This is a genomic window from Mycolicibacterium arcueilense (assembly GCF_058536225.1).
This window is the reverse complement of record NZ_JBZTYL010000016.1, coordinates 111,555-169,225: the sequence shown is the minus strand read 5'-3', so window position 1 is coordinate 169,225 and position 57,671 is coordinate 111,555. Positions and strand designations below refer to the sequence as shown.

The following is a 57,671-nucleotide window of genomic DNA, read 5'->3' as shown; positions in this document are numbered from 1 at the left end:
ACTTCAACTACGTCATCAACAACCTGCAGCACATCGTCGACAAGGGTAAGTCCGATATCAACGCGCTTGTCAGCCACGACGCCGACTAGAAATCGAAAGGTTTGATCAATGGATACGGATAGCATTCGGTACCAGTACGGATCCAACTACGCGTCCCTGGACGACATTCAGGGCGCGACCAACAACGCGCAGGCCATGCGCGAGGAGGTAAGCCAGGTCTTCACCGCGTTGCAGGGCGTATACGAGGGCGAGGCCGCTGCGACGCTGCACACGCAGCAGACTCAGATCCTGCAGCAGATGGACGCGATCCTGAACGAGATCACCCAGACCAGGTCCGGCGGAAATCAGTCGCAGGAAGACGCCGCGGCACTCGACAGGCATCTTGCGGGCGGCTTCTAGCAAGGCCGTTCGTCGGCGGGCTCGGTCGATGGCTCCATCGCGACCGAGCCCGCTTACGCATCCGGTTTCCAGCTGCCAGAGAGAAAGGGGCTCAACGTGATCACCGACAAAGTGGCCCCGCTACGCCATGACGTCGAGCCGTGGTTCATGAGTGGCTTCGACTTCCGGTGCTTGTGTGAAGTGATCGGCCTCGACCGGCTGCCGTTCCCTCTGGCATATCGAAACAGCAAGCAGCAGTACAAGGGTGAACTGGAGGCCGATCGGCAGACCGCTCTGGCCCGTCAGCGCGCCGGGATGACCCCTGTTCGACTTCTCATACTCGACGCCCTTCGCTCCCCGGTGTTCCTACTGCAGGGGTTCGGACAGATCGAGGAAGGCACCGGGACACGGCTGTATCGCCTGTTCGGTGTGATCGGAACGTCGGGTTATTGCGCCGTCATCACCCAGGATCCCAGCCGAGAGACCATCTTCGGCGAAGACATCCAGATCATCGGGTGCGCCAACATCGACTTTCCACCGGTCGTCCTCGAGGCTTTGCCTGACTACCAGCCCGGCACCAGACCACGGCAGGATGGCCTGTTCGAGGACGAGACTCCCGCGAAGGTTCTGCGTGACGCGCGCGTCACCGGTTCAATTCTCCTGTCGGGGTCTTCGGAATTCACGAAGGATTACACCCTGCGCAACGAGAACCACCTGACCTTGATCAACGTTGCCGACGACGGTGCATACCTGGTCAACGAGGGCCTCACTTCGTTCCAGATCATTCCGGCGACTGTCGCCAACATGCTGGCCGCCTTCAAGAAGGTCGAGACTGCGCAGTCGCAGGCCGCAGAAGATCGACTTGCCGCGGCGCGATCGGACCGAGAGTTCAATGGCCTTCCTTAGTACGGTTTCGACGTACATACCGGGCGGCACGGACAGCGCCGGTCGCCCGATGCACCTCGCGACCGCAGCATCGGAAATGCAGTCGGTGCACGAGATGGTGGAAATCGCTGCGCGGCAAATCAGTCCGTCCGCGCTGTCCGCGGCAGCAGACAGCATGGCGGCATCTTTTCATTGCGGCACCCTGTACCAGGGTGAACATTTCTGGCCGATCACGAATTCAATCCAGCAGTCGGTGCTGGGCAGGACGTCGGCCGGTTCCGCGACCGAGATCCGGCAGTTCTGTTCTGGTGGCTTGTACGGCCTGATGCTCGCCGACGCGGTGCTACAGGCGGGTTGGGCCGGCGACCACGCCATGGTGACCGGCGGCGACAGCATCTTCTACTTCGACCGGCACGAGTACGCGGCCAGCCCGGCGACCGAGGGTTCGCTGTTGGGTGACAGCGGTTTCTGCGCACTCCTGAACCGGACCGAAGGGTTCGCCCGAGTTGTGTCTGCCGCGGCACGGTCCCACAATCCGTCGGCCGGCATGATGCACGGCCGGGCTGACGGCGCCATAGATGACCCGACGTTTCCGACTCTGGCGGATTGGATCGCGCGGTGGGAGAACTATGACCGACGTGGCCCAGGCACGGTGAAGGACAACGCCATGGCCAGTTTTCGGGTAGCGGTCGGCACCGTGATCGAATGCTATGAACGCGCTGGCCTCAAGCCGGAAGACATCGATTGGTTTGCCCCGTCATTCATCAAGCCGAGACAGGTGACAGACGCGCTGGCAATGTATTCCAAGCTGCGGCCGACCCCCGGTCTGCATGAATTCGCGGCAGAGTTCGGGCATCTGACCGTCTCGGACTTCGGGGTGAGCCTCGCCTATCTGATGAACCACAAGATCGCCAAACCGGGCGACCTGGTCATGCTGTTCGCGGCCGGGAATTTCGTCAACTCGGCCGCGGTCCTGCTTCGAATCGAGAAAGAGGTGACGTTGCCGTTCAATGCAGCACGATCAGATCCAGCCCGACCGTAATGATCGCCGAAGAGGAGAACCATGACCAGTCCCTGGGGCGGCCTGGACGCCGCTACCGCTGATGGAAAGCTCTACCTACATCTCGAGCCGGGTGTTGTCGACCAACTCGAGACGAGTGCCTTCAAACCTTACGAGGACAAGTTGCAGGCGATCATCACGAATGCCTTGGACGACACCACAGGCTACTTCGGTGCAAATTCCAAGAACGACTTGGCGAAGGCCATGGAGACGGCGTTCAACGCGAAGGGTAAAGCGCTGACCGATTACGTCAGGGAGCAGCTGGCTCAGACCACAGATTTCGTGAAAACCGCAAAGGACGCTGCGAATGCCCTGAAGGCGCATGATGGCAGCTAGCCCTCGCAAACAGGCCAGCAGGTAGCAGACGATGAGCGGCTTCGGAAATGAAATGGGCGCCTTGTTCGGCGGCGAGATGGTCACCTCGTACGCCCCCAACTGGACCCAATCGGAGTGGGACACCCTCATGGGAGACGGTGGCCCGCCAAGTCGCTGGACTTTCGACAGCGACAGTTTGGAAGACAAGTCCGTTGTGGGCATACATAAAGACGAACATGTCCCAGACAAAGACCCGGCGAATATCGACACTTCAACGCTCGACGAAATTCCAGGGTTGACATCCGATCGAAGTGTTCAAGATGCAGTGACCGCGGCAACCACTGGCGGCAAAGCCATCAACTGGGAGAGCTGGACCTTCGGAGAGCTTCGCACAGAAGCCGCCGCGTTGAAGCCTACGGATATCAATACGCTGGCAGGCAACTGGACGACTCACGGGGCCAACCTGAAGGAGATTTCCGAGACCTTCAGGGACAACGTCGACAAGGCAATTGAGGGAAAGTGGTCCGGCGACAGTGCCACCATGGCTGAAGCGGCGTCCAAGCAGGTGACCAAGACTTCAATCTACGACTTTGCCGCATCGTCGGAGGAGATCTCTGACCGGCTGAAGGTACTGAGTGCCGCATTCGACACGGTTCAAACCAAATTCAAGGAGTTCGACAATCACAACCTGATCGAAGATGTTGACAACAAAAATTGGAAAAATCTCCAAGACGAAGTGACCAAATTCAACAACGAGTACCACTTCGACGACACAGGCCATCTGAGGAACCGCGATGGCGGCTATGTGAACGTAGATACCGCGGTCGACGCAAAGAAACGACTCCAGCAATCGATAGATGATTACACCGCCGCGGTGCAGGTCTTTGACGACACGTACGCGCCGGCCATCGCAGCGGTCGCCACGAATTTCCCCAATCTTCCTCCGCTGCCGAACATGAAGTTCGAGGCTCCCACCGATCCGACCGGCCCCGGCGGGCCGGGCGGAGGACCGGGTGGTACGAGCCCGTTCAGTCCGGGCGGCGGCCCCGGAGGCATCAAGCCCTTCGACAAGTCGGCTCTCGACAAGCTGAACGCCAACAAACCGACCGACCTCGACAAGCTCAAACCGATCGACCAAAAGCCCATCGACCAAAAGGATCTCACCACTGATCCCACCAAGGATGCTCTCGAGAGCCTGACCGACCCTGCCAAGTCGGCGATGGACACGGCAACCAACGCCGCCAAGGACGCGATGGGCCAGGCGATGGATGCCGCCAAGAACGCCGCCCAACAGAATCCGCTCGGCGACATGCCGAAGGGCCCGCCCGAGGGTGTCCTCGGCCTCGGTCCGCAGGGACTCGGTGGTGCGGGCGCCGGCAAGGGTGCCGGCGGCGCCGGCGGCGGAGTTCCATTGCGGGGCCTCCCAAGTGCCCTTCCGACGGGAGCGCCCGCGACCGCCGCGGCGAAGATGCCCGCCGGGGCGGCCGGGGCCGGTGCCGGTCTCGGTGCGGGCGCGGGCAGTCCCGGAGCGGGTGCCCCGGCCGCGGGCCAACGCGCCGGCGATCAGAACGGCAAGGGCCACCAGGTCAACAAGGCGTTGCGCCGCAAGAAGAACGGTAAGGACGTCATGGGCGACTCGGAGGCCTCGGTACCCGTGGTCGGCGCCGACGAGGAAGCGGAGCAGTCGGAGAACGCGAGGCCCGAGCAGCCCGAGTCTCGCCGCCGCATTCCGCAGCGCGGCACCACCTGGAAGCCCGACTCGGCTGTCCAGCCCGGACCCGCGCGACAACCTCAGTCGCAGCAGTTCACTCCGGGTCGTTCAGAGTGAGTCAGGGCTTGTCTTGTTGTTCCAGGGCGTCGGCGGTGAGGTGCAGGCCGTCGGCGTAGTAGTCGAGCAGGTCGGTCTTCGCGGTGATCGATCCGTCGACCCAATCCAGCTGTGCCTTATAGCCTTTGCCGCCGTCGGCGAACTGCTTGCCGATCTTGTCGTGCCCCCAGGCTTCGCCTTCACCGCTGAGCATCTGCATCAGCGCTGTTTGCACGGCTTTCATGTCGTTGCTGACGGAGGCGAGGTATCGCGCGGTGCCCCGCAGGTCGGCCGGCGTGACGCCCAGCGGTACGGTCATCGCGCGCTCCTCACGGTGGGGTAGTCGTCGGGTTCGTCACTGCCGTTGAAATGCCTCGCCTGCTGCGGCGCCACGGTCGACAACAGATCTCTGATGTCGGGTACACCCTCGACGATGTCGGACAGCGACGGCATCCGCTCCCGTCGCTCGGCCAGTGGTGCGAGCAGTTCCGCCGATTTCAGCGCGACGTCACGGGCGGCGTCCTGGGCTGCGCCGGTGATGTGCCGACCGAGGTCGGCGAGATCGTGGTCATCCAAGTATGTTTCGCTGACCGCAGTGTCGATGACGACGCCGTCGCAGTCCACGGTCACCGTGACGGTGCCATCAGCACTGGTGGCCGATGAGGATAGCGTTGCCCGCTCCTCCTCGACCACGGCAAGATCGGCGAACTGTTCCTGCACGAGCGCAAGCGCATCGATGAGTTCATGGCGTGCCGCGTCGTTGTCCACGTCTAGTCCCCGTCTCCCCCGCCATTCGCCGCCGCGGCGCCCCCGCCGTCCGCCGTCGACGCCCTGTTGCTGTGCGCCGCGGCTCGGCCCCTGACCCCGCCGGTGACCGCAGTGGGCACCGATCCGAGGACGGAAACCGGGTCGATCTCGCTGCCGGTGGCCAGTGCACCGGTCACCTTCTTCGACATGCCTGCGACGTATCCGACGGCTGCACCCTTGACCGTCGAATTTCCCACCAGCCGCTGGCCGTAGATGCTGACCGTGCCCTGGGTGGCACCACCGACGGAGTTGGCGAGTGCGACGGTTCCGAGCCGGTTCCAGTCGTAGCCGTTCTGATGTCCCTTGGACTGCTGGATGTTCTGGATGAACAGTTCCTGCCCGAGAGCCTCGGCCGCCTCGACGCCGGACTTCTTGATGATCCGGTGCACCGTGGTCTTGGTCATCGCCTTGCCCAGGTCGGTCATGAGGTCTTTGAGCGCCACCGACACCATCCGCTGGATCGCGGCGGAGGTCGAAGCCTCGATGAGCGGGATCTCAGCTGCTGATGCTCCGAAGGTGACCGAGGTCTGAGCCAGTGCCCAGGAGATCTCGAACGCCGCGATGGCCAACGACGTCAAGATCTGCAATTTGGTGTATTCGATGTTCTTGCCGGTACTTTCGGCGAGCTCACCGAGTGCCGCCATCGCATCGGCGAGTTTGTCGACCGTGGCATCACCGTCGAACAGCAACGCGAACTGCTGGTCAGCGGTGCCGGCGGTCACACCCTGCAGGACTGCACTGGTGCTGGCGCGCATTCGGTTCAGTTCGGGTATCAGCTCTCTCAATTGTTCGGCGCGACTACCCCATTCACCGCCGATGCGATACATCGCGTCTTCGTCACCCTTGGGCCATTGCGAGCCGACGAGATACGACACCCATTGCAGCGGGCCGGGAATCTGCAGGGTCATCCGATCCCCCATCGGCGAAAAGTTCCGTGCAGCATCGCAATTCACGTTATTGCGCGATACCGCAGACCGCCATGTCAGACGGCCTTGTTCGCCGAGAGTTCAGCTGCCCGCCAGTTCTAGGTCAGCAGACCCGCCAAGCTCAGCTGGTTGGCTGCAGCGTCCACCTGCGCGTCGGGGAGATCGTCGAACACTGCCGCCACGTCGTCGACCGTGGCAGTGCCCTCGGTGGCGACCTCCAGCAGTGCCTGGCACCGATCGAGCGTGTCCGCCCCGGTCTGAGTCACCATCGCGGCGACTGTTGCCTCCGGTGTCCAGACTGCCGGAACCGGTATGTCGAGTTCGCCGGAGGTGTCGGTTGGGCCGCGATGCCACTGACCGTTCGCCCACCAGAAGCAGAAGCTCAGCAGTCCGTTGCGATTTCGGGTGTTCAACACGGAGTCGTTGACCCACGCCGGGGCTCCGCCGTAGAGGTCGGGTAGCGGACCACCGCCGTTGTAAGCAGCTTCCAGCAACCCGCTATTCCATTTTCCACCGGAGAGGACCGCGCGGTCACCGGGCAGCAGGAACAGCGTCGACCCGCTGCGGGCATCGCTCTCGAACCAGGCATACCCGGGATAGATCCGCGGGCCCCAGCCCGACCCGATTCCGACATAGGCGGCCGACAGCACCGCCCACCGCGCCAGCAGATCGGGAAGCGGCGGGATCTGGTCGGTGACGACGGCGTCGCGCCCGGCGGCCTCGTCGGCCCGGGCCGCGTCCGCAGCCCGGGCGGCGTCGCGCCCCTGCGCATCGGGCCCGGCGGTGTAGCCGGCAAGCCACACCGGCACCTGCGTACGCGGATAGGTGTCGAGGTCGTTGCGGTAGTGCTCTGCGGCGACGATCTGGTCGTCCGGGAACGGCTCGTCGCCGTAGTCGTAGTCGACCGTCGCCTGACCGGTGTTGGTGACGTTCAGCAGCAGTCGCCACCAGGGTCCGGCACTCATGCGGGCCGAGATCTCTCGTTGTTCGCGCACCAGGTCGGCGATCGGCTGCGGCACCGGGACCAGGCCCGTCCGGTCCTGAGCCCAGAACTGCAGCTGGGCGATCTGGGAGGTGACGGTGAAAGCGAACACCGCGGAGAATTCCTCCCAGCCTTCTGGGCCGAGCTGCGCCAACTGCTGCACGATCGAGTCGATGAGGCGGGAGGCATCCTCGGCCGTCGCAGCGTCCGCACTGGTCGGTGCGTCGCCGACGGGCGCGGGTGGCTCGTCGACGATCGTGAAGTCGGCGATCACGCCCGGGTCGTCGGCGGCAGCCAACCGGAACTGCCGCTCGAACTCGGCCATGAAGGCCGCTTCGTCGGAGGCGTCACCGTTCGACTGAGCCGCACCGTTCGACTTGGCCGCGGGTTCCTGCGCGCTGAACTGGTCGCGCGCCTGCTGCGGTGGAATCGACGACGACACCTCTTCGATGCGCCCGGAGTCTCCCACCAGGAAGATCGACCGCCCGACCGGGATATCCAGGAACGCCATCGGATCGCTGTCGTCGACATCGACCGGTGCGTACACGCTCCAGCCCTTGTCGAAGCGATCGGCTGCCAGACCTTCGGTCGGATAGTCGAGCCCTCGCGACCTGATCCAGTCTGCGACCATCGAGATCGCCTGCGTCGCTTCCATCGCGTCTACCTTCCCGTGTTCTTCTGCTCGGCTTCGATCACATCGGCGAGTGCAGCGCGTTCGGCCTGTTGCCTGGCCAGGAGGGCTGCGCTGAATGCTGTCCACTCCGCATCCTGCTCCGGTGTCATCTGGGTGCCGTGCATCTCCGATTCGACATCAGGATGGATCTCCAGGAACTGGTTGAACAGCGCGCCCATCTCCCGGCTGTGCTTGCGGTTGAGCTCAATTCGTCGCGGGTCCATGCCTACTCCCCACCGTCCTGGTACAACGCCAACTGGTCGAACACCACGAGCGCGACCCGATCGGGATCGTCGACCGGATGCACCCTCAGGGTGTGGTGCGGGTTCGGGGTGTCGTCCACGATGACAACGGTTTTGATACCCGCGGGCAGGTTCGCCGGCCAGTCGATCTCATCGGTGGGTTCGTCGACGAGCACGTGCGCACGCCTGCCGCTCAACCCGGCCTGGTCGTACCGCAACGGCGTGGGCTGCTCGCTGCTCATGTCGCGTCACCTTCCTGATCCTGATCTTGCGGGCCGGCGTCGGGCCCTCTCATCGGCGGCAGATCGGGTGGGTTCTCCGGATCGATACCGAGATCTGCGTTCACACTGCCACGGCTGCGGGTGGAGCTCTCAATGATGGCCTCATAGATCTCATCGCCGACACGTCCCTTGGCGCGGTTTCGTTCCACGAGCTCCTCGAACGTCATATTCCGTTCGAGCGCGTTGAGCCCATCAGCGGCTTCCCGGTCCTCCATCAAGGTCCGGGTCCAGCTACGAATGGTGTTCCGCAACCCGTACATGGTCCTGGCCCGTTCCTCGAGGCTCACGCCATCTCGCCGCAGCTGGTCCGCTAGCTCGCGCATCCACTTCTCATAGGTGACGTAGACGGTACGGGTCTGCACCACGGTCAGGGTCCCCGCCGAATAGTGACTGTGGGTGGCGGCGTCGATGATGGCGTCGTACACGTCGTCGCCGGTGAGGCCCTTGCGTTCGTATCGGGCGACGAGGTCCTCGAAGCTCGGGTTGCTCTCGTTGGCCGCCATCCAGTCGGCAGCCGGGCGGTTCTCCATCAGTTCCCGCGTCCAGGCGCGAAGTGAACTGCGCAGGCCCGACAGAGTTCGGGCCCGATCCTCCGCGCTCAGGCCCTCGCTGACCATCTGCTCGTTGAGCGCCCGCAGGCCGAGCTCGAACTGCGAATACACCGCACCGGTTTCGGCGTCGGTCAGGCTGCCGGGAGTCAGGCGGCTGTGCGTCGAGCTGTCAACGATCGCCTCGAAGATGGCGTCGCCCGTCAGGCCGCGTTCCGCGTTGCGGGCAACCAGATCTTCGAAGGTCGGGGGGACGGTGGCGCGCTCTAGGAACTCTGCGGCCTCCCGGTTGTCCATCAGCTCATAGGCCCGGACCCGCAGAGAGTTTCGGAGTTCGGACAACTGCCTGGCGCGGTCTTCGGCGCTGACCCCCTCGCTCACGAGTTGCTCGTTGAGTTCACGCATCCGGACTTCGCCGTCACTGAACAGTGTGATGGCCTCGGATGTCGACAGGGTGCCCGGCTGGTGTGCGGGCAGGCCGAGGCGGCCGAGCGGATCCACGTCGGCGGCCGTACCCAGCCGCAGCGGGACGTCATCCGCCGAATACCCCGCGTAGTCGCTGACGTCGAGGTTGCCGGCCGGGCCGGGCAGATACTTCACGTAGTAGAGCGAGGTGTCGTCGAGCAGTTGCCGGCCCAGCGTTGGTTCGTCCGTGGTCGCCAGAAGCGCGAGGTCGATCGGTTCGGGCAACCGTGGGTGACCGACTTCGAGTCGTGCCACGATGTCGTCGAGAACCGCTCGTGCCTCTGCGCTGACCTGGTCACGCAGTTGGCGCGCAGCGTCTTTGACGCCGTCGAGTGACTCCTGCAGGAGTTCCGGATCGGGATCCCAGGTGAATCCCCGACGTGCCCACGCGTTGCTGCCCTGGTCGTCGGACATCAATTCGATGCGGTCGACACCGGACCGCACGTAGAACTGCTCCAGTTCCGACGTCAGAGCCTTCGAGAAACCTTGTCCGCGGTAGTCCGTGTTCGGGATTTCCACAAGGACGTTCTTCACCACAAGGTTGCCGTTGGCATCACGGCAGAAGTGACGCGTGATGAGGCCGATTTCGTCAGCGCCACTCCGGATCACGCCGTGAAGGTCGAAGCCCACACCGTCGATGTTCTGCGCGGCACGGAACTCCACCCGGTATGGGCCGTACCTGCCGGACAGGTCCTCCGCGAGCCGGCCTGCCGGGCCCATGTCGGCGCCGTCCACCGCCACGGCGAGCGGGTCGGCGTACCGCGTGTCCACTCGGCGTGTAGCGGGATCCTGCGCTCGGTAGTCGTGTTGGCCGGCCACATCGGCGGCCCCCAGATACTTGACCCCGCTCCAGTGAGTACCGGTCAGCACATCTCGCCCGAGGTGGGGTTCCTCGACCGTGGCCAGCACCGCGATGTCGAAGGGCTCAGGAAGGTCGGCCCGGCGCGGATCCAGCCGCTGCACGAGGTCGTCGAGAACCGCTCGCGCCTCAGGGCTGACCTGGTCACGGAGCCGCATGGCAGACTCCTTGACGCTGTTGAGCGACGCCCGCAACTTTTCCGGGTCGGGGTTCCAGCTGAAGCCTTGGCGGGCCCAGGCGTAGCCGCCGTCCTGCTCGGTGCGCAGCTCGATGCGGTCGACGCCCGATGCCGAGTAATAGCTTTCCAATTGGGCGCGCACGGCCTTGGAGAAGCCCTTGCCACGGAAATCCTTGTCGGGAATGTCGATCACGTTCTGCTGAGCGACCAGATGGCCCTCGCCGTCGCGGATGTAGGTCTGCTGGATGAACCCGACTTCGTCATCGCCGCTGAGGATCAGGCCGCCAACGATCACCTCGCCACTGCGCTCGTCGGCGACGGCCCGAAACATCTCGACGCGGTACGGGCCGTAGACGCCGGAGAGATCGTCGGCGAGTTGTCGTACCTGGTCGGCATCCAGGTTGTCGACGATCTCCCCCAACGGTTGTGCGTAGCGGGTGTTGACTCGGCGGGTGGTCGGATCCTGGTCGCGGTAATCCTGTTGCCTTGCCCGGAAGTCAGAGTCGCCCGGAGGACCCTTGACGTCGCCCACGGCACCGGCAGCGTCCAGCGAGATCTGCAGGGGGACGTCAGGGCTGAGCCCGTCCACCGGCTCGCCGTTCTCGTCGAGGTAGCCAACGGCGGTACGGTCCACCGCGCCTTCACCCCAGTGTGGTGGCCACGGCGAATACTGCCTGGTGCGCGGGTCGTATAGCTGCACCTGCCGACCATCGGTAACGGCGAGGAAGGCGTGTCCGCCCTGACGGCCGCCATCGACCGCCCAGCGCGACACCACGATTGCCGATGATCCGGCCGGCCTGCCCAGTAGTTCGGTCTCGATGTCGTCGTAGGACGCGAACTGAGAGCTGGACCGCGCCGCCTGGAACAGGGCCCAGGCCGGCACGCCGGTGCTCGAGGGGGCAATGGAGAGATCGAAACGCTGCCTGGGATAGATCCTCGACAATTCGCGGGCCACGTCATAGGCGCAGTTCTCGTCGGCCAGACGCGAAGCAGAGTCGCGCGCGAACAGGTTCTGCAGCCACCCCTTCAGACCGGTCCGGGCCGGGGCAACCGATGCCGGGTCCAGGTACTTGACGTAGTGCACGCCGTTGCGGCCTTCCACCGACCCGGTGCCTTCCAGGAGACGACGGCCCAGATCTGGTTCGTCGCGGGTGGCCAGATTTGCCAGGTCGATGGGCTCGGGCAGGCGAGGGTTAGTCGGATCTAGCTGTTGCACAACCTGATCCAGGACCGCCTTGGCCTCCTCACTGACGGACTCCCGCAGCTGCCTGGCCGACATCTTGACCCGGTCGAGTGATTCCTGCAGCTGATGCGCGCCTGGATCCCACGTGTAACCGGCTCGGGCCCAGGCATAGCCGCCCTTGTCGTGGGTCGTCAGCACGATTCGATCGACGCCTGAGAGCGCGTACAGACGTTCCCACTCCGCGGTCACGGCCTTGGAGAATCCCTTGCCACGCAATGGCGTGCCGTCGGGCAACTTCTCATCGATCACGAAGCCGGTGTGATAGGCGACGAGGTTGTCCGCACCGTCTCGGTCGAACGACCGCTGAATGGTTCCGATCTTGTTGTCACCGTGGAAGATATCGCCGGTCAGCATTACGTCACCGGGCAGGTTCTCGGCCTTGAACACAATGCGGTACGGCCCGTACCAGCCAGACAGGTCCTCGGCGAGCCTGCGGACGCGGGCAAGGTCGGAGGCACCGTCGACCACATCACCCAATGGTTCGGTGTAGCGCGTGTCCACCACTCGTGTGGCTCGATCCTGCGCACGGTATTCGGCCTGGCGCCGAAGGAAGTCTGAATCGCTCTGTGGGCCTTGCACATTACCGACCGCATCAGCTGCGTCGAGCTGCAGTGGGACGTCGACGGTCATCGGTCCGACCGCTTGGCCGTTGGTCTGCAGATAGCCGACTGCGGTCTGCGCCACCGCGTGCTGGCCCCAATGCGGGGGCCACGGCGAATACTTCCGGGTGTGCGGATCGTACAGCCGCACCTCACCGTCGACCTTGACCGCCAGGTAGGCGTGACCGCCCTGCCGCCCACCGGCCCACTGCGAGGTAAGCACGGCCACCCGCAGCGACGGATCACCCAGCAGCGTCGCTTCGACCTGGTCGTACGTCGCGAACCGGGCATCGGCACCGACAGCCCGGAACAACGCCCGCGCGGGCACCCCGCGCCGTGACGGCCTGACGTCCAGACCGAACGTGCGGCCCTCGAACAAAGAGGACAACTCTTCAGTGACGGTGACCGCACAATTGGGCGGTCGACGCCACAGCACATTCCAGAATCGCCGGCCCCCCAACCGATCTCCGGCAGGTTCGACCGTGCGCAGCACCGGCGCGTGCCGACTCCGGCCCAGCTCGAAGCGGTGTTGCTCAGTGGTGACGGCGCCAGTACGCCCGGCCGCAATGCGGCCGAGGTTTGTCGTAGCCTCCGTGTTCAGGAAGTAGGCATGATGGGTGCCGCCCGTGAGCAGGCGGTTCATGTGAGTCTGTGGCTCGGCGCTAACCCGCACGGCACCAAAGGAATCCATCGCCGGGTCGGTGCCGAGACCGATCCCGAGGATCCGGCCATTGGAGCCGGCGGTCCGCCCGCCCAGGGCGGTCACCACGTCTCGGGACGACGACGCGGTGAAAACGTTCTCGGCACCGATACCGAACTCACCAGCAGTGCGCACGGGGCCGGCTCCGGGCGATCCGACCAGCGACACGGTGCGGACCTGACCGGCGAATCTGCCGTTCTGACCGGCGTATCCGGTGGTCGTCGATCCGTAGGAGTAGCCGAAGACATGGTTGCCGGTGAAATGGCTGCCGTCGCCGGCGAGCGTGTCGCGGGCGGCGTTGAACGCCCTGATGTCGCTGTAGAGGATATCGCCGCCGGTGCGCGCCATGCCGTGGCCGGCGGCACGCATGATGCTCCAGCCACTCGGGGCGTCGTACCCGATCCAGGCGATCGACGCGGCCGACAGTCCCGGATTCTCCTGCTGCACCGACTGCAGATGATGCAACGCGGAGGTGGTGTTGAAGCCCAGCAGTGAGTCCACTGTGCTTGCGACACCGGGCACATGCCACGACACCGATTCCGCGGTGTAAGGATCAGCGCCGTAGCTGAGCACGGCGCGTCCGCTGCCGCCGAACTCGGATACGTCGAGCGCCAGCAGCATCGGAGGTTTCAGCCCAGCCTGCACCGCATCGCCATCTGCCTTGCGAATCGCGAGGTCGAGTCTGTCCATGCGGCGCAGCAGTTTCCGCTCGGCACGCGTCGGCCGTTCTCCGCGATCTGCCTTCGACCGGACGGCGTCGGCATCGTCGCGCAGTTGCTCCAGCACCTTGCGGTTCGCGCGGTCCCGGTCTGCCGCATCGATACCTTCGGCATTGCCGATGTGCTGCGGGTACGCCTCGATGAGGTCGTTGCGCTGCTCGGGATCCAGTGCGGACCACCAGCGCGCGTTGTTGGCCGCACGCACGGACGCTTCTTCGGCCGGGCCGCGCGGATTGCGCAGCTCATCGGGCCGCACCGGCGGAATGCGCCGCGCCAACGCGTCGTCGGCCTTCTGTTCGATCACCTGACGGTCAACGGTTGCCGCCGTGGTGCTGTCATGCCCGATTACGGAATGCTGTTGTGACGGACCGTCACCCACCATGTCGCCGGTGCGGCCCGGGTGGTCGGTGGCGACCCAGTCCACGCCGAGGTCCCGAGCGAACTGCACATCGGCCTCGTTGTTGACCGTCCAGCAGTAGGTGGCCAATCCTCGCGCGGCCGCCGCGCCGACGAGTTCGGGATTGTTGCGCAGCGTTTCGATCGACGGGCCGATCGCCGTGGCGCCCACGATGCCGGCCAGATAGCGTGCCGACGGGCCCAACAGAACGGTGGAGACGTTCGGGGCGGCCATCCGTACCCGCACCAGCGCGTCGGGGTAGAACGAGATGACCGCCGCCTTGACCAGGTGGTCCGGTCCTGGGTTCGTCAGCCCGTGCCGTTCCAGCGCGGCAACCACCTCGCGCTCGATCTTCAAGCCCTGCTGCGCAGGGTGTTTGGTCTCGATGAACAAGGTCACCGGCTGCTCGGCGTCCTGGGCGAGCTGGATGAACTCGTCGAGGGTCAGGATGCCGTGACCGTCGAAGTCGAGCGCCTGCAGCTCGGCCAGCGTCAGGTCGCCGACGCGTCCGGTCCCGTTCGACGTGCGGTCCACGGTCTTGTCGTGGATGAGCACCAGTTCACCGTCCTTGGTGAGCCGGACATCGCATTCGAGAGCATCCGCCCCCTGCCGCAGGGCTTCGGTGTACGCGGCCCGGGTCTGCTCCGGGAAGTCGTGGGAGGCGCCCCGGTGGGCTACCACCTGGGACGTGGGACGCTCGTCCGGGCTCCGCGAGTCAGCCTGGGTGACAACGCGATTCCCGGTGAACGGCCCCGGCTCGCCCAACCCGTGCCGGGTGGCGTGGAAATCGGCCAGCTGCTGGTGGAGTGCCCCGGTGTCGCCGACCCAGGCGATGGACGCGGAATCCTGCTGCCGGGTTCCTTGCAGCCCGTCGAGCGCACGGGCCGTGACGGTGCCGAGCTGCTCGATGGACCCGCGGGCGGTCTGCCACGTCACGTTCGAGGCGTGGAAGGGATCGGCACCGAAGCTGATGACGGCGTGACCGCCGCCGTCGAAGGCCGAGGTGTCCAGCGCCAGCACGAGCGGGGCGTCGAGGCCGGCCCGCGCCGCATCGGCGTCGGCCTTGCGCACCGCGAGGTCGAGCCGGTCGATGCGCTCAAGGAACGCACGCTCTTCGCGGGTGGTCGTGCCGAACTGGTCGAGCTTGGTCCGGATGTGGTCGGCGCGGTCTCGGTAGTACTGCAGTGCATCCCGGTTCGCGCTATCGCGCTCGGCAGCCGTTCTGCCGTCGACGTTTCCGTCGGCCAGGCCATCCGGGAGACCCTGGACCCGGCCGATGGCGGCAGCGGCGAACTGGTTGTACCACCGCCCCTTGTGGAGAGCCTTGCCGTTCTCGTCCAGATAGCCGACGGCGGTCTGGGCCACCGCGTCCTGGCCCCAGTGCGGGGGCCAACCCGAATACTGCCGGGTGTGTGGGTCGAAGAGATACACCCGGTCGTTGATGTTGACCGCCATGTACGCGTGCCCGACGGATTGCCCCCCGCTCCAGCGCGACGCCAGCACCGCCATCGAGCCCGAGGGCCTGCCCAGCAGCGTCCGTTCGATATCCGCGTACGTCGCGAAATGAGCGCTGGAGCCGAATGCTTTGAACATCGCCCGCGCGGGCGTCCCCCTCCGTGAGGGTGCGCCGTCGAGCCGGATCTTCTTGCCGGTCCGGGCGTGCACTTCATCGGCCAGGACGTGGGCGCAGTCGTTGCCCCGGGTCCAGCGTGGGATGCGGTTGCGTTGGTGAGTATCGGTCGGGTGAAAGACACCGGGATCGTCGTCGAGCCGCATGACCGGCCGGGCCGCCGCGGGTTCGATGGTGCGGGAACGGTTTCCGTCGACGGTACGGTGCGGTTCGGTGTGAACGTCGTCGTAGTTCCCGGCGGCGATGCGGCCGATGTTGGTCAGCGACTCGGTGCGGATCGCATGCGACGGGGTGACCAGCCACTGCCGGGTGCCCGGGCCGTCGGTCTCCAGGAAGTCGAAGTAGGCGTTGTGCGTCGTCAGGGTGTCTTTACGGTCCATCGACGCCGGGAACTCGCCGCTGACGCGTCGTCCACCGAACGTGTCCATCGCCGGGTCGGTACCGAGGCCGGTCCCGAAGCGCCCCATCGAACCTGGTGTCCGACCGCCCAGGCCGGTGACGAAGTCCCGCGACGACGAGACCACGAACACCCTGCCGTCGTCGAGGCCGAAATCGCCGGCATGCTGCAAGGAGCCGGTACCCGGTGAGCCGACCAGCGTCACCGTGGTGACGTGGGGGGCCAGGCGGCCGTCGACCCCGGCATAGCTCGTGGTGGTCGAGCCGTACGAGTGGCCGAATATGTGGTTGCCGCTGAAATGGCTTCCGTCCCCGGCGAATGCATCCCGTACCGCGGTGAACGTGCTGACGTCGGTGTAGAGCATCTCACCGCCACGTTGCGCCAGCGTGGTGCCCGCCACTCGCGCCGACGCCGATCCGTTCGGTGCGTCGTATCCCAGCCAGGCGATCGAGGCGGACGACAACGACGGGTTCTCGTTGTGCACCGACTGCTGAATGTTCAATGCGCAGTGCATGATGTAGTCGAGCTTGTCCAGCTGCGAGCCCAAGCCGGGGACATACCACGACACCGAGTCCGCCGTGTACGGGTCCGCTCCGAAGCTCACCAGTGCGCGGCCGTCACCGCCGAACGCGCCGATGTCCAACGCCAACAACAGTGGCCGGCCTTCCCCGGCCGCCTGGGACGCATCGTCGGCCCGCTGCATCGCGGTCTCGAGCCGGTTGATCCGGACCAGGAAGGCTTCTTCCTTCGGAGTGGTCTTCTCGCCGGCGTCGATCTTTGCCTGGACCTCGGCGGCCTCTCGGGCATGTTGGCGCAGGACTTCGCGATTGGCGTGATCACGAACCGCGGACGGGATGCCCTCGGCGTTGCCGATCTCCTGCGGATAGGCCTGCAGGAGAATCTGCTGCTGCGTCTCTTCCAGTCCGGCCCACCAGGCCGCGTTCTGCTGGGCCAGCGCCACTGCCTCGGGGCCGGTGCCCAACGGATGAACCAGACCCGCGGCGGTCAGCCGTGGATGCCGTTGTCGCAGCAGGTCATCCGCCGTCACCTCAACGTCAGACGGCACCGCCTCGCCCGGACGCCATCGGGGATTCCACCGGCGACGCTCGCCCTGATCCACTTGGATGTCGCCGTCCAGGTTCAACTGGCGACCTTCGGCCGGCTCCACAGTGCGTCCGTCGACCAGCCTGCGAGGTTCTTCGCGCTGCAGATCGTTGATTCGCCCCGCAGCGATCCGGCCGAAGTTGGCCCCCGATTCGGTGCGCACCGGTGGACCGTCGCCGTCATTCGCGTGATGGTGGAAGTAGCTCTTGTGGGTTCCGAAGGTGCTCAGGGAGTTCATCGCATCTGCGAACTGGGCGGCCACCCGCACGGCACCGAACTCTTCCATCGCCGGGTCCATACCCAGCCCACGCCCGGCAATTCGACCGTCTTCGTCGGGCGTGCGACCGCCGAACCCGGTCACGGGGTCCAGTGAGGAGGATGCGACGTACACGTTGCCGGGATCGAGGCCGAATCCGCTGGCATGCCGAATCGGACCCGTCCCTGGTGAACCGGCAAGGGTCACCGTGGTGATGTCACGCTTCAGTCTGCCGTCGGCGCCCGCGTAGCTTGCCGTGGTCGAGCCGTAGGAGTGCGCGAAGATATGATTGCCGCGGAACTGGCTGCCGTCACCGGCCAAGGTATTTCGCGAGGCGTTGAACGCCTGGATGTCGTTGTACAGAATCTCGCCGCCCCGCCGTGCGAGCCCGTGGCCGACCACCCGGCCGGCGGCCGAACCGTTCGGTGCGTCATAGCCGATCCAGGCGATCGAGGTTGCCGCCAGCCCCGGATCTGCGCGCAACGTCGACTGCGCATGGTTCAGCGCGTTGCGCATGTTCACTTCGAGCTTGTCGATCGTCGTCGCGAACCCAGGCACCAGCCACGACACCGAATCTGCCGTGTACGGGTCGGCACCGAAACTCACGATCGCACGGCCGTCGCCACCGAACGCCGGCGGATCGAATGCCAGCACGAGCGGCGCGTCGAGGCCCGCCTCCGCGGCTTCGTTCCCCATCCGCTGCAACCCGGCATCCAACCGATTCACCCGCAACAGGTTCTTCAGTTCGTTGTCGCTGGGCCGAACGCCGCGGTCGATCTTCGACTGCACGTGGTTCTGGAAGCGTCGGATCGCAAGGCGGTTCGCCGCATCGCGGTCCGTCGGCGGAATCCCCTCGGCATTGCCGATCCGGGCCGGATACGCGTCGATCAGCGTCTGCTGCTGGTCAGGCTCTAGAGACGACCACCAACGCGCATTGGCTTCAGCCCGCGCCCGGGCATCGCCGGCCCGGTTCAACGGGTTGACGATGCCGTCGATGGCGACCGGCGGAATCCGCTGTCGCAACAACCTGTCCGCAGCCGCGACGACCTCCTTGCGGTGGGCCAGACCGCTGTCCTCGGTCGCCGACCAGTCGGGTTCGGACACCGTCTGCTGAGGATCGACATCGATGTCGGAGGCCCGCCACCGCGGATTCCACCAGTGGCGCCGCTGGCTGCCGCTGCGGGTCGCCGCGGGTTCGACGGTCGCGTAGCGGGTGCCGAACAAGCGGCCCGGCCGCTCGGCCACGGTGCGGCGTTCTTCGAACTGGAGCCCGTCGACGTTTCCGGAAGCGATACGGCCGAGGTTGGCCAGCGATTCCGAGGGGACCGCGCGCGAAGGTGTGACCAGCCATTGCCGCGTACCAGGCCCGTCGGTCTCCTGGAAGTCGAAGTACGCGTTGTGGGTCGAGGTGGTGTCCTTGCGGTCCATCGACGCCGGAAACTCGGCACGAATTCGCTGTCCGCCAAAGGTATCCATCGCCGGGTCGGTGCCGAGCCCGCGTCCGAGGCGGCCGTGCGAGTCCGATGTCCGCCCGCCGATGCCGGTCACGAAATCCCGCGACGACGACGCGACGAACACCCGGTCGGTGCTGATGCCGAAATCGCGGGCATGGCTCAGCGGGCCGGCGCCCGGTGAACCGATCAGCGTCACCGACTCGATGTGGTCGGCCAGCCTGCCGTCGCGGCCCGCGAAGCTGGTCGTCGTCGACCCGTACGAATGCCCGAACACATGGTTGCCCTTGAAATGGCTGCCGTCACCGGCCATTGCATCCCGCGCCGCGTTGAACGCACTGATGTCGGCGTGCAGGATGTCACCGCCGGCTTCTGCCATAGCGGTGCTCCCGACCTTGAGCGTCGCCGAGCCGTTCGGCGCGTCGTAGCCCAGCCACGCGATCGAGGCCGCCGACAGCGACGGGTTCTCACTCTGTGTCGACTGCAGGATGTTCAACGCGCAGTGCATGACGTAGTCGAGCTTGTCGACCTGCGCCCCCAGGCCGGGTACATACCACGACACCGAATCCGCCACGTACGGGTCGGCACCGAAACTCACCAGCACCCGGCCGTCACCGCCGAACGCCGGCGGATCGAACGCCAGGATCAACGGCTCCCCCACCCCGGCCTGCCGGGCGGCCTCGCCCGCACGTTGCATCGTGCTCTCAAGCTTTTTCACCCGCAGCAGGAAGTCGAGCTGCGTGTCATCCGGCTTGGTACCAGCATCGATCAGCGCTTGAACAGCGGTTGCACGATCGATATAGCGTTGCAGCACACGACGATTGGCGTCATTGCGAACGTCGGCCGGGATACCTTCGGCGTTGCCGATCTGGAAGGGGTGCGCATTCAGAAGTGCTTGCTGCTGATCCGGCGACAACCTTGACCACCACACCGCGTTGGCGCGGGCCCGGGCCGCAGCCAGCGGCTCGTCTCCCAGCGGGGTGGTGAGTCCGTCGATGGATACTCGCGGATTTCGTTGCCTCAGAGCACTATCCACGACCGGGTCGGTCGCGCGCGTAACCTCGCCCGGATGCCACCGCGGATTCCAGCGGCGCAGTTCCTTTGCCGGTTCGGTGTCCGTATCGCTGTCCAGCCGCAGCGGCCGTCCGGCAGCCGGATCCACGGTACGACCATCGACAACCCGCCGGTAGCTCTCCCGGTGCACCCTCTCGGCGTGGCCTGCGGCGATCCGACCGAAGTTGGCCAGCGATTCGGTGCGCACCCGCGGATCGGCGTCGCCCGGCATGTACTGGTAGTAGCTTCGGTGCGTCCCGACCGCACTCAGGTCGTTCATCGAATCGGGGAACTGCGCAGTAATCCGGACCGCGCCAAAGTCTTTCATCGCCGGGTCGTGACCCAGGCCCCGGCCGAGGAACCGGCCATTCTGCCCCGGTGTGCGCCCGCCCAGCCCGGTAACCGGATCCAGCGACGACGATGCGACGAAAACGTTCTGTGCGCCGATCCCGAATCCCCGGGCGTGCCGTATCGGACCCGTGCCCGGTGAACCGAGCAGCGTCACCGTGCTGATGTCCTCGGCCAGCCGCCTACCCTTGCCGGCGTAGCTCGCGGTGGTCGAGCCGTAGGAGTGCGCGAAGATGTGGTTGTTGCGGAATTCGCTGCCGTCGTCGGCAATAGTGTTGCGCGCGGCGTTGAACGCCCGAATGTCGCTGTAGAGAATCTCCCCGCCCTTGCGCGCCAATCCACGCGCGGCGACGCGAGGGATGGCCGCATCATTGGGCGCGTCGTAGCCGATCCATGCGATGGACGCCGCTGCCAGGTCCGGATTTTCCTGACGCGTCGACTGCAGATGGTTCAGCGCGTTGCGCATATTGCCTTCGAGCTTGTCGATCGTCGTCGCGAACCCAGGCACCAGCCATGACACCGAGTCCGCCAGGTACGGGTCGGCACCGAAGCTCACGACCGCTCGGCCGTCGCCACCGAACACCGGAGAATCGAACGCCAGTACCAGCGGCGGATCTATCCCGGCCGCCGCCGCTTCACTCTTCATCGTCGCCAACGCATTGTGAAGGTTGTTCATGCGCCGCAGCAATTTGAATTCGCGCTTGGTGGGCTGCTCGCCGCGATCGATCTTGCTCTGCACAAAATTTCGGGCACGCTCGATGGAAAGGCGGTTCGCCTTGTTGCGGGCCTTCGGTGGAATTCCCTCGGAGTTACCGATCTGCCTGGGATAGGTCTTGATCAACGCATCACGTTGGTCTTCGGACAAGCCCGCCCACCATCGGGCGTTGTCCTCGGCCCGGGTCACGGCATCGTCAGCCTTGCCCAGCGGGTTGGCCACGTCGTCGATGTCCACCGCTGGGTCACGTTGCGCCAGAGCAGTTTCAGCCTTCGCACTGGTGGTCGGTTCGACCGTGGTGTGCTCGGGAGGTTCGGCCGGAGCCTCTGTCTCGGAGGAGGCTCCGAAGGCTTCAGTGGTGGGATCGGCACCGAGGTTCACCTCGACGATCGGCGCCCGCCCATGAAGGGCGGCGGGCAGCTCGCGCGCCGACGATGCGACGCGGACGTTGCCGGCATCGAGCCCGAACTCGGCGGCATGGCGCACCGGACCCGTCCCTGGCGAGTCGGTGAAGGTGATGGCGCGAATATCGTGTGATAACCGGCCATCTCGCCCGGCATAGCTGACCGCGGTCGTGCCGTAGTCCTGCGCGTAGATGTGGTTGTCGTTGAAGTGGCCACCGTCCGTGGCCAAGGTGTCACGCGCGGCGTTGAACGCACGGATATCGCTATAGAGGATCGCCCCGCCTTCGCGGGCGAGCTGGTGTCCAGCTGCGCGCCAACGGTTCCAGCCACTGGGGGTGTCGTAACCGAGCCATGCGATCGCGGCCGCCGTCTGTGCCGGATTCCCCTGTTGGACGGCCTGCAGGTGGTTGAGCGCGTCGCCCATGGTGACGCCGATCCGGTCGATCGTCACCCCCTGCCCGGGCACGTGCCATGACACCGAGGCCGCGTGATACGGGTCGGCGCCGAAGCTGACGACCGCGCGTCCGTGACCACCGAATTCCGACGCGTCGAACGCCAGCAGCAGCGGACCGTCGATTCCCGCTTCCCGGGCCTGGGTCTGCGCCTGGGCGAGCGAGCTCTGGATGTGTTCCAGCCGCGCCAGCATCTTGCTCTGCGCCCGGGTGAGGCGATGACCGCTGTCACGCCAGGACTTCAGTTGGTCGCGTTGCTTCTTGAGCAGCTCAGTGTTCGCTTCGTGGCGCGCCTTGGGCGAGATGCCTTCAGCGTTGCTGATCAACTGAGGGTGCACGTCGATCATGGCGCGTTGTTCTTCTCCCGAGAGCCCGGCCCACCAGGCGGCATTCGCGCGGGCCCGAGCGTCGGCAGATTCCATCAACCCCAACGGGTTTCGTAGTTCGCCATCTCGCTTGGCCAGCGCCTGATCGGCGAGATCGCTCTGGCGGGTGACACCTTGCCACTGCTCACCCGGGGTCTGGTCCGGGGTGCCCTGCACATCGCCCACCGCGATCGCAGCGTCGAGATCATCGGGGCGGAGCCCGAGTTCGTCCACCGGGTTGCCCGCTGAATCGAGGTAACCGACCGCGGTCGTCGACACCTCGTGCTGACCCCACGAGGGCGGCCAGCCCTTGCGCTCGCCGCGGTGGAGCAGGTATACGTCTTCGCCATCGAAGACCGCCACGTAGGCATGCCCGCCCTGGCGCTGCCCGTCTCCGGCCCACGCCGACGTGATGACCGCTGCCGAGCCAGGTTTCATGCCCCGCAACCTGGCCTCGATCTGGCGGTAGGTGGCGAAGTCGGCTCGCGATCTGATCGCCTGGTACAGAGCCCGCGCGGGCATGCCGGTGGACGTCGGCTCCCCGTCGACCTGGTACTGCTTGCGGAAGTGCCGGGACAGATCATCGCGGGCGTCGAGTAGACAGTTCTGGTCGCCGTGCGGCGGGCCGCCGGTGTCGGTGACTTGGGGCGCCGCGTTCGCGGGCTCGACATCCTCGCCGCTGTCCTGCGCGGTGTCCTGTTTCGTGTTCGGGGCGGTGTCCTGGACCCGCGCGGCCGGCACGCCCGCGGCCTGCGTCTCCGGACCGGTGGGCTGGGCGGTCGGAGGTGCCGGCTTCGCTTCCGCCGGCTTTGAATCAGGTTTCGCCGCGGCCGGTTTGGCAGCTTGTTCGGGTGTCGTCGATGTGGAGGTGATCGGAGCCGACGACGTGGCCGGCGCCGCCGCGCTCGGCGAAGACGGTGCGGCCGGAGCAGCGACAGCCGGGCTCTGCTGTTCGGGAACGTCCGGCCCGGAAGTCTGCGGCGCCGGATCAGCAGGTGCCTGTGCGACGTCTGCGACCTCGGGAGCGACCTGCGCCCCCTGGGTGTGCTGGGTTCCGTCGGCCTGCCCGGTGTCGGCCTGCCCCACATCGGCGGCTACCGGCTCGGCAGCGATCGCCGCGTGGGGCACATCCGTGGTCGCGACGTTCGCCGCCGGATTGGCGACATCCTGGTCCGGGCTCAGCGTGGCAGTGTGCGCGGGCTCATCGACGGGAATGTCCGCTGAATCGTCGTTGTCGTGCTGCGTATTCGACGAGTGCTGCTCGTCCGGCGGGCCGACGGGCTGGTCGTCGGATTCATGTTTGGCGTCGGTGTCGGTGTTGGTGTCGGTGTCGGTCTCATCGGAGTCCTGGCTCGTCGGCTTGTCGGCTGCGCGGTGCTGTTCGCCGTTTCGGGGCGCGGACTTCGAATCTGATTGCGGTGTAGTGTTATTCGTCTGTCCGGCACCGGCGCGTCCCGGGCTCGACTTGGCGGGCGCCGGAGATTGCCCGGAGGAATCGTTCTGCGGAGTTCGGTCGGTGTCGGTCTTTCCGTCGTCGTCGCTGTCCTGCAGGCGGGTGTCCAGTTCGCCGTCCGGGTTCTCTCCCCGCAGGCCGACATTGGGTGAATCGGGCCGCGCCGGGCCGGCTGGATCCGTCGAGTCGGTCTGGTGAGACCCATGATTTCTGCCCAGGCCCTTCATGCCGCCGAGGCTGGTGCTGGTCGAACTGGCGATGATCGACACCGTGTCGAATTCACCACCGACGGCGAGTGTTCCGGCCACGTTCCCCGACACCCCGGCGGTGAACATGGTCACGCCGCCCTTGACCCCCGCCGTTATCCGGTTGCGAGAAACATGTCCCAGCCCCTGCATGACCGGGACGGCAGTGGCCCCGCCCGCTCCACCACCGATCATCGAAGAGACCGCAGTCTGCTTGAACCGGTCCCACCGATAGTCGGCATGTCCGTTGTGGGCCTGGATGCCCTGCACGATGCCTTCTTGAAGCAGTCCCTGCCCCAGCTCCTCGAAGGCTTCCTGGATGGTTTCGTGCAGGAGCCGCTTCATCATGGTCTTGGTCAGCAGTTCGGCCATCTTCTCGCCGAGACGCCGGATCGCCCACGCCACGAGCGCGCGGATCCACGCCATGGTCGTCGTCTCGATGACGGGGATCGCCGCCGTCGAAGCACCGAGCGTGGGGCTGGACATGGCCAGGCTGTACGAGATCTCGGCGGCGGCGAGAGCCAAGCCGACGATGATCGAGAGCTTGCTGTATTCGATCTCGGAGCTGAAGTTGGTGGCGCCCTCGCCCATTCCCGAGATGCCTTGGGCGAGTTTGTCCACTGTGTAGTCGCCGTCGAACAGCATGGCGAACTGTCGATCGGCGGCGTCGGCGGTGTCACCCGTCAGAACCGACATCGTTTCTCCGCGGACCCTGTTCAGATCCGGGATGAGTTCCTGCAGTGCCTCGGCCGCGGCTTGGTAATGCTCGCCGATCCGGCGGGTTCGGGTTTCGCTGCCTTGCGGCCACTCACCGCCCGCCAGGTATGACACCCATTGGAGTTCGGGTGGGATCTGGATGTCCATAAGCGAATTGGTGTGGCAACGGGCCTATGCGGCTAACCACTCCGTGCGGTCGACGACTACGGCTGGTCGTTTTGTTCGAAGGAGTCCGCGGAACCCTTCAAACCGTCCGAGTAGTAGTCGAGCAGATCGGTCTTGACCACCACCGAGCCGTCGACCCAATCCTTTTGCGCCAGATACCCCGAACTGCCTTTCGCGTAGCCATCACCCATCTTGTCGTCACCCCACGCGGCACCTTCGGCTGCCAGATTCGATTGAAGGCTGGACAACACGTTCTTCATCCTGACGCTGACATCGTTCAGGTTCCTCGAGGTCGCCCGCAGGTCAGAAGGTCCGACACCGAGCTCGTCAGCCATCGATTCAGCTCCTCACCGTGGGAAATGCGGATTCGTCCCGGTCGTCGGCCTCAGGGTCGGTCGCCTGGACGGCCGCATCGTCGTTACCGAACACCGATCTGGTCAGGTCTCGCAGATCAGGCGCGGTGTCGGCGATGTCGGACAGCGATGGCATCATCCGGCGCCGTTCTTCGATCGGCATCATCAGGGCGGCCGCCCGCTGCGCCACATCGTGCGCCGCGGACTGCGCGGCCGCGGTGACGTGGCCACCGAGTTCTTCGAGTTCGTACTCATCGACGTACGACTCGTCGATGACGGTCTCGATGACATGACCCCGGGCGTCAACTGTCACCCGGACCAAGCCATCGGCCTCCTCGGCAGTCGCGGTGAGCTGCGCCTGCTCGCGCTGCACCGCAGCAATATCGGCCATCTGCTCCGAGACCAGGGCGAGCACCTCGGTCATCTGATGCCGGAGGGCATCGTTACTCATTCCGACAAGTGTTCCAGATTCACCCAGGCACTGCCACGCTCTTTGCCGAATTCGATTACGGCCGACCATATTTGAGTGCACGGACAATTACGTTTGTGAAATTGCCATCGCCGCAAAGCCACTCACACCGTAATTTGCCACCATCGCGTAGATAACAGAGATTTACTCGACAGTCCGCATCTCCCGGCGATAGCTCTCACGCCCTCGGCCGGTCGGCGCGTTCTTTGCCTCCACCATGGGTATGGCGGGTGCGGTCACCGGTACTGGGGTCCGCCTCGCAGCCGGGGAAACTTTTCCGCCACTGCGGCAGCGAGTTCCAGATAGGCCTGGAGGGTGGCCGGGTCCAGCAGGTCGAAGTCGACGTCGGCGCCCTCGGCCAGGTGCGGATCGAACGGGATCATGTGCACCGAGCGGCAACGGGCCTCGAAGTGCTCGTAGACCTTGTCCAGTTTGAGCTTCGCCGACCCGGGTCGCGAGGCACTCAGCACCACATGCGCTTCGCGGACCAATGCCGAGTGTCCGTGCTGCATCAGCCAATCCAGCGTTGCCGACGCACTGCGGGCCGCGTCGATGGCCGGCGAGCTGACCAGCACGATCGCATGCGCCAGATCAAGCACACCCGCCATCGCCGAATGCATTATCCCGGTACCGCAGTCGGTGAGGATGATGTTGTAGTAGCGACGCAGGATGCTGACGGTGCGGCGGTAGTCGGACTCGCCGAACACTTCCGAAACCGCGGGTTCCTGCTCGCTGGCCAGCACCTCCAATCGGCTGCCCGCCATCCGGGTGTGGCTGCGTACGTCGGCGTAGCGCTCGATGTTGGGATCCGACAGCAGGTCGCGCACCGTGGACTCGCTCGACACATCCCGCACCCGTTCGGCGAGCGTTCCGCGGTCCGGGTTCGCATCCACCGCGATCACCCGGTCGTGGCGCATCATCGACAGCGCCGAGCCCAATCCCAACGTGGTGGTGGTCTTTCCCACACCACCCTTGATCGACAGCACGGCGATCCGGAAGTCACCCGCGATGGGCTGGCGGATCTGGCCCAGCAGATCTTCGCGCTCCCGCTCTTTGCGCGACTCACCAGGACTGACCCGTCCGGCACTGGCCAGGTGCACCGCACGGCGCCATCCGGAATGAGGTGCGCTGCGGGACCGGTTCAGGATCCCGGCGTCGTCGAGCGACGGAGGCACCGGCGAGTACTGCGGCGGCTGGGTCAGACCCGGCGGCGGCATGGGCGGCGGTGGCGGCATGAAGCCCGGTGGCGGCAACGGCGGAAGTGGTAGCGGCGGCGGTGGAACCGGCCTCAGTGGCGGAATCGGAATCAGCTCAGTCGGCTCAGGAGCCGGCGGCTCCGGCTCCGGACCTGGAGCTGGACGTTCAGGTTCCGGCTCAGGCCTGCGCGGCTCGTCGAGGTCGAACCGTTCCGCGAACTCCCTTGACCCGATAGGGCTGTGCATCTGCCACGGCGGCGGGGCGAGCCGGCGGGCCGGTGCCGCGGGCGGGGGCTCGGGCTCCGGTGTCGGCTCGGGAGCCGGAGCCGGCTTCGAAAAGGCGTCGGTCACGTCGTCGGCGGGCGATGTGGCGGTATGGATCTGCCGAGCCGACCGTTGTGCCGCAATCTGTTCCAGCAACGCGGCAGCGCGGGCCTCCACCTGGTCCAATTCACCAGGTGCCAGGTCGTCGAGCGATCTGGGCTCGCCGATCGGCCGATTCTCGTCCGGCATCTTTCCCCTAACTCACCTGGTCCGTCGCCGGGCAGCAGCCACCGCTACCGCCGCCACCATCAACGCAAGACACGCCGCGGTGACGGTGAAGACGATCCTGCGGGCCCGCACATTACCCGGATCAGGTTGCGGTGGCCCGCTGATCGGTGAAGAGGCAGTGACATCGCGGCGGTCGGCCGCAGGTGACAGCTGGTAGGTCAGTGCCGCGACAGGGTCCACGACTCCATAACCCGTGGCCTGGTTGGGTCCATTCCCCGGGGTGCGAGCAGTGCGTTCGACCAGATCCTTCACCTCACCAGCGGTCAGACTCGGATACCGCGACCGGATCAACGCCACCACACCCGATACGAACGGCGCCGCGAAGCTCGTGCCGTTGAGCGGGGCCAGCCCCTGCTGGCCGAACTGCGCGTTGCTCAGCCCGGGCCCGCCCGGGTCCAGCGAGGTGACCCGCTCACCGGGTGCGGCCACGGCCACCCACGGCCCGTGCAGGCTGAAGTCGGCCGGGGTGGCCGATGTGGTCACCGCGCCGACGGTCAGGACATAGTCGGCGAACCAGGCCGGGCTGGCGATGGTGCTGACGCTGTTCCAGCCGTTGTGCAGCGGTTGGTTCGGATCGTTCATGTTGTTCTGCGCATTGCACATGCTCTGGCTGTTGAAATTGCCCGCCGCGGCCACCACCACGACATTACGTTCGTAGGCGTAGCGCACCGCGCGCCCGAGTTCACGGTCGTCCAGGCCGGCCGAAACAGGCGCGCAGGCTACCTCGGACAGGTTGATCACCGTGGCGCCGAGATCCACCGCCCGGGTGATCGCGAGCGCCAGGGTGTGCGTGTTGCCGTAGCCGATCGACGTCGCGTTGGGATCGTCGTTCTGGCTGCTGCTCGTGCCCGCGACGCTGTAGGCACCGCTGTTCTGGCGGATCGACAGGATCGAGGCGTCGGGGGCGACCCCGGCGAAGCTGTCACCGTCGGCGGGCGTGGCGGCGATGATCCCGGCGACCAGGGTGCCGTGCGCGTCGCAGTCGACCAGGCCGTCACTGCTCGACACGTAGTCACCGCCGGGCTCGAGTGCGGGCAGCCGGGGATGCCGGTTGACGCCGGTGTCGATCACCGCCACCTTCTGCCCGGCACCGCGGGAAAAGCGCCAGGCCCTGCGGTATTCGAGCATCGCCTCGGCGCTGGTCTGTTTGGTGAAGTCGGTGCCCGGCAGCACGCCGGTGGGGATACCGCAGATCGCCTTCAGTTCGGTGGGCTGCGCCGGTGCGACGGGCCCGCTCGGTGGCGGTCCGGGCTCGACCACGGGCGGAGTCACGGCACCGGCCGGGGGTGCCCCGAAGCCGGCCAGCGCCACGGTCAGAACGACGGTCACCACCGCCGAGTACCGCCGGGCGCTCACTAGCCGCCCAGCCGTTCGTACAGTCCGAGCGGCCACAGCGCCAGCGGTATCACCGCCGCCACGGCCACGTATTCCAGATACCCGAAGACGGTCCGGAACCGGCGAACGTATCGGACCGTGACGCCGCCGACCGCGACCACCGCAAGCACGGCGACCCCGGTGAGCTGCAACGGCCACACCCCGGACTGGGCCTGCACGCAGGTGATCAGGACGAGCCCCAGCGCCGGTACCCCGACCGCCACCCGTTCCGGCCAGGTGGTCGCCCGACGAACGTGCAACGCCAACACCGACGCACAGATCAACGCGAAAGCGAAGGCGGCCCAACCCGTCTCGACCCGCATCAGCACGGTCGCAGCGATCAGCGCCACCGCCGCCGCGCCGGCCTGCAGGCCCGAGCGGGTCAGCACCGCCGCATGCACCCTGGCCCACACCTGTTCCGCGCTGGGCATCGGGGTACCCGAAGGGACCGGTACCGTCGACGTCGTGAACGGGTCATCGGTGCGCGATGGCTCGCTCGATGCCACCGGGTACTGGTCGAGCCGCGCCGTCAATGCAGGCACCGCCAGACACCCGAACACCGCAATGACGGCGACGACCGTGGCCACCATCGCGACCGGCACCCCCAACGCGCGGCTCGCGAACGCCACGGTGCCGAATCCCAGCACGACCGCGGCGGACACGTATGACCAGTGACCCGCACCGATCACGCGGTGACAGATCGCGGTGAGCCCCAACAACACTGCGCAGGCACCCGCCAGCCCCGCGACACCGTGCGGTGCAGCCACCACCCAGCCCGCCGCGGCGCCGACCGCGACCACCGACGGACCGACCGCGGCGGCGATATCGGCCCGGCCCAGCATCCGGCGCGCGAGTGCGCCACCGGCGACCAGCGCCACGCTGGTCAGCGCTGTCGCACCCAGGATCACCGGCCGGTGCGGCGACAACGCCGGGGCGAGCAGGAGCACCACCCATACCGCCGAGCACAGCCACAACCCGGCGAAGGCCATCGTCCCCGCCGCGGTGGCATTCCACGCCGCGTACGAGGCCCGGTTCAGCCGGGCCGCCGCATCCACCACGTCGTCGTACAGAGTGGGCGGGGACAACGCCCGGCGAGCCGAGAGATGCAGCAGCTCACCGTTTTCCACGCCGGTCTCGCGCAGGGTCCGATCGGGGTCCAGCACGCCGGCCCCACCTGCGCGACTGAGCACCCAGAACGTCCGTCGCTCGTCGCGGTCGGCCAGGTCGTCACTGCGCTCGGCGTCGCGGGACTTGATCAACCGGGCCAATTCCGGCAGGAACGCCGCCACCGGCACATCGGCCGGCAGCGCGACGTCGAGTTGGGTGCGGCCGCCCACCACGGACACCCGTATCGCCTCGGGCGCCGCGGACACCACGTGCAGCTCCCGGAGCTCCTCGACCCCGGTCACAGGTCGGGCATCCGGGACAGTTGAACCACGCCGCTACGGGTGGTCCGCGAGACCAGCATGCCGCGGCCCGGAGGCATCGGCCCGGCCTTGTATCCGCCGAACAGGCCCCCCTCGTCTCTGCTGCCGCTCATCACCAAACCGTTGCAGGACAGGTCTTTCAGGCGCCCGACGATCGGATCCATCATCGCCCGCCCGGCACCACCGCTGCGCCGGGTGACCACGACCCGCAGGCCGATGTCACGGGCCTGCGGCAGATACTCGACAAGCGGGCCGAGCGGATGGCTCAGCGACCCGCCGGGGATCAGGTCGTAGTCGTCGATCATCACGAACAGGTCCGGCCCCGACCACCAGGACCGATCCTTGAGCTGCTGCTGGGTGATGTCATTGGGCGGCAGCCGATCCTTGAGAGCACCGGCCAGGGCCATCATCAGATCCGTGCATGACTGCGGGGCCGTCGCATAGCCGCCCAGGTACTCGTCGGGGACGACGCCCAGCATCGAGCGGCGGAAGTCGACCAGGATGATCTTGGCCTCCACCGGGCTGGCGTTCTCCATCACCCCGGCCGCGATGTTGCGCAGCAGACCGGTCTTGCCGCATTCGGTGTCGGCGAACGCCACCAGGTGGGGCTGAGAATCGAAATCCAGGACCACTGGCGCCAGTTCGTCCTCGTTGATGCCAATCGCAATGCGGGCCTTGCTCAGTTGCCCGGCATCACGGGCCACCCGCACGACGTCGTCGCGGTTCACGTCGTGTGGCAGCATCCGCACCCTCGGCGCCTCGCGGTCCTGGTAGTGCGCGCGGACAGCCTCGACGGCACCGGACACGCCGGCGGGCAGATCCTCCACTGCGGAACTGGAATCGAGCCTGGGCAACCCGATCAGGATGTGCAGTCGCTCGGAGTTGATTCCGCGTCCGGGCCGCCCGATCGGCACCAGCTCCGCAGACCGCCGCGCCACCTCGCTGTCGATCGGGTCACCGAGACGGAGCTCGACGCGGGTACCGAGCATGTCCTTGACCGCGGGCCGGATCTCCATCCAGCGTGACGCCGTGATCGCCAGGTGCACGCCGTACGACAGACCCTGGATCGCCAGCGATTGGATCACCTGGTCGAGCGATTCGAAGTCGCTCTTGATCGACGCCCAGCCGTCGATGACCAGCACCACGTCACCGAACTTGTCCTGGCTCACCTCGCCTTTGGCCTTGCGCTGACGGAAATCCCGCATGGATTCGATGCCGAGTTCGCGGAACAGTTGCTCGCGGGACCGCAACACCCCGGCCACCTCGGCGACGGTGCGCCGGATCGCGTCGGCATCCATCCGGCCGGCCACCCCGCCGACATGCGGCAACTTCGCCAGGCTCGTCAGGGTGCCGCCACCGAAGTCCAGGCAGTAGAACTGCAACTGCTCGGGAGTGTGGGTCGCGGCGGCGGCCAACATCAGCGTGCGCAGCGTGGTGGACTTGCCCGACTGCGGCCCACCGACCACCGCAACGTTACCCTGGGCGCCGGACAAGTCGACCATCAGCACGTCCCGGCGCTGATCGTAGGGCCTGTCCACCACACCCATCGGCATCCACAACCGGCCGTTGACATTTGCCGGAGCTGCCCAATCAGAGTCCGGCAGAAGCTCGTTCACGGCGGGACTGTCGTCGAGCGGCGGCAGCCAGACCTCGTGGGCGGGCCTGCCGTGGCCACGCAGCCGGCTGACGACCATATCGAGCAGTGTCTTCTTGGTGGGACCTGAGCTGGCCCGCTCCGGCTCGGTCTCCGGCATGTCGTGCGGCAGCGGCACCCGCTCGGGCACCGGATCCTTCTTGACCGGCGTCGCGGTGAACAACTTCGGCGCGAGCGCACCCAGCTGGGTCACCCGACCGGTGCGCGCCGACACCCGCGGCTTGACGTACTCCCCCGAGACATAACACGCGTTGAACCGGATGGGTTCGGAGGCATCGCATTTCAGGAACGCCGAACCGGGCACGCTGGGCAGGTGATAGGCGTCGGGCACGCCGAGCACGCTGCGCGACTCACCTGCCGAGAACGTCTTGAGGCCGAGCCGGTAGGACAGGTGCGAGTCCAGGCCGCGCAGCTTGCCCTCCTCCAGCCGCTGCGACGCCAGCAGCAGATGCATGTGCAGAGACCGGCCGAGCCGGCCGATCATCACGAACAGCTCGGCGAAATCCGGCTTCTGGGACAACAGCTCGGAGAACTCGTCGACCACGATGAACAGGGCGGGCAGTGGTTCCAGGTCCGCACCCGCCGCCCGGGCCCGCTCATACTCGGAGACGTTCGGGAAATTGCCTGCGGCGCGCAGCAGTTCCTGGCGGCGGTTCATCTCACCGGCCAGCGCGTCGCGCATGCGGTCCACCATCGTCAGTTCGTCTTCGAGGTTGGTGATGATGGCCGCGATGTGGGCGATCCCGTCCAGACCGAGGAACGTGGCCCCACCCTTGAAGTCGACCAGCACCAGGTTGAGCTGCTCCGGAGAGTGCGATGTGATCATCGAAAGCACCAGGGTGCGCAGGAATTCGGACTTTCCCGATCCGGTGGCACCGATACACAGCCCGTGCGGGCCCATCCCGCCCTCGGCCGCTTCCTTGATGTCGAGTTCGATGGGCTGACCGTTCGGGGTGATCCCGATCGGGACCCGCAGCCGTTCTCGCAGGGACCGCTGTCGCCACACCTGTTCGGGCACGATCGCGGCGGCGTCGGGGATCTTCAGCAGCGCCATCAGGCCGGGGTCGACCGCCCGCGAATCGGCCTCCAGGCTGACGATGTGCGCGGCGTTCGCCGGGCGGTAGCGCCCGATCCGCCGAGCCGTGGTCTCGGCCTCGGCGATCGTGATGGTGTCCGGGGTGGCGAACCGTTCGACCCCCACTGCGGTGCGGGCGGCCACGTCGTCACCCTCGACCACCAGTTGCAGGCTGCGCCGCGCCGAGGCACCTGGTCGCAGGCCGTTCAGGTCCAACAGCGTCACACTGTCCAGGCCGGCGTCGGTGATCAACTGCTCGTCGCCGGTGACGAACCCGTCGTCTAGTACGACGACGAGTTGCTTGAGTCCCTGGGTCGGCTGGGCATTGCGGGTGAACCGGCCACGTTCCGCCAGCTCAGAGGACAGCGCGGTCTCCATCAGCTCCAGCGTGGGGAACAGCAGCCGCATCGAACCCATACCGTCGCGGGTCACCGCATGCTGTGCGTGCGGCAGCCATTTGACCCAGCTCCAATTCTCCCCGTCGGGGTTGGCCGTGACGATCGCCACCTGCACATGGTCGGGTCCGTGAAAGGCGCACAGTTCCAACACCATCGAGCGCACCAGTTGCCGCGCGAGCGCACGTTCACCTTCGAAGGTGATGGTGGGAAACGCCCGCAGCGACACCGCGGTGGGCAGCGCGTGCACCACGGAATGGGTCTTGACGAACCGGCGCAGCGCCACGGTCGACACCGGCTCCAGGTCCTCCGGCGGTCCGGTCTCGGGCGCCATCAGCCGGGTCGCCAACCGGTGGGTCCCGATACCGACCCGGATATGGCAGTAATCCGCATCGCTGGGCCGCCGCTCCCACATCCGACGGGTGCCCACTACATCGGTCAACGCCCGCGGATCGGGATGGCTCCACTCCAGCGCCGTGCGTTGTTCGGCCCCGGTGGTATCGGCCTCCTCGCGAAGATTCGCTAGATAACTGAAGTAGTCCTTGCGTTCCTCGTTGAGCTCGGCTGCGGCTTTGCCATTTCGGTTCCCGCCGCCCATGAACATACCGACCATCGACATGATCATCATCATCGGAAAGAGCAGGAACATCGGGCTTCTGGCCATGTCCCGGCCACCGACCGTGACCATCAACGCGATCATGCCGATGACCGCCACCAGCATCACGAACGGCATCAGGCGCATCGCCAGGTTGCCCGGGATGGCGCGCGGAACCTCGGGAGGTGGGGCCAGGCTGACCTCGCCACCGGGCATCCTCGGTGGCGCCACCCGAAGTCGGCGCACGAATCCCTGCGTACTCAACCTGCCCTCCCGGAGCTGCGGTGCCGGATGCTGGGTATTGTTCGGGTCAGCAATCCCATTGCGCAGGAGGCCGACTGGATTGTGACCCTACTTGAGTCAGAGCTCGAAGCCGAAGCTGAACCCGAACTCAGTCGCTTGACCTTGGTGGTCGGCGAACTGAACATCGATGTCGGGCTGCCTGCCCACGTCAGCATCGCCCAGTACATTCCCGATGTCATCGATATCGCGAATGAACAGATCTCCGCGAGTGACTCGGTCATCGAATTTGACGCTGCCGACGGGAATTGGACGTTGGCACCGCTGGGCGGCGAACCGATCGCCCCGCACCTGTCTCTCGGCGAGGCCGGCATCTACGACGGTGACCTGCTGATGATCTGTGCGGTAGGCCAGCCGGTCAGCCCACTGCTGTTCGACGACGTCGACGACACCCAGACCGTCGAGCAGGGAACCGTACGCGGCTGGGTCGCCGGCAACGCGTCCGCATTGGCAGGCTTCGGCGTCACCGCGGCCGCCGCGGTGACACTGGCTTCGGTGTTGCCGCATTGGGTGACCCAGCCCGCCGTGCCCGCCGCGGCGCTGGCCCTTGGTGTGCTGGGGATGGTGCTGGCCTGCCTGGTGGCGCACCGGTCAGCGGCCACCCCGGCCGCGGCCTGGACCACCGCGGTGTCGGCACCGCTGGTGTTCGCCGGTTCGCTGTACGTGGTCCCCGACGGTGCCGGCGCCACATCCCTGCCGATGGCGTTCGCCCTCACCGCCTTCGGCGCCCTGCTGGTGCTCCTGGTCTCGGGAACCGGATCCGCCGTGTACACCGCGATCATCGCGGCAGGCACTTTCGGCGGCGTCAGTTCGGCCGCAATGTTGCTGTGGCAGCCGCCCATCCGCACGGTCGGCGCTTTGCTCGCGACGGTGGCCGTTATCGTCGTCTATCTCGCCCCGCGGGTCACCATCGGCTTGTCGAAACTGCCCATTCCCCGTGTCCCGACGGCAGGCGAACCGCTCGACGACATCGAGACCCAGGGCGGTCCCACTGTCGAGGGCGTCAACGCGATCGGCAAGCAGATCATCCCCACGGAGGAGGATCTGATCAGCCGGGTCCGGCGGGCCAACCAGCATCTCACCGGGATTCTGGTCGCCGCCGCGCTGGCCGCGGTGGTGGGCTGCTACCTGGCGGTGGATGTCAGTAACGGTTTCTATTGGCAGGGAACAGTTTTCGCCCTCATGGTGGCTACCGTGCTGTGTCTGCGCGGCCGCGGCCACCATGATCTGGTGCAGTCGGCAACGCTCATCGGCAGCGGGTTGACGATTGCCGTCGCCGTGGTTCTCAAGACCGCGGTGAACGTCGAGGAATGGCAGGTCCGCGCGGCGGTGGTGCTGCTCGCGCTGATGGTGCTCATCCTGGCGTGTGGCCTGGCCGCACCGTTGCGCGAGTTCTCCCCGGTGATGCGCCGTCAGGTCGAGATACTCGAATACATCGCGGTCGGATCGCTTTTCCCGTTGTGCTTCTGGATCATCCGGGTCTACGCGTTCTTCCGCGAGATGCGCCTCTGACTAGGGCTTACCGGTCGACACCTTCGTGCTGTCCGGGTCGGCGGCCATGCCGTCATGCGCGACGAGGGCCGCTTCCTGGGACAGTTCCGGCCCGGGCGGCAGCAGCGATATCACCGGCCACGGCGCCCACTGCGGGGCATTGGCCGGGCCGTCGGGAACCTTGACACCGCTGACCCCGAGCGCCTCGGCCGTCGGCAGATCCTTGATGTGGTAACGCACTCCGGTGTCGGAGACGTAGAACAGCTGCCCCGTCGAGCGGCTGTCCGGGTCGTTGCCCGTGGCCTGCACGTACTCCCCGGCCCCCGGCGTCAGATACACCGAATCCACGGCGGGCCCCGTCCCATCGGCGCTGGCCAGGCGTACCGTCTGCGCTCCCTCGGCGGTGGGCAGCCGGTGCCCGACGAGCAGCCGCACCTCGGCCCGCGCGTCGGTGTTGGATCGCTGCCAGCCCATACATGCCACCCGGTCGGGATTGGGCGACACGATCCGGGGCGACACCAGCGGGTAATGGTCGATCGGCAACCGGTGCACCGTCGGCACCTCGGCCAGTGTCGCCGGGGCGATCTCGGCAGCCTGCCCGGTGGCCACCTCGCCGGACGCGCCGTACCGGATGATGTCAGCCGTGGCCTGCGATATCGGCTGCAGACCTTCGCGCAGCACGACGTAGAGCTGTTCGCCGCGGGAGTCGACGGACTTGACGACGGCGCCGACGGGATGGTCCGACCCGAGCGGGCCGGGCTCCCCCGAGCCCTGGATCAACACCGGCGTGATCGGATCGACCAGCGGGAAGGTGTTGAGCAGGGACAACGACATCGGTCGGGTCGCGGCACCCTGGAGGTGAAGTCCGTTGACCAGGACCGGATCTGACAGGTCGATCGGAGCGCGCACGCCGCGGTAGACAAGATAGGTGGTCCCGCCGGTTGCGGTGAGGATCGCCTCGGCGGGATCGACCGGGCGGATACCTCCGTCGAGCACCGGATCGTTGGCCAGGACGGTGGTCTGCAGGCTGGGCATACCAGTGGTCTCGGTGACCGCCGGTGTCAGCAGGTTGTCGCAGACGGTCCACGACGACATCGCCAGGTCGTCGCCGCCGCTGATGCCCGCGGGGGCACCGACGATGCCGACCATGGGGCCGCGCGGCACGGCATCGAGGAATTTGTCGTCGACCTGCTTGGGACTGTCGCTCTTTCCGACGATCAGGCGGGCCGACGCCAGATTCAGCACGGGATGGATCTGATCACCGATCCGGACGAACGGCGCACCGCTGGACTTGCTCAGCACGATCTGCGAATCCCCGAGATTGGGGGCGGGCTTGAAGAACGCCATCACGGCCGACGCTCCGGTGATCAGCACAGCGATCACCGCGCCCACGATCAGAGCCCTGGTCTGCCCCCGCATCGGGTCGTGGATCATCCGCGAATCGCCCCGGATGAGCGCGTGCTCGAGCCTGCGGAGCAGGAAACGGTAGCCGTTGACTTGGGCGCGAGTGGTAACTTGCGCTGGCATGCGTAGGGTATAGCACGTCCGCACCACCTCGACATCACAACCGAGGGGCCTTTTGAAATGCGATGCGTCCATTGGCTTTCGCAGCAAAGCTGACCACCGCCGGTGATACCGGTCCGCAGCGGGTCGTCCCCCTGGTCGACCTGATCGCCCTGCAAATACTCGTCGTCGTCGGCATCGTCGTCGCGCTGGGGCTGGACCGACCCGGTTGGCAGGGTGCAGTCGCGGGTCTGGTGGTGGCCCTTCTCCTCGTCGCCCCGATAGCCAGGGGCACGACAGCGCCCAGGGCGCTGGCGTTGCGCGGGAGCTTTCGGCGCAACCGACGACGACGCACCGGTAAATCTGCGCCCGCGTCACTGCCTGCCGAACCGTTCGACGTGCCGACTCCCGACGGCCAACAGATCGGATTCCGTTGGAACGGCACAACTTTGCTGTCGTTGCTCAAGATCGACGAAAACCCCAGGGCGTTGACGGTTTTGGAGCCAGGGGTCACAGTTTCCGGGGAGATGGTCCCGGTGCAGGCTCTGCTGGACTGTCTGCGTCAGTTCGATATCACGCTGGAGTCCATCGACATCATCAGCCAGGGCGCCCGCTCGGCCGGCCACACCGACGTCGCCGCGGTGTACGACTCCGTGCTGGGACCGCTGCCCGCGATCGCGCAGCGCACCGTGTGGATTGCCGTGCGGTTCAACCCGTCACGATGCGCAGAGGCGGTCCGGCGCCGTGGCGGCGACCGCGACGGCATCCTGCGTGCCGCCACCACCGCGACCCGCCGCGTCGCCAACCGCCTGGCCGAGGCGGGCCTGCAGCCCCAGTTCTTGTCCGCGAGCGGCATCGCGGCGGCGACCAATCAGCTCAGCGACGGGGTCAGCCTCGGCACCGTCGAGGAAACCTGGGAGGACTGCCGCGAAGGCCAGTTCCGGCTGTCCAGCTTTGCCGTGCAGCCGAACATGCTGACCACGGCCGGCCTCGGATTGTTGTGGACGGTTCCGAGCTACTCCACTACCGTGTGTCTGTCGCTGCGTGAGGCTGCCGATCACGGCAGCGAGGAAGACCTGGTCCAGGTGCGCGGACTCGTCCGCTTCGACAGCGACGTGCGCGTTCCCACCCAGTTGCGCGGCCTCACCCCGTTGCACGGCCAGCAGTTCTCGGCGCTGGCCGCCACGCTGCCGATCCCGGCGGTCCCCGGGTCCCGGCAGATCGAGCACTGGGCGTCCGGCCTTCGCGCCGACGCGCTCAGTGAGCTCGCGCTGCCTGCCTCGGGCTGCGGCCAGGTGATCGGCGCGGACCAGGAGGGCCGGGCGGTGGCGCTGCCGCTGTTCGGTCCGCAGATCCGTCGGGTGGAGATTGTGGGGACCCTGCACCTGGCTCAGCAGGTGGTGCTGCGCTCACTGGCGTTGGGGGCCCGGGTGCTGGTGCACAGCCGGCGTCCGGCCTTCTGGCGCGACATGGTCGAGGTGGTCGGGCGCCACGACCTGCTGTGGGTGGCCGACTTCAATCGGCGCGCCATTCAGGCCGGGTCGGAGCGCAACTACACCGTCGAGATGTTCGACGGTGTACCGGAGCAATCGGTGCGGATCGGGGTCACCGCCATGGTCGTGGCCCCGCCGAACACCCGGCCATCCGATCAGGCCGACGTGGTCCTCGACCTGATCTCGCTGGAACACGACACCGTCAAGGTCAGCACCCAGGCCGGCTCGGCGGTCGTCACGATGGTCGCCACCGACGACGAGATGCGTTATCTGAGAGCATCCGCGAACAGCATCGACTGATGTGAAGGAGTGATCGTGGTCAATCCGCTTCACCGCAACCTGTCCATCCTGGTGGTGGTGCTGGGCCTGGCCGACTACGGCGTCAGCTTGGGACCGGCGGACGCCGGCGGCGGCAACGACTGGCACGTCCGGTTCGCCGTACTGGCCGCCCTGACCGCCGCTATCGGATTGCTGCCCAATCAGACTGGTCGCACCTGGCTCAGCGCCCTCCTGGCCGCCGCGGGCTTTCTCGACGCGCTGTCCAGCGTCGTCACCGCCGGCTCGGGCTGGGTGCTGACCACGATCGTGATACTCAACGGACTACAGGTCGCGGCCGCCGCCGCGGCCCTGTGGCTCGCACCGCAGCCGGCCGCAACCACTGCCACCGGCGGATACGAGGCCTACCTCGACTACTACAACCAGGCCGTACAGCAGTACTACCAGCAGGGCGCTGTGGCACAACCGGATTCGGCGCAGCGCAGTGCCTACGGACAAGCCTATGGCCAGGCGTATGCCCAGTCCTATGCCCAAGCCCCGGCCGCCACCCGGGCCACGCAACAACCAGCCCAGTACGGCGATTACGCCGATCTGCTTTCGACGCAACAGGATTACGGCCGGAGCGCCGCCGCAGCGCCGGCTCAGCCCGAAGGGTCCGTCGCCCCGCCCGGGCGCGCCGGAGCGGGTCCGGCCCAGTCACCCGCCACGCACGTGCCGTACCGCGCCGACGAATCAGCGCGGCCGGGTCAACCGATGTAGCAGCCAGGCGAAGGGCACCGTGACCACCAACGTCACGAGGAACAGCACGGTCGCCGAACCGGTGTACACGTGCCAGCCCAGTACGAACTCCATGACCAGGTCCATGGCGACCACGTGCAGCAGGAAGATCTCGTAGGAGATCTCGCCGAGAGCGACCATCGGTCGGCTGCCCATCACCCGCGCGTACAGTCCGTTGTCCCCCAACGCCAACGGAGCCACCACGAGCGTCGCGATGAGCACGTAGAACATCGTCTTCGCCACGTCCTCACTCACGCCGAGTGTGAGCGCGGTGGTGGTACCCGCTATCGGGGTCGAGACCACCAGGTAGCAGGCCAGCGCGAGGGGCAACGTCGCCATCGCGTAGCAGCGCACGCCCATCCGCGCCAGTACCGCCAGCATCATCCCCCCGACGAACCAGACCAGATAGTGCGGCAGCCAGGCCCCTCCGCCCACCGGCAGCCAGTCGGTGTTGTGCAGCAGGACCAGCCAGAGCGGGCTGATCGCAGCCAGGCCGGTCAACCCGACGAGCAGCAGCACCGGCCGAAACCGCCTGCGACACAACATGACCAGCAGCAGGTAGGCCAGTAGCGGCAGCACCGCGTAGAACGCGACCTCGACCGCCAAGCTCCACATCTGGCTCAACCCCTGATGCAGATACTCCGTGAAGTAGTTGTCGCTGTAGATCTGGGTCAGCGTCAGATTGCGCAGCAGGCCGGCCCAGGTGTGGCCGGGATTCGGCTGCACGGGCCGCAGCTCGTAGATGCCGTAGACGAGCAGGACGGTGACGACGTATGCGGGCATGATGCGGCGGAACCGGTTTCGCGCATAGCGGCGGACGCTCGGCGCATCGGAGTCGGCGGCGGCCGCCCGTACCCACGGACCGAACAACAGCAACCCCGAGAGCACGAAGAAGATCGCCACCCCGACCTCGAGGCGCGCGCTCATCAATCCCACGTACCCCTGCGAGAGCAGGCCGGTGCCGTACGCAGCGTGGGTTCCCATGACCGTCAGCGCGGCGACCGCGCGCACCCCGGTGAGTGACGCGACACGATCCGCGTGCGAGACCTGCTCGAGTCCGCCCTGATCGTCCTCCACCTCTGACGTCATTTGGCCATTCTGCTGCGCGCACAGCCATTCGCGTTGTTGCATCGCGGTGTGGGTGAAGAGGTCAGGAACACCGAGTTCAGCCGCGCGCACCGGCAGGAGTACCGGCGCAAGGTGCAGCTGTGCCTGGACGTTTTCGAGACCATGCTGGCCCAGTCGAGTTTCGAGTTCGAGCGTCCGCTGACCGGCATGGAAATCGAGTGCAACCTCGTCGACAGCGAATACCAGCCCGCGATGACCAACCAGGAGGTGCTCGCCTCGATCGCCGATCCGGCCTACCAGACCGAATTGGGCGCCTACAACATCGAATTCAACGTTCCGCCACGTCCGCTGCCCGGCCGGGCCGCGCTCGAACTGGAGGAAGAGGTGCGGCTCAGCCTCAATGCCGCGGAGACCAAGGCCAGCGAGGACGGCGCGCACATCGTGATGGTGGGCATCCTGCCGACGCTGATGCCCGAGCATCTGTCGGGCCCGTGGATGAGCGAGTCCACGCGGTATCAGGCGCTCAACGACTCGATCTTCACCGCCCGGGGCGAGGACATGCCGATCGACATCTCCGGACCGGAACGGCTCAGCCTGCAATCGGCGTCGATCGCGCCGGAGTCCGCGTGCACGAGCATGCAGTTGCACCTGCAGGTGTCCCCCGCCGACTTCGCCCGCAACTGGAATGCAGCCCAGGTGCTGGCCGGGCCACAGCTGGCAGTGGGGGCCAACTCGCCCTATTTCTTCGGCCATCAGCTGTGGGCCGAGACCCGCATCGAGCTGTTCACCCAGTCCACGGACACCCGGCCCGACGAGCTCAAAGCCCAGGGCGTCCGGCCCCGGGTCTGGTTCGGCGAACGGTGGATCACCTCGATCTTCGACCTGTTCGAAGAGAACGTGCGGTACTTCCCGTCCCTGCTGCCCGAGCTGTCCGACGAGGACCCGGTGGCCGAGCTCGCGGCAGGCCGGGCACCTCAGCTGGCCGAGCTGCGGCTGCACAACGGGACCATCTATCGGTGGAACCGCCCCGTCTACGACGTGGTGGACGGGGTCCCCCATCTGCGGGTCGAGAACCGCGTGCTGCCCGCCGGCCCGAGCGTCGTCGACATGCTGGCCAACGCGGCGTTCTACTACGGCCTGCTGCGGACACTGTCCGAGGAGGACCGGCCGCTGTGGACCAAGATGAGCTTCGCCGCGGCCCACCACAACTTCGTCGAGGGTGCCCAGCACGGGCTCGACGCCCGGTTGTACTGGCCCGGTCTGGGCGAGGTGACGCCCGATGAGTTGGTGCTGCGCAGGCTGCTGCCGATGGCGCACGACGGGCTGCGGCGCTGGGGTGTGGCCGCGGAGGTGTGCGACCGCTATCTGGGCGTCATCGAAGGCCGTGCCAAGACCGGCCGCACCGGGTCGACCTGGCAGGTCGCAACGGTCCAAGCCCTTCAGGCACAGGGGATGACCAGGCCCCAGGCGCTGGCCGAGATGCTACGACGCTATGTGCAGCGGATGCACAGCAACGAGCCCGTCCATACCTGGGATTGAGACGCGTACGTTGGAGGAATGACTTCTGAACAGGTCTTGGACTGGGATGGCGCGTACAAGGGGGAAGCAGGTTTCGAGGGTCAGCCGCCGTGGAACATCGGTGAGCCACAACCCGAGCTTGCAGCGCTGCACCGGGCCGGGAAGTTCGAGAGCGACGTGCTCGACGCAGGCTGCGGGCATGCCGAGTTGTCACTGTCCCTGGCGTCCGACGGCTACACCGTCGTCGGGCTGGACCTGAGTCCGACGGCGATCGCCGCGGCCAACAACGCCGCGCAGGTGCGCGGGCTATCGACGGCCAGTTTCGCCCAGGCCGACATCACCTCGTTCACGGGGTACGACGGCCGGTTCAGCACCGTGATCGATTCGACCCTGTTCCACTCCCTGCCCGTCGAAGGACGCGACGGGTACCTGCGCTCCATCCACCGGGCCTCGGCGCCGGGTGCGCACTACTACGTGCTGGTGTTCGCCAAGGGTGCCTTCCCCGCCGAGTTGGAGACCAAGCCCAACGAGGTGTCCGAAGACGAGCTGCGCGCCGCGGTGTCGAAGTACTGGGAGGTCGACGACATCCGGCCGGCCTTCATCCATGCCAAAGCCATGGCGGTGCCCGCGGATGTTCCGTTCGAAATGCCGCCACATGACCGCGACGAGAAGGGCCGGATCAAGTTCCCGGCGTTCCTGTTGACCGCGCACAAGGGTTAAGCCGCGCGGCAACCCGTCATGTACCAGAACGTTTACCCTCGACTGGCGGATCGGGTTGGCTGTCATTCGCGGAGTAGGCGTAAATAGTGCCGCGGAACTTGAGGTACGGGGTGCTCATGAAGGCCCGAAACACCATCACGCCACCGAACAGTAGAGAGAGTATGAGCCCCAACTTCCAGTTGGGGGGATATCCAATGAAGAATGCTGACGCTGTGGCGATGAAAAACCCGCACCAGAAGATGCGCCGTCCGAGCCGACGATTGTGGCGAGGCGCCAGGTAGGGAAGCAACAGCCCTGCAAACGTCATCACAAAGAAGAGAAGCTGCACTACTGGCCGCTTCGTCGCCCAGGCACGTCCCGCAATACCCCGGCGAACTGCTCCAGATCCTCGGCAGTCGTGTCGACATGCGGTGACACCCGCAGCACCGGCTTGCTCATCTCGAACGGTGCCCGCGCCAGTTCACATGCGGTGGTGACGATCCCGAGTTCGGCGATCAGCCAGGCCCGCACCGCGGTAGGATCGGCACCATCGGTGGGTTCGAGCGTGGTGATCGCGGTGGGTTCATCGACACCTTCTACGACGCGCCAGCCGGGCACCCCGGCGAGGATCTGCCGCGCGGTGCGGCCCACCTCGGCGAGCCGGCCGCGGACGAGATCCGGTCCAGCGGCGAGGTGTTCACCCAGAGCAACCGAGTATCCGATGCGCGTGGCGGCATTGTGCTCACCGTGCTCGAAGCTCTGCAGCACCGACACGGGCACATCCCACGACGCGGGCGGGAAACGCCGCTGCAGCCGCCCGACGAGTTCCGGTGCCACCGCCAGGAAGCCCACGCCGCGGGGCCCAGCGAGCCATTTGCGTGACGACGAGTAGATGGCGTCGGGGCTGACGTTGCAGTCCAGGTGCCCGAACGCCTGCGCGGCATCCACCACGATCGGGACCCCCGCCTGGCGGCACACCGCGACCATCTCGGCCAGCGGCTGAGCCAGCCCGCGGTGGCTGGCCAGCGCGGTGAAGTGCACCAAAGCTGGTGGATCAGAGGCGAACCGGCGGGTCACCTCGTCGACCACGACCCGGCCGTCCTCGTCGACAGGCAACGCGCGCACCTGAAAACCGTTGGCGGCCATGACCGCGAGGTTTGGCCCGAATTCCCCGGGCAGGCAGGCCAGGGTGCGCTCTCCTGCCCAGCTGCCGAGCAGCAGATCCAACGAATGATTGGACCCCGTCGTGTACACCACGTCGGCGGCGTCGAGGCCGGTCAACGCCGCAACCGCGGCCCGCCCTGCTGCGAGCACCGGCGCGGCTGCCTCGGCCGCGACGTACCCGCCGACTTCGGCCTCATGACGGGCATGCGCGGTGACCGCGTCGATGACCGCGAGACTCTGCCGCGAGCAGGCGCCACTGTCGAAGTGCAGGCCTGCGACCTTCGGCCGGGCGTCGGCCCACTGCTGCGCGAGGCTCATTTCACCGCCAGAGACAGGCCGAAATCACCGGCTTCATCGGTCCACCAATGGGTCTGCTGCAAACCGGCTTTCGCCAGCTCATCGGCTACCCCGGCGGCCCGGAACTTGCAGGACACCTCGGTCAGCATCTCCTCGCCGGCACCGAATGCGACGTCGAGATCCAGCGCCGCCACACGAACTTGCTGCGGCTCATCCGCCCGCAGCCACATCTCGATGCGCTCCTCGTCGGGATTCCACTTCGCTACGTGCTCGAAGGCGTCGAGATCGAAATCGGCGTCCAGTTCACGGTTCACCACCGACAGCACATTGCGGTTGAAAGCGGCGGTCACACCGGCACTGTCGTCGTAGGCGCTGACGAGCCGCTCGGTGTCCTTGACCAGGTCGGTACCCAACAGCACGCTGTCGCCGGGCTGCAGGGTGTCGGCCAGTGACGCCAGGAAATCCGCCCGCGGACCTGGGGTGAGGTTACCGATCGTCGACCCGAGGAAGGCCACCAAACGGCGTCCGACTGCCGGGATCTTGCCCAGGTGCTCCTCGAAATCTCCACATACCGCGTCAATTTCGATGCCCGGATACTCCTGGCCGATGGCATCTCCGGCAGAACGAAGCACACTGGCGTCGACGTCGAACGGGATGAACCGGCGCAACTGGCCGCCGTCGCGCATCGCGTCGAGCAGCATTCTGGTCTTCTCCGAGGTGCCGCTGCCCAACTCGACGAGAGTGTCGGCACCGGCAGCCGCAACGATCTCCGGCGAGCGGTGCGTGAGGATCTGCGCCTCGGTTCGGGTCGGGTAGTACTCGGGCAGCCGAGTGATCTGGTCGAACAGGTCGCTGCCCACCGAATCGTAGAACCACTTGGGTGGCAGCATCTTCGGCGACTGGGACAACCCCTCGCGCACATCGCGACGGAGCGCGGTGGCGGCGGAATCGGCCGCTAGATAGTTGGACAGGGTGAGCGTCATACCGAACCTTTCAGTGGGGTGAGCTCGACGTCAGAGCCGGCCACGGTGACGAGGTGCCGGTCCGGGATGTCGGACCAGCCGGGATCGTCGTCGTAGGGTTCACTGGCGAGCACGACGCCGTCCGGCGTTGCCAGCATCGACAAGGTGTCGCCCCAGGTGGTGGCGATCATACGAGAACCGTTGGCAGCCAGGATGTTCAGCCGGGCATTCGGATCCAGCGTGCCGACTTCGACGATGGTCTGCCCCAGCGCGTCCAGACCACGCGCGAAGATCAGCGCCGCCAGCACCGCGCTGTCCACAGTGGATTCGGCTTTCCCGGTCAACGGCAGAACCGCGCGGTCCACCACCCCGTTGTGCGACAGCAGCCACTGCCCGTCGGTGAACGGCGCCGAGGCCGAGGGCTCGATCGGCATGCCGATGGTCGCCGAACGCACGGCCGCGACCACGCATCCACTGATCAACGCCGGCGCGACCGAGGCGAACGACGCGTCGCCCCACAGCGGCTTGTCGCTGCGCCACCGTCGGGCCACACCGGAGTCGAAAAACCCCGCGCCCCAACCATCGGCGTTCATCAAGCCGTTCTTCTGGCGACGGGGCGCGTACGACTGCACGAGCAGGCCCTGCGGTGGATCCAGCATCAGCGAGGCCACCGACCGCGGTGCGCCAAGCCACCCGATGTGCCGGCACATCAGACGTCCCAGGCCAGACGCACACCGGAGAAGATCTGCCGCCGGATCGGATGGTCCCAGTTACGGAAGCTCGGGCGCAGGATGTCGGCGGACACCGCCCACGAGCCGCCGCGCAGGATCCGGTAGTCGCCGTCGAAGAAGGGTTCGGTGTAGCGGTCGTAGACCATCGGGGTGAAGCCGGGCCACGGCCGCAGCGGGGATGTGGTCCACTCCCAGACATCGCCCAGCATCTGCTCGACGCCATAAGCCGACGCTCCGGTGGGATAAGCCCCCACGGGTGCGGGCCGGCGCGCCTCACCGCCGAGGTTGGCCAGCGCCTCGGTGGGTTCCGAAGTACCCCAGGGGAATCGGCGCCGGATTCCGGCCTCCGGATCCCAGGCGCAGGCCTTTTCCCACTCGATCTCGGTGGGCAGCCGGGCCCCGGCCCACGCGGTATAGGCCTCGGCTTCGAAGAAGGTGACGTGCTGGACCGGTTCGTCGGCCGGAATGGTCTCGATGTGGCCGAACCTGGTGCGGGTTCCGTCGGGACCCCAGAACGCGGGCGCCACCAAACCCGCTTCCTGACGATGCGCCCATCCGCGTTCCGACCACCAACGGGACTGCTGATATCCGCCGTCGTCGATGAACTCGCGCCATTCGGCATTGGTGACCGGCACCCGGCCGATCCGAAAGGAGGCCACGTCGACAGAGTGCGCCGGACGTTCATTGTCCAACGAATGCGGTTCGGACAGTTCGTCGACGCCGAGCACGAACGAGCCGCCCGGGATCAGCACCGAGGTGCCGGCCACACCAGGGCGACCGGCGGGCAACGCGCTGCCGGTGTCGAGCAGTGGTAGCCCGGTCCGCATGTTCAATGCCTGCAACATGGTCTCGTCGTGCTGGTTCTCGTGGCTGATCACCAGACCGAAGTTGAACGCGGGGTCATCGGTGTCGAGGGAGTCGAGTGCATCGAGCGCCTTGGATCGCACCGTCGCGCAATAGGTTCGCGCATCCGCCGGCGGTAACAACGGAAGGTCGACGCGACTGGCCCGCGAGTGCACGAAGGCGTCATACAGCCGGTCGACCTCGGGATCCAGGATGCCCGGACGGTCCGAGTTGCCAGCCCGTAGCAGCCACAGCTCCTCCTGCTGACCGATGTGGGCGAGGTCCCAGACGAGCGGGCTCATCAACGGGCTGTACTGGCGGTGCAGTTCAGCGTCGTCGAAGTCGACCAGGCGCAGGGTACGTTCCCGCGCCCGGGTGAGCTGCTGCGCCAGCGCCTCGCGTGTCGTCAAAGCTCGCCCTTCACCAGTTGGCTCATCGCAGAAGCGATTCCATGGCCCACGACCTGGTCGGCGAAATCGTCGGCCGGGCAGCGTCCCTCCTGGACCGAACGCGCCAATCGCTCCATCGATTCCGCGAGGTCTGACGGCGCCCGCTCCGCCGCCGCCGACACGCACGCGATCGCCGCGTCCTGCAGCCGTTGATCGGTGAGCCCGATCCGGGCGGCCCGGTCCCATGCGGTGGCAACCGGGGCCGTCGCCTCGGTGGCGATCGCGGCCGCCTCGGGTTCGTCGAGAAGAGTGGTCAGCATGAACACCACCGCGGGCCATAACGCATCCGGCACGCTGTCGAGATAGCGGATCTCCAACCAGCGCCGCGGCCGGACCGGCGGGAACAGCGTCGTCAGGTGGTATTCGAGGTCGGCTTCGGTGGGACGGCGGCCGCCGAGCACCGCGCGTCCGTCGGCCCAGTCGGCGAACGGGACCCAGTTGGTCACGGGGACGGCATCCGGGGTGTTGACCAGCATCACCGGCGCCCGCAGCGCGTAACGCGCCCAGTCACTGGCCGGATCGTCCCCGTCGGCGCCCAGGACCGGGCCACAGCGGGCGGAGTCCAGCTGACTCCACACGCGCTGCCGCGAGGACTTCCAGCCGGTGAACTCCCCACGCAGCATCGGCGAATTCGCGGTGATGGCAATCATCGTGGGACCGAGGGCATGCGCCAGCCGCACCCGCTGCGCCCAACCGTCCCGCGGCCCGGCATCGAGGTTGACCTGAACCGACGCGGTCGACGTCATCATCGCCGCCCCCGGCTCGGCCGACCCGCTGGCCGCGAAGAACGTCTCCATGGCCTGATAGCGCGGACCCGGGTTGACTCGTTGAGTGGGCCGCACCGGGTCGGCACCCAACAGCACCAGACCCAGACCGCGGCGTTCGAACTCCGCCCGCAGCACGGCCCGATCGGCGAGTAGGGCGGCGGTCGCGGCCGACGGTCCGTCGGTCGGGGGGCCGGACAGCTCCACGGCGCCCCCGGGTTCGACGGTGATCCGGCTGTCGCCGGGCAACGCGGGCACCGACGCGATCACCTCTGAGATTTCATCCCAGCCGGGGCGTCGCAGTGGATCCTGGAGGTCGAAACAGTGTGCCTCGATCTCGAGGCCTACCTTCCCGACCGGCCCGTCATCCAGACAGCGGGCTTCGATGAACGCCGCGGCGTGTTCGGCGCTGGTGAACTCGACGGGAGCTAGACGGGCCGCATCGGTCGTGACGGGTACTGCCAACGCAACCACCCCTCCCGGTCCTCACCGGATCAAACGGCTCGGTTCTGTTCCATCATCCAGATAGGACCGACATCTTCTACTGCCCCAGCGTGTTCTGCATGGCTCCGGCCAGCACATTGACCGCGGGACCTGCGTTGCCGGACTGGCACACCTTGGCTTGTAGCAGCACGTTTTCCCGTTTGCGGGTGGTGTTGAAACAGCGACGGTCGGTTCCGGCCTCCTGTTTCACCCAATCTGCGTCGGTAGCGCTCGCCGGGCCGCCGGTGAACGTCCACACCTGGGTGACGAAGTTGTCCAGGTGCATCGCGGTGGTCTGGCCCGAACACCCGTTGGTGCGGTCCACCACGCGGTGGAAGGCACGGTCGGCGGCCTCCGGCGTCGCGAACACCCCGATGGCCTGTTTGACGAAATGGCTGTCGTCGCCGGCCGCCGTCTGGGTGGTCGCGCCGTTGAACGAAGCGAGGTCCGGGTCGTTGAACACCTCGGGCAGCCCGACATCGGCCCAGTTGTTGCACACCGGGTTCTCCACCGAGAAGCCCTGGAACGGGACAGTGAACTCGGATTCCCACGTCATCGGGGCACCGATGATGTTGCCCACCGAACCTTTGGGCATGACGGCATAGGACACGACACCAGGATCCGAGGGGCGCGCACCCGCAGGTGCAGCCAATGCCAGCGCGAGACTGGCCAGCCCGAAACCGACAGTCAGGGCACGCATGGCCTCGATCATGCCAGTTAGTGAACCGTCCGCGTGCAATAGGTTCGCGCCGGCGACGGATAAGGCCAGGCGTAGTGCCCTGTTTCGGCTGGGCAGGCCGACCCGTCCCGAACGTCGAGGCGCTGTGTCACCTGGACCATCACCCCTGGGCCGCGCTCGGTGCGCGCGGTGCAATCGGCCAGCTCCACCATGCCCGCGGGCATGCCGAGTTCGTAGCAGTGGTTGGCGACGAGATTGGGGACCAGGCACAGGCGTGCGGTCGACGGATCGGCGAGCGCGGCGGGCAGGTGCTGGTACTCGGCGCTCGGGCAGGCCCCGGTGCGGTCGGCGATGGCCCCGACGGTGTAACTGGGGTCGGTGTCGCAGGAAACTCGGCCGGCCCGGGTCACCTCAGGGGCAGCGGGTGTGGCGGCCGGGACGCTCACGCAATCGCCGACCGCGAAGACCATGGCCGCGCCTCTCCCGGGATCCGCGCCGCCGCTGCATCCGGCAGCCAGCACCGGCACTGCGAGCAGTGCGGCCACCAGCGTCCGATTGCGGGTCATGGTTAGCGAGAATCTCACGATTCCGGGGGTCTCACCCGATGCTTGGCTGAAAAGCCAGGCGCCCCGGCCACCAAGGGGTAGTGGCCGGGGCGTCCGTGGGCTGCAGAGTGGTCTTATGCGGTGACGGCGCTCTTCTGGCAGTCGGCGCAGATTCCCCAGAACACGACCTCGGCCTCGTCGACGGCGAAACCGGCGAGGTCAGAGGGCTCCAGGCAGGGGGTCTCGCCCACTGCGCAATCGACGTCGGCGACCACGCCACACACCCGGCAGACCAGGTGATGGTGGTTGTCGCCGGCGCGGGTCTCGTAACGCGCCGAGGAACCTGCAGGTTCGATCCGACGGACCAGACCCGCGTTGACGCAGGCGCGAAGGACGTCGTAGACCGCTTGGGTCGACACCGAACCGAGGTTCTCGCGAGCCAGGCCGGCCACATCGTCTGCAGTCGAATGAGGGTGGTCGGCCAGCGCCTGGAGAACCGCGACCCGCGGTGCGGTCACGCGCAGCCCGGCAGCCCGCAACAGGGCCTTGGGGTCGTGTTCATGCACCGTGGTCACGGCTCCAGTATGCGCGCTCTTTGGAGTCAGTCCAAAAGAGTGGGCTGTGATTATGGTCGCGCGGGCGGTGCCGGTGTCGGCGGGGTCTCAGGACGCTCAGAGCCGCCGCCCGGACCGCCGGGTCCGCCAGGCCCCCATCCGGGGCCGCCCGGGCCGAATCCGCCGGGCCCACCGGGACCCCACGGCGGCATCATGCCGTGCCGTGGCCCCATCTGGCCCGGGCCGCCACCACCGGGTCCGCCGTGGTGGAACATCATCATGCCGCCACGGTCATGGCCGCCGCGATGGTGATGGCCGCCGCCATCGGAATGCGCGCCGAGGAAGAAGCCGGTGCCGAAGACCACGGCGACGATGAAAACGCTGCCGGCGGCGATGCCGACCCACGCGAGCGCCTGCATGAGCCGGCTCGGCTTGTTCTCGGCGGGCGGGGGTGTCACTACTGCCGGCTGAGCCGCCGGTGCGACCACCGGCTCGGTCGCAGGTTCAGGATCGGGGGGTGTTTCAGTCATGACACGAGCATGCGAGCACTGCTGAGGTGCAGATCAAGAATTGGCTATGAATCAGCTGTGAAGGCCCGGGACGCGGGCTGAGTCCACTTCGCCGTTTTTGACCCAGAGGGTGCTCGCACACGCGGACCACAGCCCTGCGGTAGAAATCGGCGCGAAGGCGCACGGGAGGGCGTGCGCGAAGCGAAGGCGAGCGCTACTGCTCCCACGGCTTGAATGGGTTCACCGCGTACTGGATGACCCGGTACGGGGTGCCACCGCGCGCCATGGTGTTCCACTGGCTGATGAAGACCCTGACCTGATCCAGCGTGGATCCCGGTGAGATGTAGCCGCCATAGGGCTGGGCCAGCTGGTTGACCTCCGGCGGGGGCAACGAGTCGACCGGGTCCGGCCAGGCACTGGCGAACACGACCGTCGTCACCGGTGCACTACCCAAACCGGTCGGGTCGTAGGCGACCCGCACCTCCATGTTTCCGTTGGTGGCGTTGAAGTAGGACAGCACGGGCTTGCCGTCGATCTGCCGGATGCTCATCTCCCCCACTCGGTCGGAGAACAACGCCGTCGGCGGCTTACCCCAACCACCCGACGACGACCACCCCTGCCAGCCGGCCCGGTCGGTGAAGTTCTTCGGGTTGGCCCGGTACAGGAACGCCGGGCTGCTGCGGTCGAAGTTGTTGGCCAGGATGTACACCCAACCGCTGGGCGAATCCGGCGCCGGGACCGGGTCGTAATAGCCGGTGATCTGTGACTGGGCGCCGCCCTGATACTTGGCCTCCCGCACCGACCCCGGGACCGTTGGCCAATTAGGCTGGGCCGCATCGGCTTTCACCAACCGGGAACTCTGCGGCCGCAGTTCCTTGGTGGTGGTCACCAGCATGTAGTTCTCGCGGTTGATCGAGATCACGCCGGCAGGCAACTGCGACGACCCGGGCGGCGCGGCGTCGGCCAGCAACGGCTTGTCCACCCCGGTCACACCGCGGTAGCGGACGCCGCCGGCATCCTCGATCGAATCGGCATCCACATGCAGCGCCACCGGTGAGTGCCAACCGCCGAAGCCGACGGCCTGTCCCGCGAAGCTGTCACCACAGACCTGCAGCACCCGACTGGGGAACTCCATGAACTCACACAGATCGGTGGCACCGATGCCGTAATCACGGGTGGGAGTACCGGTTCCGGCGCTCGGACCGATGCGTAGCACCTGACCGGGGGCCAACGGGGGCACCACCGGATCGCCGAAGGCGGGGTTCGCATGGGCGGTAGGCGCTTGCCAAACCGCCGCAGCAAGTATCGCGACAGCGGCGAACCTGCGGGCTGGGCTCACCCGCGGATCAAAGCTCGGCGGCCAGCAGTTCGGCGATTTGAATCGTGTTCAGCGCCGCACCTTTTCGCAGGTTGTCGCCGGACACGAACAGGGCAAGTCCACGCCCGTCGGGCACACCCGGGTCCTGCCGGATCCGGCCGACGAGGGACTCGTCGGCGCCGGCGGCAGCCAGCGGGGTCGGCACATCGACCAGCTTCACGCCCGGCGCGGCGGCAAGCAGCGACCTGGCGTGCTCCACTGAAAGCGGCTGGGCGAACTCGGCATTGATCGACAGCGAGTGCCCGGTGAACACCGGAACGCGCACGCACGTGCCGCTGACCAAAAGGTCTGGGATACCGAGGATCTTGCGACTCTCGTTGCGCAGCTTCTGGTCTTCGTCGGTCTCACCCGAGTCGTCATCAACGAGTGCGCCGGCGAGCGGAATAACGTTGAACGCAATGGGGGCAACGTATTTCACGGGCTCCGGATACGTCAGCGCCGAGCCGTCATGAACCAGCTGCTCCGCGCCGTCGATGACCGCACGGGTCTGCGATGCGAGTTCCTCGACACCGGCCAGGCCGCTGCCCGACACCGCCTGGTAGCTCGACACGATCAACCGGGTCAGCCCGGCCTCCTCGTGCAGCGGCTTGAGCACCGGCATGGCGGCCATGGTGGTGCAGTTCGGGTTGGCGATGATGCCCTTAGGAAGAGACCGAGCGCGGACTCCGACGTCTCTTGCGAAGTTGACCTCGGAGACCACCAGCGGGACGTCGGGGTCCTTGCGCCAGGCCGAGGAGTTGTCGACGACGACGGCGCCGGCCGCGGCGAACCGCGGAGCCTGCACGCGCGACATCGTCGCACCGGCGGAGAACAGCGCGATGTCCAGACCCGACGGGTCGGCCGTCTCGCTGTTCTCGACCTCGATCTCCTCGCCGCGGAACGTCAGCTTCTTGCCCTCGGAACGGGCCGAGGCGAAGAACCGGACCGAGCTGGCCGGGAAGTTGCGTTCTTCCAGCAGCGTGCGCATGACCTGGCCGACCTGACCGGTCGCTCCCACTACACCAATGTTGACCATCTCAGCGCCCTGTCCCGCCGTGAACCACGGCCTCTTCCTCGCTGCCGAGGTCGAAGGCCTCGTGCAGCGCGCGGACGGCGGTGTCCAACTCGGTGTCCTTGACCAGGACCGAGATCCGGATCTCCGACGTGGAAATCAGGTCGATGTTGACGCCCGCCTCGGCCAGTGACTCACAGAACTTCGCGGTGACGCCCGGGTGGCTGCGCATGCCCGCACCGACCAGCGAAACCTTGCCGATGTGATCGTCGTACAGCACCTGGCTGAACCCGATCTCGTCCTTCAGTCCGGTCAGCTTCTCCACGGCCGTCGGGCCGTTGTCCATGGGGCAGGTGAAGGTGATGTCGGTCTTGCCGTCTTCGACCTTCGAGATGTTCTGCAGCACCATGTCGATGTTCACGTCGGCGTCGGCGACCGCGCGGAACACCCTGGCGGCATAGCCGGGTACGTCCGGGACACCGACGACGGTGACCTTGGCCTCCCCGCGGTCGTGGGCTACTCCGGTCAGCAGTGCGTCTTCCATGGGGATGTCCTCGATCGATCCTTTGACGATGGTGCCGGGCTTGTCCGTGTACGACGAACGCACGTGAATCGGCACGTTGTAGCGGCGGGCGTATTCGACGCAGCGCAACATCAGCACCTTGGCGCCGCATGCGGCCATCTCGAGCATCTCCTCGAAGGAGACGGTGTCGAGGTGGCGCGCGTTGGGCACGATGCGCGGGTCGGCGGTGAAGATGCCGTCGACGTCGGTGTAGATCTCGCAGACGTCGGCCTTGAGTGCGGCGGCCAAGGCGACGGCGGTGGTGTCCGAGCCGCCACGGCCCATGGTGGTGACGTCCTTGCTGTCCTGGCTGACGCCCTGGAACCCGGCGACCAGCACGATGACGCCCTCGTCCAGCGCATCGCGCAGGCGGCCGGGGGTGACGTCGATGATCTTGGCGTTGCCGTGGGTGCCGGTGGTGACGATGCCGGCCTGTGACCCGGTGAACGAGCGGGCCTGTGCACCGAGCGACTCGATGGCCATCGCGACCAGGGCGTTGGAAATGCGCTCACCAGCGGTCAGCAGCATGTCCATCTCACGCGCCGGCGGGGCCGGGGATACCTGACGGGCCAGGTCAAGCAGGTCGTCGGTGGTGTCGCCCATCGCGGAGACCACGACGACGACGTCGTTGCCGGCCTTCTTCGTCTCGACGATCCGCTCGGCCACGCGACGGATCCGATCGGCATCCGATACCGAGGATCCGCCGTACTTCTGTACGACGAGCGCCACTATCTAACCCTTCAGAACGCTGGATTGAGTCCCACACAGGATAAGGGAGACACGCACGCGGTTTTCCCCGCCGGTAGCTTGGCTGACGTGTCTGCCACGCCGAACGGCCGCCTGGCCAGCACCAGCGTGCCGATCCACCCCGATCTCGCCGCCCGCTGGAGCCCCCGGGCCTTCGACCCCGACGCCGCCATCGCCGCTGACCAGCTCACCGCGCTGCTGGAGGCCGCACGCTGGGCCGCCAGCTGGGGCCACCGTGAGCCCGTGCGGTTCGTGGTCGGGGTCAGAGCCGACGAGACATTCACCACACTGGCCGGCCTGCTCAAACGCGGCAACAGCTATGCCCATGCCGCCTCGGCGCTGATCCTGGTGTGCGCAGATGAAGGAGAAGACGAGAGGACCGCACGGTATGCCTGCGTCGACGCCGGAGCGGCGATCGCACAGCTCACCGTCGAGGCGGTGTCCCGCGGACTGATCGCCCATCCGATGGCCGGCTTCGACGTCGACGGCGCGCAGGCGGCATTCGGTATCCCCGAAGGAGTGCGGCCGCTGGCCGTCGTCGCCGTGGGCACGCTCGGGGACTACTCCGAAATGGGTGAGGAAATTGCCGAGCGCGACGGTCGGCCCCGGCAACGGTTGCCATTGGAACAGATTGCATTTGGTGGGCACTGGGGAATTCCGCTCGTCTGACAAATTCGAACAAGATTGCCGCTACCGTTGGAGCCATGGCAGAGCACGTCGACCTGTTGCTCGATGCTCGGCATATCAATCAGAGCGGTATCGGTACCTATATCCGGACCGAGTTGCCGACCGTAGAGAAGACGCTGAACCAGCAAGGACTTTCGTTAGGCGTCCTCGTCGACGAGGGCAAAGAGCCGCCACTGGCCGCCAGCACGAAAGTGGTGTTCGCACAACCGTCGAACGCGGGGATGTACTCGCCAAGTGAGCAGCAGGTCTGGCGTCACGCCTTGCAGGGACTTCAGCCGAGGGCATTGTGGTTGCCGCACTATCCTTTTCCGTTTGCCATTCTCGGCCCACGCAACAAACGAACGAAACTATTTGTCACGATTCACGACATCTTGCACCTGCAGCCGCAGAGCGTCTCGGGCAAGGGCTTCGCCTACCGTGCATATGCACGCATGATGATCACCATGGATGCGCGACGGTGCAGCAAGATCTTCACACCGTCACGGGCAACGGCCGATGCGCTGGCCGCTGTGTCGCCCAAGGCGCAAACCGTGGTGACGCCGATTCCGGTGGGAGAGGCCTGGCTCACCCCTGCGGATGCCACATTGACCCCTGTCGAGGACAGGTACGTCCTCTTCGTCGGCAATACCAAATGGCACAAGAACCTTCCTATCTTGTTCGAGGCGTTTCGAGAGATCGCCTCGGAGATCCCGCAAAAGCTGGTGATAGCGGGAGCAGGCGAGTCGGTCCGAAACTTCGATGACCGCCTCGCGGGCTACGCGACCGAGCTTGCGGACCGGGTTCAGATGATCGGGCGATTGGACTTCGAGACGCTGCGGGCGATGGTCGCCGGAGCAGATCTACTGGTAATGCCGTCGCTGTACGAGGGTGCCGGGCTACCGCCGCTCGAGGCAATGGCATCCCACACGGCCGTTCTGGCATCGAGTATCCCGTCGTTGCGGGAAACTTGTGGCGATGGCGCTGAGTACTTCGACCCGTACGACTATCGAGCATTGGCCGCGCTTCTCCGCACATATTGTCGCGACGACACCGCCAGGTCAGGTTTGGTTGAGCGGGGGTGGGCTCACGTGAACAGCAGGCAGTCTCGGATCCAAACCACAACCGCGGCGGAAACGATAGTCGCGGAGCTTCTCGGGGCAGGGCGGTGAGTATTCCCCGGCGGTCGGTTCTGTCAGTAGTGCCGGCGCTCGCGGCGATGGCGGGTTTGGCACCGAAGTCTTCCGCCGTACGACCCGTCGTCAACGTGCGTGATTTCGGGGCCAAAGGTGACGGCAACACCGATGATTCGGCCGCGATCCAAGCCGCTGTCCTGGCGTTGCGGTCAGGCGCTACGTTGCATTTTCCGAAGGGAAGCTACCGATTCGCCGCGCCGAACCCGGAGGGCGGGGCGGCACTGACCATCGTCGGAATCTCGCATGTGGACATCAAATTCGACGCCGGCGCTGACCTTCTCATGGACAACCTCGATGACGGCGTCGGAGCGGGCCACGCAATCCTGATACAAGGGCCGGCGTCGCATATCACCCTGGACAACGTGAAAGTTCGGTGGGCAACAAAGGCCCCGCGATCCCTGGGTGATGGCATCCGTATCGTCGGCTATCCCGCGGGGATTTCCGACGATCCACCTGCGGGCTGGAGTGGTCCCCCGGCACCGGTCAGCGACGTCCGGATCGCCGACTGTGAGGTTGACTCCAGCCCGCAGGCCGGTGTCATCCTCATGGGCGTTTCCGATATCGAGGTGACCAACCTGCTCGTGCACGACACCGCAGCCGATGGGCTGCATTTCAACGCGTGTCGGCGCGCCAGGGTCGACGAGTATTCAGTCACCGACAACGGCGACGACGGCCTGGCGTTGGTCACCTACTATTCCGATCGCCCCCGCTACGACAGCGCGGCACAGACGTTCGCGTTCCCCGAACTGACCGCCTGGTCCAACACCGATTTCACGATTAGAAATGTCACTGTTTCCGGCGGGCGGGCCAACGGCGTCCGATTCGCAGGCGCCAATAATGTGAACCTCCGCGGCCTGACCGTGGCTGGAAAACAAACCGGGGCAGGAGTTGTCGTCGATTCGACCGCGGAAATCGACTCGGGCGCGGATTGGCAGTATCTGGCGTCGCGCGGCCTGCGACTGGAGCACATCAGTGTTGCCGACTGTGAAATGGGCATTCAACTGCTGGCACGACCCGGCGCTGACGGCGACCGCAAGTTCACCGATTTCGACATCTCCGTATCCGACGTGAGCATTCGTAGCTGCAGCAACTGGGCCGTCCGGGCGGAGTCACTGACATC

The 57,671-nt window shown here is 66.5% G+C and carries 41 protein-coding genes and 1 pseudogene (2 of these 42 cut by a window edge); 14 read left to right on the top strand and 28 right to left on the bottom strand.

Going from position 1 to position 57,671, the window contains the following annotated elements; genetic code table 11:
• The 6 genes from AC4LGL_RS19395 to AC4LGL_RS19370 form a co-directional block, all read left to right on the top strand.
• Nucleotides 1–89, top strand: partial view of a WXG100 family type VII secretion target gene (locus AC4LGL_RS19395; protein ID WP_003883841.1) — the 3' end only. 181 nt of this gene lie to the left of the window's left edge; the window shows 89 of its 270 coding nt (coding positions 182–270); its start codon lies beyond the left edge, outside the window; it ends in the stop codon at nucleotides 87–89.
• A 19-nt stretch (nucleotides 90–108) separates the two neighbouring features.
• A complete protein-coding gene (locus AC4LGL_RS19390) occupies nucleotides 109–399 on the top strand; it encodes a hypothetical protein (protein WP_491840205.1) in 291 nt (96 codons plus the stop codon).
• A gap of 96 nt (nucleotides 400–495) precedes the next feature.
• Nucleotides 496–1,284, top strand: coding sequence for a hypothetical protein (locus tag AC4LGL_RS19385; protein ID WP_491840204.1), 789 nt, complete (start codon nucleotides 496–498; stop codon nucleotides 1,282–1,284).
• Nucleotides 1,285–1,438: 154 nt separating this feature from the next.
• Nucleotides 1,439–2,305: a 3-oxoacyl-[acyl-carrier-protein] synthase III C-terminal domain-containing protein gene (locus AC4LGL_RS19380; RefSeq protein WP_491840203.1), complete on the top strand. Its 867-nt coding sequence runs from the start codon at nucleotides 1,439–1,441 to the stop codon at nucleotides 2,303–2,305.
• Nucleotides 2,306–2,326: 21 nt separating this feature from the next.
• A complete protein-coding gene (locus tag AC4LGL_RS19375) occupies nucleotides 2,327–2,659 on the top strand; it encodes a hypothetical protein (protein ID WP_491840202.1) in 333 nt (110 codons plus the stop codon).
• 31 nt (nucleotides 2,660–2,690) lie between these two features.
• Nucleotides 2,691–4,466, top strand: coding sequence for a hypothetical protein (locus tag AC4LGL_RS19370; protein WP_491840201.1), 1,776 nt, complete (start codon nucleotides 2,691–2,693; stop codon nucleotides 4,464–4,466).
• A 1-nt stretch (nucleotide 4,467) separates the two neighbouring features.
• On the opposite strand, the gene AC4LGL_RS19365 is transcribed toward AC4LGL_RS19370, so the two are convergent.
• The 13 genes and pseudogenes from AC4LGL_RS19365 to eccCa form a co-directional block, all read right to left on the bottom strand.
• Nucleotides 4,468–4,764, bottom strand: a complete 297-nt coding sequence (locus tag AC4LGL_RS19365; RefSeq protein ID WP_491840200.1) for a WXG100 family type VII secretion target — start codon at nucleotides 4,762–4,764, stop codon at nucleotides 4,468–4,470.
• Nucleotides 4,761–5,213: a YbaB/EbfC family nucleoid-associated protein gene (locus AC4LGL_RS19360; RefSeq protein ID WP_491840199.1), complete on the bottom strand. Its 453-nt coding sequence runs from the start codon at nucleotides 5,211–5,213 to the stop codon at nucleotides 4,761–4,763. Before AC4LGL_RS19360 ends, AC4LGL_RS19365 begins: the two co-directional genes overlap by 4 nt.
• Nucleotides 5,214–5,215: 2 nt before the next feature.
• Entirely contained in the window at nucleotides 5,216–6,160 is a 945-nt protein-coding gene (locus AC4LGL_RS19355) for a WXG100-like domain-containing protein (RefSeq protein ID WP_491840198.1), read from the bottom strand.
• A 116-nt stretch (nucleotides 6,161–6,276) separates the two neighbouring features.
• On the bottom strand, nucleotides 6,277–7,815 hold the full coding sequence (locus AC4LGL_RS19350) for a hypothetical protein (protein ID WP_491840197.1): 1,539 nt from the start codon (nucleotides 7,813–7,815) through the stop codon (nucleotides 6,277–6,279).
• A gap of 5 nt (nucleotides 7,816–7,820) precedes the next feature.
• A complete protein-coding gene (locus tag AC4LGL_RS19345) occupies nucleotides 7,821–8,057 on the bottom strand; it encodes a hypothetical protein (RefSeq protein WP_491840196.1) in 237 nt (78 codons plus the stop codon).
• Nucleotides 8,058–8,059: 2 nt separating this feature from the next.
• Nucleotides 8,060–8,317 carry a DUF7161 family protein gene (locus tag AC4LGL_RS19340; RefSeq protein ID WP_491840195.1) on the bottom strand — a complete coding sequence of 86 codons (258 nt, stop codon included), beginning with the start codon at nucleotides 8,315–8,317 and terminating at the stop codon, nucleotides 8,060–8,062.
• Nucleotides 8,314–24,801: an alpha/beta hydrolase gene (locus tag AC4LGL_RS19335; protein WP_491840194.1), complete on the bottom strand. Its 16,488-nt coding sequence runs from the start codon at nucleotides 24,799–24,801 to the stop codon at nucleotides 8,314–8,316. The genes AC4LGL_RS19340 and AC4LGL_RS19335 overlap by 4 nt, the downstream gene beginning before the upstream one ends.
• A gap of 56 nt (nucleotides 24,802–24,857) precedes the next feature.
• Complete coding sequence (locus AC4LGL_RS19330) at nucleotides 24,858–25,154, bottom strand: WXG100 family type VII secretion target (RefSeq protein WP_491840193.1); 297 nt, start codon at nucleotides 25,152–25,154, stop codon at nucleotides 24,858–24,860.
• A gap of 4 nt (nucleotides 25,155–25,158) precedes the next feature.
• Nucleotides 25,159–25,623, bottom strand: a complete 465-nt coding sequence (locus tag AC4LGL_RS19325) for a YbaB/EbfC family nucleoid-associated protein (RefSeq protein WP_491840192.1) — start codon at nucleotides 25,621–25,623, stop codon at nucleotides 25,159–25,161.
• Nucleotides 25,624–25,877: 254 nt separating this feature from the next.
• A pseudogene (locus AC4LGL_RS19320) lies at nucleotides 25,878–27,233 on the bottom strand (MinD/ParA family ATP-binding protein); the annotation flags it as partial.
• 129 nt (nucleotides 27,234–27,362) lie between these two features.
• Nucleotides 27,363–28,745 (bottom strand): type VII secretion-associated serine protease mycosin, encoded by a 1,383-nt coding sequence (gene mycP / locus AC4LGL_RS19315; protein ID WP_491840191.1) that lies wholly within the window; start codon nucleotides 28,743–28,745, stop codon nucleotides 27,363–27,365.
• Entirely contained in the window at nucleotides 28,745–30,172 is a 1,428-nt protein-coding gene (gene eccD / locus AC4LGL_RS19310; RefSeq protein ID WP_491840190.1) for a type VII secretion integral membrane protein EccD, read from the bottom strand. The genes mycP and eccD (AC4LGL_RS19310) overlap by 1 nt, the downstream gene beginning before the upstream one ends.
• Nucleotides 30,169–34,173 (bottom strand): type VII secretion protein EccCa, encoded by a 4,005-nt coding sequence (gene eccCa / locus AC4LGL_RS19305; RefSeq protein WP_491840189.1) that lies wholly within the window; start codon nucleotides 34,171–34,173, stop codon nucleotides 30,169–30,171. The genes eccD (AC4LGL_RS19310) and eccCa overlap by 4 nt, the downstream gene beginning before the upstream one ends.
• A 27-nt stretch (nucleotides 34,174–34,200) precedes the next feature.
• Between eccCa and eccD (AC4LGL_RS19300) the strand changes: the two genes are divergently transcribed.
• Nucleotides 34,201–35,721 carry a type VII secretion integral membrane protein EccD gene (gene eccD / locus AC4LGL_RS19300; protein ID WP_491840188.1) on the top strand — a complete coding sequence of 507 codons (1,521 nt, stop codon included), beginning with the start codon at nucleotides 34,201–34,203 and terminating at the stop codon, nucleotides 35,719–35,721.
• Here the strand turns inward: eccD (AC4LGL_RS19300) and eccB are convergent, their stop codons facing one another.
• On the bottom strand, nucleotides 35,722–37,227 hold the full coding sequence (gene eccB, locus AC4LGL_RS19295) for a type VII secretion protein EccB (RefSeq protein ID WP_491840187.1): 1,506 nt from the start codon (nucleotides 37,225–37,227) through the stop codon (nucleotides 35,722–35,724).
• Between the two features lie 62 nt (nucleotides 37,228–37,289).
• Between eccB and eccE the strand changes: the two genes are divergently transcribed.
• A complete protein-coding gene (eccE, locus tag AC4LGL_RS19290; protein ID WP_491840186.1) occupies nucleotides 37,290–38,996 on the top strand; it encodes a type VII secretion protein EccE in 1,707 nt (568 codons plus the stop codon).
• Between the two features lie 15 nt (nucleotides 38,997–39,011).
• Nucleotides 39,012–39,731, top strand: a complete 720-nt coding sequence (locus tag AC4LGL_RS19285; protein ID WP_491840185.1) for a DUF5336 domain-containing protein — start codon at nucleotides 39,012–39,014, stop codon at nucleotides 39,729–39,731.
• Here the strand turns inward: AC4LGL_RS19285 and AC4LGL_RS19280 are convergent.
• Nucleotides 39,705–40,838, bottom strand: a complete 1,134-nt coding sequence (locus AC4LGL_RS19280; RefSeq protein WP_491840184.1) for an acyltransferase family protein — start codon at nucleotides 40,836–40,838, stop codon at nucleotides 39,705–39,707. The genes AC4LGL_RS19285 and AC4LGL_RS19280 overlap by 27 nt on opposite strands.
• Nucleotides 40,839–40,886: 48 nt before the next feature.
• On the opposite strand from AC4LGL_RS19280, the gene AC4LGL_RS19275 reads away from it, so the two are divergent.
• Nucleotides 40,887–42,356 carry a glutamate-cysteine ligase family protein gene (locus AC4LGL_RS19275; protein ID WP_491840183.1) on the top strand — a complete coding sequence of 490 codons (1,470 nt, stop codon included), beginning with the start codon at nucleotides 40,887–40,889 and terminating at the stop codon, nucleotides 42,354–42,356.
• A gap of 18 nt (nucleotides 42,357–42,374) precedes the next feature.
• Nucleotides 42,375–43,055, top strand: coding sequence for a class I SAM-dependent methyltransferase (locus AC4LGL_RS19270; RefSeq protein ID WP_491840182.1), 681 nt, complete (start codon nucleotides 42,375–42,377; stop codon nucleotides 43,053–43,055).
• Nucleotides 43,056–43,071: 16 nt separating this feature from the next.
• On the opposite strand, the gene AC4LGL_RS19265 is transcribed toward AC4LGL_RS19270, so the two are convergent.
• From AC4LGL_RS19265 to AC4LGL_RS19205, 13 genes are all read right to left on the bottom strand, one after another.
• On the bottom strand, nucleotides 43,072–43,383 hold the full coding sequence (locus tag AC4LGL_RS19265) for a hypothetical protein (protein WP_491840181.1): 312 nt from the start codon (nucleotides 43,381–43,383) through the stop codon (nucleotides 43,072–43,074).
• Nucleotides 43,383–44,516: an ergothioneine biosynthesis PLP-dependent enzyme EgtE gene (egtE, locus tag AC4LGL_RS19260; protein ID WP_491840180.1), complete on the bottom strand. Its 1,134-nt coding sequence runs from the start codon at nucleotides 44,514–44,516 to the stop codon at nucleotides 43,383–43,385. Before egtE ends, AC4LGL_RS19265 begins: the two co-directional genes overlap by 1 nt.
• Nucleotides 44,513–45,478, bottom strand: a complete 966-nt coding sequence (egtD, locus tag AC4LGL_RS19255) for an L-histidine N(alpha)-methyltransferase (RefSeq protein ID WP_491840179.1) — start codon at nucleotides 45,476–45,478, stop codon at nucleotides 44,513–44,515. The genes egtE and egtD overlap by 4 nt, the downstream gene beginning before the upstream one ends.
• Nucleotides 45,475–46,167 carry an ergothioneine biosynthesis protein EgtC gene (gene egtC / locus AC4LGL_RS19250; protein ID WP_491840178.1) on the bottom strand — a complete coding sequence of 231 codons (693 nt, stop codon included), beginning with the start codon at nucleotides 46,165–46,167 and terminating at the stop codon, nucleotides 45,475–45,477. The genes egtD and egtC overlap by 4 nt, the downstream gene beginning before the upstream one ends.
• Nucleotides 46,167–47,441, bottom strand: coding sequence for an ergothioneine biosynthesis protein EgtB (gene egtB, locus AC4LGL_RS19245; protein WP_491840177.1), 1,275 nt, complete (start codon nucleotides 47,439–47,441; stop codon nucleotides 46,167–46,169). The genes egtC and egtB overlap by 1 nt, the downstream gene beginning before the upstream one ends.
• Complete coding sequence (egtA, locus tag AC4LGL_RS19240; protein ID WP_491840176.1) at nucleotides 47,438–48,709, bottom strand: ergothioneine biosynthesis glutamate--cysteine ligase EgtA; 1,272 nt, start codon at nucleotides 48,707–48,709, stop codon at nucleotides 47,438–47,440. Before egtA ends, egtB begins: the two co-directional genes overlap by 4 nt.
• A gap of 76 nt (nucleotides 48,710–48,785) precedes the next feature.
• Nucleotides 48,786–49,427: a sensor domain-containing protein gene (locus AC4LGL_RS19235; protein WP_064957376.1), complete on the bottom strand. Its 642-nt coding sequence runs from the start codon at nucleotides 49,425–49,427 to the stop codon at nucleotides 48,786–48,788.
• A gap of 17 nt (nucleotides 49,428–49,444) precedes the next feature.
• Entirely contained in the window at nucleotides 49,445–49,972 is a 528-nt protein-coding gene (locus AC4LGL_RS19230) for a hypothetical protein (RefSeq protein ID WP_491840175.1), read from the bottom strand.
• 113 nt (nucleotides 49,973–50,085) lie between these two features.
• The gene (locus tag AC4LGL_RS19225; protein WP_055118294.1) at nucleotides 50,086–50,526 is read right to left on the bottom strand and encodes a Fur family transcriptional regulator; all 441 of its coding nucleotides are present in this window, start codon (nucleotides 50,524–50,526) and stop codon (nucleotides 50,086–50,088) included.
• Nucleotides 50,527–50,576: 50 nt separating this feature from the next.
• Entirely contained in the window at nucleotides 50,577–51,035 is a 459-nt protein-coding gene (locus AC4LGL_RS19220) for a hypothetical protein (protein ID WP_491840174.1), read from the bottom strand.
• A gap of 193 nt (nucleotides 51,036–51,228) precedes the next feature.
• On the bottom strand, nucleotides 51,229–52,353 hold the full coding sequence (locus AC4LGL_RS19215) for a DUF4185 domain-containing protein (RefSeq protein WP_491840173.1): 1,125 nt from the start codon (nucleotides 52,351–52,353) through the stop codon (nucleotides 51,229–51,231).
• Nucleotides 52,354–52,360: 7 nt separating this feature from the next.
• Nucleotides 52,361–53,407 (bottom strand): aspartate-semialdehyde dehydrogenase, encoded by a 1,047-nt coding sequence (locus AC4LGL_RS19210; protein WP_491840172.1) that lies wholly within the window; start codon nucleotides 53,405–53,407, stop codon nucleotides 52,361–52,363.
• A gap of 1 nt (nucleotide 53,408) precedes the next feature.
• A complete protein-coding gene (locus AC4LGL_RS19205; RefSeq protein ID WP_491840171.1) occupies nucleotides 53,409–54,674 on the bottom strand; it encodes an aspartate kinase in 1,266 nt (421 codons plus the stop codon).
• 87 nt (nucleotides 54,675–54,761) lie between these two features.
• On the opposite strand from AC4LGL_RS19205, the gene AC4LGL_RS19200 reads away from it, so the two are divergent.
• The 3 genes in view from AC4LGL_RS19200 to AC4LGL_RS19190 are tightly spaced (at most 35 nt apart) and all read left to right on the top strand, a layout consistent with a single transcriptional unit that may run on beyond the window.
• Nucleotides 54,762–55,361: a nitroreductase family protein gene (locus AC4LGL_RS19200; RefSeq protein WP_491840170.1), complete on the top strand. Its 600-nt coding sequence runs from the start codon at nucleotides 54,762–54,764 to the stop codon at nucleotides 55,359–55,361.
• Between the two features lie 35 nt (nucleotides 55,362–55,396).
• Entirely contained in the window at nucleotides 55,397–56,527 is a 1,131-nt protein-coding gene (locus AC4LGL_RS19195; RefSeq protein WP_491840169.1) for a glycosyltransferase family 4 protein, read from the top strand.
• Nucleotides 56,524–57,671, top strand: the 5' portion of a protein-coding gene (locus AC4LGL_RS19190) for a glycosyl hydrolase family 28-related protein (RefSeq protein ID WP_491840168.1). The gene runs 406 nt beyond the window's last position; the window shows 1,148 of its 1,554 coding nt (coding positions 1–1,148); it begins with the start codon at nucleotides 56,524–56,526; its stop codon lies beyond the right edge, outside the window. Before AC4LGL_RS19195 ends, AC4LGL_RS19190 begins: the two co-directional genes overlap by 4 nt.

Coding starts and splice junctions, on each gene's coding strand:
- AC4LGL_RS19390 (WP_491840205.1), top strand. CDS start 109: ATGGATACGGATAGCATTCGGTACCAGTACGGATCCAACTACGCGTCC.
- AC4LGL_RS19380 (WP_491840203.1), top strand. CDS start 1,439: ATGGCGGCATCTTTTCATTGCGGCACCCTGTACCAGGGTGAACATTTC.
- AC4LGL_RS19375 (WP_491840202.1), top strand. CDS start 2,327: ATGACCAGTCCCTGGGGCGGCCTGGACGCCGCTACCGCTGATGGAAAG.
- AC4LGL_RS19370 (WP_491840201.1), top strand. CDS start 2,691: ATGAGCGGCTTCGGAAATGAAATGGGCGCCTTGTTCGGCGGCGAGATG.
- AC4LGL_RS19365 (WP_491840200.1), bottom strand. CDS start 4,764: ATGACCGTACCGCTGGGCGTCACGCCGGCCGACCTGCGGGGCACCGCG.
- AC4LGL_RS19355 (WP_491840198.1), bottom strand. CDS start 6,160: ATGACCCTGCAGATTCCCGGCCCGCTGCAATGGGTGTCGTATCTCGTC.
- AC4LGL_RS19350 (WP_491840197.1), bottom strand. CDS start 7,815: ATGGAAGCGACGCAGGCGATCTCGATGGTCGCAGACTGGATCAGGTCG.
- AC4LGL_RS19345 (WP_491840196.1), bottom strand. CDS start 8,057: ATGGACCCGCGACGAATTGAGCTCAACCGCAAGCACAGCCGGGAGATG.
- AC4LGL_RS19340 (WP_491840195.1), bottom strand. CDS start 8,317: ATGAGCAGCGAGCAGCCCACGCCGTTGCGGTACGACCAGGCCGGGTTG.
- AC4LGL_RS19335 (WP_491840194.1), bottom strand. CDS start 24,801: ATGGACATCCAGATCCCACCCGAACTCCAATGGGTGTCATACCTGGCG.
- AC4LGL_RS19330 (WP_491840193.1), bottom strand. CDS start 25,154: ATGGCTGACGAGCTCGGTGTCGGACCTTCTGACCTGCGGGCGACCTCG.
- AC4LGL_RS19325 (WP_491840192.1), bottom strand. CDS start 25,623: ATGAGTAACGATGCCCTCCGGCATCAGATGACCGAGGTGCTCGCCCTG.
- eccD (WP_491840188.1), top strand. CDS start 34,201: ATGCTGGGTATTGTTCGGGTCAGCAATCCCATTGCGCAGGAGGCCGAC.
- eccB (WP_491840187.1), bottom strand. CDS start 37,227: ATGCCAGCGCAAGTTACCACTCGCGCCCAAGTCAACGGCTACCGTTTC.
- eccE (WP_491840186.1), top strand. CDS start 37,290: ATGCGTCCATTGGCTTTCGCAGCAAAGCTGACCACCGCCGGTGATACC.
- AC4LGL_RS19280 (WP_491840184.1), bottom strand. CDS start 40,838: ATGACGTCAGAGGTGGAGGACGATCAGGGCGGACTCGAGCAGGTCTCG.
- AC4LGL_RS19270 (WP_491840182.1), top strand. CDS start 42,375: ATGACTTCTGAACAGGTCTTGGACTGGGATGGCGCGTACAAGGGGGAA.
- egtE (WP_491840180.1), bottom strand. CDS start 44,516: ATGAGCCTCGCGCAGCAGTGGGCCGACGCCCGGCCGAAGGTCGCAGGC.
- egtD (WP_491840179.1), bottom strand. CDS start 45,478: ATGACGCTCACCCTGTCCAACTATCTAGCGGCCGATTCCGCCGCCACC.
- egtC (WP_491840178.1), bottom strand. CDS start 46,167: ATGTGCCGGCACATCGGGTGGCTTGGCGCACCGCGGTCGGTGGCCTCG.
- AC4LGL_RS19235 (WP_064957376.1), bottom strand. CDS start 49,427: ATGCGTGCCCTGACTGTCGGTTTCGGGCTGGCCAGTCTCGCGCTGGCA.
- AC4LGL_RS19230 (WP_491840175.1), bottom strand. CDS start 49,972: ATGACCCGCAATCGGACGCTGGTGGCCGCACTGCTCGCAGTGCCGGTG.
- AC4LGL_RS19220 (WP_491840174.1), bottom strand. CDS start 51,035: ATGACTGAAACACCCCCCGATCCTGAACCTGCGACCGAGCCGGTGGTC.
- AC4LGL_RS19210 (WP_491840172.1), bottom strand. CDS start 53,407: ATGGTCAACATTGGTGTAGTGGGAGCGACCGGTCAGGTCGGCCAGGTC.
- AC4LGL_RS19195 (WP_491840169.1), top strand. CDS start 55,397: ATGGCAGAGCACGTCGACCTGTTGCTCGATGCTCGGCATATCAATCAG.